Raw genomic sequence first — 57671 nt, forward strand, 5'->3', positions numbered from 1 at the left:
TTGCATCGCGCTGTTTAAGGCCACCGGATTGGTAGAACGTGCTGTCTTCTTCGGGGCTGTCATGGCTGATGTCCGGCATGTTTTCCAGGGCTTGCTGGTCCTCGGCAGGCATTAGCGCCAGCCAGTCGGTTTCGGGCAACTCAGCAAAGGCCAGGCTGCTGATCAGCAACAGAGGCAGTATTAACAAACGCAACATCAACAATCATCCCGGCGAAAAGCAGGCCTGCAGTTTTATCCAGCCCGCAGGCACATGCAAGCTTGAACCCTTAAGGGCCCTCTCAAAACTGCTGCGGCAGCCTGTGCTGCGCTACAAATAGAAAAGCCGCCGTGTGTCACCACACGGCGGCTTTTTGCAGAACAACAACGGAACCTGTATCAGTTCTTTTTAACCATGGCGTAGATAAACAGTAGAACCACCGCACCCACGACTGCACCGATAAACCCGGCGCCTTGACCTGCTTGGTAAATGCCCAACGCTTGACCGCCATAAGTCGCTGCCAGCGACCCACCGATACCCAGCAGGATGGTCATGATCCAGCCCATGCTGTCATCGCCAGGCTTAAGGAAGCGTGCGATTAGACCCACAATCAGACCGATAAAAATTGTGCCGATAATTCCCATGGCTTGTTCTCCATTTCAAGTTATTGCGCCTTGAGTTCAAGCAGTAGGCATCATCACAGGACGATACTGGCGCTCAAACCACAGTCTAGAACAACTATGGCGCTCAGCAATCTGACGGCCAATCTGAATGGAGGTTCCCCTGACGCTGCTTTGCGCAGCGCCAGGTCAGCTCATCAAGCGTCGATAAGGGCCTGTACGGCGGCAACTTGTTGGTCCAGCGTAGCGCGGTCTTTACTGCGCACAGTAGCGTGGCCAACCTTGCGCCCAACCTTGAATGCCTTGCCGTAATGGTGCAGGTGGCAGTCGGCAATGGCGCTAACTTTATCCACAGGCGGAATTTCACCAATAAAGTTGAGCATGGCGCTCTCGCCCACTTTCGCGGTGGAACCCAGAGGCAAACCAGCAATGGCGCGCAGGTGGTTTTCAAACTGGCTGCATTCAGCGCCTTCAATCGTCCAGTGCCCGGAGTTGTGCACACGCGGGGCGATTTCGTTAGCTTTCAAGCCACCGTCGACCTCAAAGAACTCAAATGCCAACACACCAACGTAGTTGAGTTCATCCAGCACGCGGCTGGCGTAATCTTCCGCCAACGCCTGCAGTGGGTGATTGCTGCTGGCGATCGACAAGCTGAGAATGCCGCTGTTATGGGTGTTGTGCACCAGCGGATAAAACTGCGTTTCGCCGTCGCGGCCACGCACAGCTACCAGCGAGACTTCGCCAGTGAACGGTACGAAACCTTCGAGCAAGCAAGGCACGCTGCCCAGCTCAGCAAAGGCATCGACAACATCTGCGGCGCTGCGCAGAACCTTTTGTCCCTTGCCGTCGTAGCCCAAGGTGCGGGTCTTCATTACGGCTGGCAGGCCAATGCTGGCGACGGCAGCATCAAGATCCGCTTGCGATTGAATATCAGCGAACTCCGGCGTCGGGATGCCAAGGTCCTTGAACATCGACTTCTCGAACCAACGATCGCGGGCAATACGCAGTGCTTGTGCGCCTGGATAAACCGGTACGAACTGCGACAGAAAGGCAACGGTTTCAGCCGGTACGCTTTCAAACTCGAAAGTCACCAGATCGACTTCATCAGCCAACTGGCGTAAATGGTCCTGATCACCGTAATCGGCACGAATATGCTCACCCAGCGCTTGTGCACAGGCATCTGGCGCCGGGTCGAGAAAAGCGAAGTTCATGCCCAGCGGAGTCCCCGCCAGTGCCAACATGCGGCCCAACTGGCCGCCACCGATTACACCGATTTTCATAACACAGCCCTTTTAGATCGACTCAAGCTTGGCGCGGGTCTGGATTGTCCAAAACAGTTTCAGTTTGCTCGGCACGGAATTTTTTCAGCGCCTCATGAAACTGCGGGTGTTGATGGCCAAGGATACTCGCCGCCAGCAATGCCGCGTTAATTGCGCCAGCTTTTCCGATCGCCAAGGTTGCAACCGGAACACCGGCGGGCATCTGGACGATAGAGAGTAACGAATCAACACCTGAAAGCATTGACGATTGCACCGGCACGCCGAGGACAGGAAGGTGCGTTTTAGCCGCGCACATGCCCGGTAAGTGTGCAGCGCCACCGGCGCCAGCAATAATCACCTGGATACCGCGAGACTCAGCCTGCTCGGCGTACTGGAAGAGCAAGTCTGGGGTGCGGTGAGCTGAAACAACTTTCACCTCATAACCGATACCCAGCTTATCCAGCATCTCGGTGGTGTGGCTAAGGGTGCTCCAGTCGGACTTGGAGCCCATGATCACGCCTACCAGTGTGCTCATCGTTGTGCCTCTTGCTTTGGCGCCAGCTGGCGCGTCAAAAACTAACAAGCCACGCGGTTTAACCAGCGTGGCTTGTATGCGATATATAGCCGGGTGCCGCCGGCCGAAGGCCGCGCAGTGTACCGCAAAAAAACGCGTGTAAACACCGGAGAATGGGGCTTTAACCCTGACCGTTGGTCATGCTTTGGTAACAACAAATATACGTCAAAGCTGCAATTACCAACGAGAACGCCGATATTCGGCAAATTGTCGACAAACTCGGCGTGTATTTTGCTTAAAGTGTATTCAAACAATAAGTACGGACACCGCAATGTTGCAGGCTCACTTAACCACACTGCACGTGGTCTCATTGACCCTCAAGTATTTTGCCAACCAGCCCGAGCTCATCGACGCGTTGCTGGCGGACAGCGGTATCGACCCCAAGGCACTGGACAGTACCGATACGCGCATTACCCGACACCAGGAATTGCAAGTCTGCGCCAATGGTTTAGCCCTGCGCAGCGACCTTGGCCTTGAACTGGGCCGGCGCATGCATGTTTCAGCTTATGGCTTGCTTGGTTACGCCGCGCTATCAAGTGCAACCTTAGGTGACGCCCTGCACTTTATGTTCGGTTATCCAGCGTTACTCGGCACCTATTTCGAACTCAATTTGCACGTCGACAACGATCTTGCCTGGATCAGCGCCAGCGACTACAAACAGCTGGAACAGCTTGAGGTATTTAGCGTCGAGATGTGCATGGCCTCACTGAAGTTGATGTGCGATGACCTTCTGGGTGAACCCATTAGCGTGACCCGCGCGACGTTCACTCATCAACAGCCCGAGTATGTCGCGTTTTACTCATCCAGTTTTGGCCAGGACATTGCGTTTAATGCCAGCCAGAATGCCTTCGCATTTCCCGCAAGCCTGCTGCAAAAACGCCTGCCGCTGGCCGACCCCGTCACCCACCAAGAAATGCTGGTGCGCTGCCGCCAGCAAAATACCGAGTTCACAACCCGGCAAACGTGGCTCGCACGCGTACGTCAGCACATCGAAGCGCAGCTTCCTAATCCGCCAGGCCTGGAGCAACTGGCTCAACAGATGCACTGCTCGCCGCGCACCCTGCGTCGTCACCTGCACGCCTTGGGCACGCACTATCAACAACTGCTTGATGAGTTGCGCTTCGCCCGTGCCAAAGAGTTACTCGGTAAAGAGCACTGGCCCATCTACCGGATTGCCGAAGAACTCGGCTTTAGTGAAACGGCCAGTTTCCGTCACGCCTTTCAACGCTGGAGCGGCGTAGCACCCAGCCATTTCAGAGTTTGAGTACACAACCCGCAAGAGGCCATTGCGATGAGAAAGGCTCGCAGCGGTCGTAAAATTTGGCCATATCGATCCCCTTTTGGCCGTTGTCAGCGTTCACCCAAGCGCCCTGCAAGCAAACAATGGAGCCATAACAAATAACCGCGGGGCTCCATATCATGCTCACCATTTACAGCGACGACCATCATCTTCATCACGGCAGTTGCGAGTTGATCGACGGCAAATTGATGCCCTGCTTTGAGATGCCTAAACGTGCAGATCATATTCTTCAGCGGGTGAAGGATCGCAATATTGGTGAGATTCGCGAGCCGCAGGACTTTGGCCGCGACCCCATACAACGCATTCACACTGCCGAATACCTGAACTTCTTCGAGGGCGCCTGGGCGCGCTGGCAAGAACAAGATGGGACCGGGGATTTGCTGCCTTACACCTGGCCAGCCCGTACCTTGAGCCAGCGCTTGCCAACCAGCCTGCACGGGCAACTCGGTTACTACAGCTTTGATGCCGGCGCCCCGATCACCGCAGGCACTTGGCAAGCGGCTTATAGCGCAGCGCAAGTTGCGCTCACCGCGCAACACGAAATTACCAACGGCGCACACAGCGCATTTGCGTTGTGCCGCCCACCGGGGCATCACGCTGCCAGCGATGTAATGGGCGGTTATTGCTACCTCAACAACGCCGCAATCGCTGCCCAGGCCTTTATCGATCAAGGCCACAAGCGCGTGGCAATTCTCGATGTCGATTACCACCACGGCAACGGCACTCAATCTATTTTCTACTCACGCAGCGATGTGCTGTTCACCTCGATTCATGGTGACCCGAAGTTTGAATTCCCCTTCTTCCTCGGCCATGCCGATGAACACGGCGAAGGCACTGGTGAAGGGTTCAATATCAATTATCCATTGCCTGCTGGCAGTGCCTGGGACAGTTGGGGCGCTGCGCTGGATGACGCCTGTAAACGAATAAACGCATTCGACGCCGAGGTAGTTATCGTCTCGCTAGGCGTCGATACCTATAAAGAAGACCCAATCTCGCAATTCAAGCTCGACAGCCCGGATTACCTGAGCATGGGCGAGCGCATTGCCGCAATGGGCTTACCAACGCTGTTCGTCATGGAAGGCGGCTATGCCGTCGAGGCCATTGGCGTTAACGCAGTCAATGTGTTGGAAGGTTTTGAAAATGTCTGCCGACCTAATAATTCGAAGAAGGACGCATAAACATGAAAAAACTCCGCACCTTGATTGGCGCCGCACTCTGCGGCACAGCCATGCTGGCCAGCGCAGCACATGCAGCTGAGCGTGAACTACGGGTTTATAACTGGGCCGACTATATTTTGCCGTCGGTGCCGAAAGACTTCGCCAAAAGCACCGGAATCAAGCTGACTTGGGACGTGTTCGACACCAATGAATCGCTGGAAGCCAAGCTGCTAACCGGCAATTCCGGCTACGATTTGGTGGTGCCGTCCAACACCTTTCTCGACACTCAAATCAAAGCTGGCGTGTTCCAAAAGCTCGACAAGAGCCAATTACCCAACTGGAAAAATCTCGACCCAGAGCTGTTGAAGCTGATGGCGACGAACGATCCGGGCAACGAACACGCTGTACCTTACATGTACGGCACAGTAATTATTGGCTTCAACCCAGCCAAGGTTAAAGAGGTGCTCGGCGCCGATGCGCCCGTCGATAGCTGGGACCTGATATTCAAAGAAGAAAACATTTCCAAGCTCAAGCAGTGTGGCGTGGCGATGCTCGACTCTCCCGGCGATATCATGCCAATCGCCCTTCACTACCTCGGCCTGAACCCCAACAGCACCAAGTCGGCTGACTACGACAAAGCCACCGAGCTGATGCTGAAGATTCGCCCGAATATCGCCTATTTCCACTCAGCCAAATACATGACCGACATTGCCAATGGTGATATTTGCGTAGCAATCGGTTATTCGGGCAGCTTCTACCAGTTCGCTAACCGCGCCAAAGAGGCTGGCAACGGTGTGGTGGTTGATTGGCGCTTGCCGAAAGAAGGCGCGCCACTGTGGTTTGACTCATTTGCCATTCCAACCAGCGCGCAAAACGTTGAAGAAGCACATGAGTTCCTCAACAACTTGCTCGAGCCAAAAGTGATTGCATCGACCAGTAACTTCCTCGGCTACCCAAACCCGAACAAGGCCGCGCTGCCGCTGATGAAAGCTGAAATCCGCGATAATGCGGGGCTGACACCTACCGCTGAGGCACAGAAAACCCTGTATGTGTTGCAACCGCTACCGCAGAAAGCCGAGCGGATGCGCACCCGGGCCTGGACAAAGATCAAGTCAGGAACCTAACGCTCAAACAAGGCCGTCGCACCCTGCTCCGTAGGGTGCGACAACCCGAAGCTTGTCCACCAGAAATCAGCAAGCAGCCAATATCTGCGCCTCATATGGCGGACAGAAAAGCGTTGTCCTCCCTACATAACGACAGGTAAAACATCTGCCCCGTAGGGTGTGACAACGCGAAGCTTGTCCACCAGAAATCAGCAAGCAGCCAATATCTGCGCCTCATATGGCGGACAGAAAAGCGTTGTCCTCCCTACATCATCGACAGGTAAAACATCTGCCCCGTAGGGTGTGACAACGCGAAGCTTGTCCACCAGAAATCAGCAAGCAGCCAATATCTACGCCACATATGGCGGACAGAAAAGCGTTGTCCTCCCTACATAACGACAGGTAAAACATCTGCTCCGTAGGGTGCGACAACGCGAAGCTTGTCCACCAGAAATCAACAAGCAGCCAATATCCGCGCCACATATGGCGGACAGAAAAGCGTTGTCCTCCCTACATCATCGACAGGTAAAACATCTGCCCCGTAGGGTGTGACAACGCGAAGGTTTCCACCAACACCACACCAATCGCATAGTTATCCACAGCCGCAATGGTGGACGGAAAAAGCCTCGTCCAGCCTACTTTGTCTGTCCTACTTCTCCGCTCTCTAACTTGCGCCAGAGCAGGCGCACGGCGGCTTTGCGCACCAGGGCGCAGCGGTATAAACGAATCTCCAGTGGTGATTGCCACGCGTCTCCACCGCACACCGCCAACTCGCCCCGCGCCAGTTCGGCGGTCACGCTTAAACGTGGTACCCACGCCACGCCCATGCCTTGCAGCGCCATGCTTTTGAGGCTGTCTGCCATTGCGGTTTCATACACCGTGGTCGAGCGCAACGCACGTTGGCGCAGCAACAGGTTGACCGAGCGCCCGAGAAACGCACCAGCGCTATACGCCAGCAACGGCACCGATTGACCACTGTCGAGATCAAACAAAGGTTGCCCGTACTCATCCACTGCGCAGACCGGCAACATCTCTGTGCTGCCCATGTACAGCGATGGGAATATCTCCGGGTCCATCTGCAAAGCAGCGTCAGGATCGTAGTAAGCGAGAATCAAATCGCAACTGCCTTCACGCAACGAATGCACCGCTTCACCCACGTTGGTCGCCACCAAACGGGTGTTGAGCGGCAAGCCTTCACGGCGCAGCCGGGCAATCCATTCGGGAAAAAAGCCCAAGGTTAACGAATGCGCCGCCGCAATTTGCAGCACTTCACCCTGCTTACCTTCAAGGTTGTGCAAATGCCGTACGACCTCGCCCAATTGTTCAACCATGCTCCGCGCTGTCACCAGAAACAGCTGCCCCGCCTCGGTCAACTCGATAGGGGTGCAAGAGCGGTTTATCAACGTCAACCCGAGCACCGATTCAAGGCTGCGAATCCGCCGACTGAACGCTGGCTGGGTGACAAAGCGTTTCTCCGCCGCGCGCGAAAAACTACGCGTGCCGGCTAAGGCGACAAAGTCTTCCAGCCATTTGGTTTCCAGATTCATCTCTCCCCCCAACGCCTTATTCACACCCTGAAAGTTATCCACAGGCCAGCTTCGCGTGCCTGCACAGGTGTGGCCATTGCTCAAGCCAGCATCCACACAACGCTGATCAGCGTTGTGGAGTCACACTAACATTATGCCGATTGTGCATAGCATAGCGTTTAACAGCATTGGCTTGAATATCCATGAAGTCCTTACCCTAGAAGGCATGGCGATACCTCTCGCCGAATCCAGAGATCACCTCAATCATGTCCGCTGCTGCATCATTCCGCGTTGAAAAAGACCTGCTCGGTACCCTCGAAGTCCCTGCAGATGCTTATTACGGCATTCAAACCCTGCGCGCCGTAAACAACTTCCGTCTTTCTGGCGTACCGCTGGCCCACTACCCGAAGCTGGTCACTGCTTTGGCGATGGTCAAGCAAGCAGCAGCCGACGCCAACAGCCAGTTGGGCCACCTCAGCGGCGAAAAGCACGCGGCCATTAGCGAAGCCTGCGCCCGGATTATTCGCGGCGATTTCCACGACGAATTCGTGGTCGACATGATTCAGGGCGGTGCCGGTACATCGACCAACATGAACGCCAACGAAGTCATTGCCAACATCGCGCTCGAAGCCATGGGCAAGCAAAAAGGCGAGTATGGCTTCCTGCATCCAAACAACGATGTGAACATGGCCCAGTCTACCAACGACGCCTACCCAACCGCGATTCGCCTGGGCTTGTTACTCGGCCACGACACATTGCTGGCCAGCCTTGATAGCTTGATTCATGCATTCGCTGCCAAAGGCGAAGAGTTCGCCCACGTCTTGAAGATGGGCCGTACTCAGTTGCAAGACGCCGTGCCGATGACCCTCGGCCAAGAATTCCGCGCCTTCGCCAACACCCTCGGTGAAGATCTCGCACGCTTGCGCAGCTTGGCGCCAGAGTTACTGACTGAAATCAATCTCGGCGGCACTGCAATTGGTACCGGCATTAACGCCGACCCGGGCTACCAAATGCTCGCCGTCGAGCGCTTGGCGGCAATCAGCGGACAACCTCTAGTACCCGCAGCTGACTTGATCGAAGCCACCTCGGACATGGGCGCGTTTGTCCTGTTCTCGGGCATGCTCAAGCGCACTGCAGTGAAGCTGTCGAAGATCTGTAACGACCTGCGTTTGCTGTCGAGCGGGCCGCGTACCGGCATCAATGAAATCAACCTGCCACCGCGTCAGCCGGGCAGCTCGATCATGCCGGGCAAGGTCAACCCGGTGATCCCGGAAGCCGTTAACCAAGTGGCGTTTGAAGTGATCGGTAATGACTTGGCGCTGACCCTGGCGGCTGAAGGCGGTCAATTGCAGCTCAACGTTATGGAACCGCTGATCGCTTATAAAATCTTCGATTCGATCCGTCTGTTGCAACGCGCCATGGACATGCTGCGTGAGCATTGCATCGTCGGGATCACCGCCAACGAAGAACATTGCCGTCAACTGATGGAGAACTCCATCGGCCTGATCACCGCACTGAACCCTTACATCGGTTACGAAAATGCCACCCGTATCGCCAAGCTCGCTCTGGAAAGCGGCCGCGGCGTGTTGGAGTTGGTGCGCGAAGAGAAGCTGCTGGATGACGAAACGCTTAACGACATTCTGCGTCCGGAAAACATGATTGCTCCGCGCCTGGTACCGCTCAAAGCTTAGTAATTTTCCGACGAAAAGCGCTTAAAAACGCTCCGTCAGGGGGAAACATAGGGAGAAAACGCAGCGAACGCTCGGTAAACTGCGCGCCCTTTATGTTCCCCCTGCCGACACCGCTCACTGTATTTCCCTGCACATCTCTACCCAATGCCTGCGGCTAAACGCCGAAGGGCCAATGAGTAAGTGCAAGTTAAACATTTGCGCGTGGCCAGCAGGTGAACAGCCAACGAAGTGCTGAATATGACTTCGTCGGCATTAGGGTCTGTATGAAAAGTCACCACGCAGGCACTTTTCGTACAGGCAGCCTAACAATGCAGGTTACGAGCAACCTCCAAGACCGCACAGACGGTCTGCTCAACAACAGTTACTGGAATGGTGAAATGCATGTCTCAGAGTTCTAAAACCGCAACATCGCCGGGCCCTTGGAAGCGTCTGCAACTGTGGCACAAGATACTCATTGGCCTGGTCCTTGGTGTTGCCACAGGCGCAATCTTCAAAGAAGACGCGCTGGTTCTGGCACCCATCGGAACCCTGTTCCTCAATGCAATCAAGATGTTGATCGTACCGCTGGTGTTTGTCTCGCTGGTGGCAGGTATCACGTCCATGCAGGATTCCGCCAAGCTGGGGCGGATCAGCATAAAAACTATCTCCATCTATATGGTCACGACCGCGTTCGCAGTCAGCATTGGCCTGTTATTTGGCGCGGTATTCACCCCAGGTGACGGCCTCAATATGGTTGCCAGCGGCCAAGAGACTGCCAAAGAGGCGCCATCGCTGGTATCCATCCTGGTTGGCCTGGTGCCAAGCAACCCAGTGACCGCTTTTGCTGAAGGCAACGTGTTGCAGATCATCGTGTTCGCCATCGCTATTGGTGTGAGCATGAACTTGATCGGTGAAAAAGCCGCACCGGCGGTCAAGCTGTTCGATAGCTTGGCCGAAATCTTCTACAAGCTGACCGACCTGATCATGAGCCTCGCGCCCTATGGCGTGTTTGCCTTGATCGCCGGTGTGGTGGGTAGCCACGGCGCTGAAGTGCTGCTGCCACTGGCCGAAGTGATCGGGGTTATCTACCTCGCCAGCATCGCCCATGTGTTGTTGGTCTACGGCGGCCTGATCAGCTTGCTCGCACGCTTAAGCCCGATGCGCTTCTTACGCGGCATTGCGCCGGCATTGGCCGTGGCATTCAGTACTTCAAGCAGCTCCGGTACTTTGCCGGTTTCGATTGAATGTGCACGCAAAAACCTCGGTGTATCGCAGGGCGTTGCGGGTTTCGTGCTGCCGGTTGGCGCTACCATCAACATGGATGGCACGGCGATTTACCAAGGCGTATTGGCACTGTTTATTGCCCAGGCGTTCGGTGTTGATCTTGGCGCTGGCCAGTACATGATGATCATCCTTACCGCCACGCTGGCCTCTATCGGCACGGCCGGTATTCCTGGCGCAGGCTTGATTATGCTCGGCCTGGTCCTGACCGCTGCTGGCTTGCCGCTCGAGGGTGTTGCATTGATTGCCGGTATCGACCGCATTCTCGATATGGCGCGCACCACCGTCAACGTCGCGGGCGATCTAATGACAACAACCTTGGTTGGCCGCAGCGAAAACGAACTGGATGTTGAGATTTACAACAGCCCCAACCACGACGGCACCCAGTAACAACTGGCGCAAAGGGGTTTATTCGATTTCGAATAAACCCTGTCGGATGCGGGCGCCAGCCAAGCGCTGGCGCACGTCATCATCAATACGCGGATCATCGGGCGCATAAAGCATCACCTGACGATAGGTGTTAACCCGATTGATATCAGTACCCAGAAATTCCCACACCACCCGCGTACAGGCTGGGGTGCGCTGATCACCACTGGAGACGCCGGTCTTCAAGCCATTCAAACGAGTGATGCGACTCTTGAAGCTGGGGATAAGTATGGTCTGGCTCATCTCATTGCCGGTCAGGCTTTCATAATCGATCAAAAAGACCCGATCCTGAAGATAGAACGCCGCGCCTAAATAACGACACCGCACCCAATCCTCCGCACCACCGCCGCGCGCACGCTCCTGACGTTCCTGGCGCTCAAATACAAAGCTGCCACGCTCTTCACGCAGGTGCACCAGCGACAACAAAATCTGCCCCGGCACCGACATACAGTTGGAATACTCAAAATAGTAACCGCAGTAACGCGAGAGATCGTTTGAATGCTCACTGAGTGATTCAAATAACTCAAGGAGTGGCGCGCCTGCTGACGCACTTGTGATGCTGTTGTCGCGGGCACCAATCAGCCGCGAAAACTGCTCCTGCGGAAGCGCTAGCTCGTAATTTTCGACGCCAAAAAAGTCGCAAATTCGCTTCAGGTTATGCGTGGTCGGCCTGCTCTGGCCCGCCAGATAACGATTGAACTGCGCTCGATTTATCGAGAGTTTGCGACATACCTCGGCAATTGAGCGGTAGTGACTACAAAGTAGCTTAAGGTTAGCGCCAAAAGAATCCGACATGCGGGTATTCCAGCCAAGTAAAGTGACGCGATATTAGCATCAAATAGCATCACATCACTGCAACCCGCGAAATTGTTTGTAACATTCACATCTACAATCATTGAAAAAGGTCCGCAGAGACCAACTTCTTATCAGAACAACAAGAGTGACTGCCCCCATGCTCGACTTACTCAATGACCTCATCTGGAGCAAGCTGCTGATCGTAATGCTGATCGGTCTTGGCTTGTTCTTCACCATCTCCTCGCGTTTCGTTCAATTCCGCTACTTCGGCAACATGTTCAGCATTTTTGCTGAGGCATTTAAGCGCCAGCCGGGCCAACTCAGCTCGTTTCAGGCATTGATGCTATCGGTTGCTGGTCGCGTCGGCGCAGGCAACATCGCCGGTGTATCGGTGGCGATTATCCTGGGTGGTCCTGGTGCAATCTTCTGGATGTGGATCGTAGCGCTGGTTGGTATGGCCACTAGCTATTTCGAGTGCTCGCTGGCCCAGCTGTTCAAGCGCCGCGATCCCGATGGCAGCTACCGTGGCGGCCCTGCTTTTTACATTCAGCATGGCTTGGGCCAGCGCTGGTTAGGCATCGTCGTATCGATCCTGCTGCTGATGACCTTCGGTTTTGGCTTCAACGCAGTGCAGTCCTACACCGTTGCCAGCTCGATGTATGACACATTCGGCGTGCCCACCTATGTCAGCGGTGTGGTACTGATGGCCGTGATCGGTATGATCATCTTCGGCGGCATCAAGCGTATCGCCAAGTTCGCCGACATTCTGGTTCCGGTGATGGCGTTCTCATACATCGCCATGGCTGTGTTCGTCATCGGCAGCAACGCTGATCGCATCCCAGAAGTATTCTCGCTGATCTTCCGCAGTGCTTTTGGCCTTGAGCCAGCGTTTGCGGGCGGTATTGGCGCAGCCATTATCATGGGTGTTAAGCGCGGCCTGTTCTCCAACGAAGCGGGTCTGGGCAGTGCACCGAACGTGGCCGCCGTTGCCGAGGTTCCACACCCGGTCGCGCAGGGCATCGTGCAATCACTCAGCGTATTCATCGATACCATCATTCTGTGCAGCTGCACTGCGCTGATCATCCTGCTCTCGGGTGTATATCAGCCCGGCAGCGAGATGGCCGGTGTACTGCTGACACAAACCGCTGTCGCCAGTGTTGTCGGTGAATGGGGCCGCGTATTTATCAGCGTCGCCTTGCTGTTGTTCGTGTTCACCACGTTGATCTACAACTACTACCTGGGTGAAAACGCCTTGGGTTTCTTCACCAAAAAGCGTACGCCGGTCGTGGTTTACCGGGTCATGGTTGTCGTGTTGGTGTTCTGGGGTTCGGTACAAGACCTCGGCACCGTATTCGCCTTCGCTGACGTAACCATGGGCTTGCTGGCTATCTGCAACCTGGTGGCCCTGGCGCTGCTGTTCAAGATTGGCCTGCGCTTGATGCGTGACTACGACAAGCAGATGAAAGCGGGTGTAAAGTCTCCGGTATTCGACCCCAAGGAATTCAGTGACTTGGATCTTGACCCAGCTGTTTGGGCGCAACTGAAGGCTCAGAACAACACTGAGAAGACTGCTGTGACCAATCCAGTCTAAAGGCTGGGGCGGTACAGGCAGGCACAGGGAGCGGCCTGTTACAACGCTATTTGTAACCACAAAAGGGGGCTTGATAGCCCCCTTTTGTTATCCCGCATTTATTAAGGAGCGACCATGGCCGCTTGCGAAAAACTCCTTGTGTTATACACCGGCGGTACGATTGGCATGCAACAAAGTGCCGACGGTTGGGCCCCGGCATCCGGATTTGAAGCCCGTGTTCGTGCGCAACAATCCGAGGAAGGTCAAGGCCAACTACCCGATTGGATTTTCAGCGAATTACTGCCACCCATCGACAGCGCCAACATGAGCCAAGCCAATTGGTTGGCAATGGTTGACGCAATTCGCGCAGGCATTGAGCAAGACGGCTGCGACGGCGTGCTGGTACTGCAAGGCACTGACACCCTGGCATACAGCGCCGCTGCATTGAGTTTTCTGTTGCTGGGCTTGCCCGTGCCGGTGGTATTGACCGGCGCCATGCTGCCTGCTGGCACCGAAGGTAGCGATGCATGGGGTAATTTGTTCGGTGCCATGCGTGCGCTGCATCAAGAGCAGGCCAGTGGTGTGCAGGTGTATTTCAACGGCGCGTTGATGCATGGCGCACGCGTCAGCAAACTGCAAAGTGACGCCTTTGATGCATTCACTGTGTTACCGCGCCAGCGTGTCAGTCAGCGTGCCGGGCAGATACCAGAGACCATTGATTATCGTCAGCCACGCCACCCGGTAAGCATTGCCGTATTACCCTTCTATCCCGGTATACAGGCTGAACACATCAGCGCACTGCTCAGCAGCGGTATACAAGCACTGCTGCTTGAGTGCTACGGCAGCGGCACAGGCCCCTCGGATAACGCCACGCTATTGGCCGCGCTTAAAACCGCGCATGAGCGTGGCGTTGTCCTCGCGGCAATCAGCCAGTGCCCGCAAGGTCATGTTGAGTTTGGCGTGTATGCAGCCGGTAGCCAGTTGCAAACGGCTGGGCTGGTTTCTGCCGGCGGCATGACTCGCGAAGCGGCGCTGGGCAAGTTATTCTCCTTGCTGGGTGCAGGCCTCACGCAGCAAGAGGTCGAGCATTGGTTCAGCCTTGATCTGTGCGGTGAGCGCGCTGAGTAAACAGCCACAAACAACAATAATAACTAACCGGAGGACAGCAAATGGCCGCCCGTATCGAAGTAGAAGTTCGCCCCGTCAGCGCCGAAGACCACGCAGCTTGGCTGCCACTTTGGCAAGGCTACCAGCGCTTTTACATGACCGAAATTCCGGTCGAGGCCAGCGAAGTTAACTGGCAGCGCTTTCTCGACCCTAATGAGCCGGTCAATGCCGCGCTGGCGTGGCACGACGGCCAGGCGATTGGCCTCGTCCACTGGGTCTACCATCGCTCAACGTGGACCGTTGAAGACTACTGCTATTTGCAGGACTTATTCATCGACAAAAATGTGCGCAGCAATGGCGGCGGGCGCCAACTGATTGAGTTTGTCTACGCGCAAGCGCAACAGGCCAATTGCTCACGCGCTTACTGGCTCACCCACGAGAGCAACAGCAAAGCCATGCTGCTCTATGAACGCATTGCCGAGCGCTCTGGTTTTATCCAGTACCGCAAGCAGTTCAAGTAAGCGCGCAGCCACGCCGAGCAACTCAGCCGCCTTGGATAATTGCCGCATGACTGTGCGGTTCATTCGAAAGGCGGTAGCTCGGGATAACGCGGCAAGCTATCGGCAAACTCCACCCACGGCAAATGCTCCGAGTGCCAATAATGCAGTGTCGGGGTGATCCGCTGCGGCTCATCGAGGCTGCCGATTGTGATATCAATCAAGCCCGGCAGAAAGCTGGCGCTGAACAAAATCTGCGTACCGCAGTGCTCACAGAAACCGCGCTGAGCATCTGCCGATGAAGCGTATAGCTTAGGCTGCGCCTGAGTGAAACGAACTTGGTCCTGTTGATACATTGCCCAGGCTACAGCGGGTGCCGCATGTGCTCGCCGGCACATTGTGCAATGGCAAATAGCTGCCATCACCGGCTCACCGCTCAGCGAGTAACGCACCGCGCCGCACTGACAACCTCCTTCAGCTTTTTGCTCAGCCATGTCCAACTCCTAGTCTATGGAGCAATAAACTTTAGCTGAGGTAAGTTGATGAGCTATTCCAATTAAGCAGCTGTTACAAAACTGTAAGATGACTCCGTTATAAAAAGCGGCTATTCCTAATAACAAGGACTGCTCGCTGCCATGCACCTTCGATCGACCCATCTTGCCCGTTGTATCGCCCTCAGCCTGTTCGCCGGCGTCACCACGCAGGCATTGGCAGCCAGCCAGACAATCAACGACGCGGTCACCGACAGCCAGCAACTTGCTGGCGAGAGCACGCTGACTATTACCAACAGCGGTAGCGTTATTACTAAAAAAGACCCGGCGGTACTGCTTGAGGGCGATACCAGCGGCGCGGGCGTGACCATTGATAACAGCGGCGTTCTGCAATCAAGCAAAGATCGCGGCATAGATAGCGACGATGCAGATGGCCCTGCACGCCACTATCAAATCATCAACCGTGCAGGTGCAACCATTGATGCCGCCAAGCAAGGCATCCGCATCGACGGCGACTTTGCAGGCAGCACGGTGAGTATCGACAACGCGGGCACCATCACCTCGCAAGGCGACCGGGCAATCATGCTCAAGGCGCTGCAAACTGATGTGAAAATTGACATCCTCAACCGCGAAACCGGTGTCATACACGGCGTAGTTGAAGACGCGATGCGCCTCGGTGCCAACGCCACAGTGATTAACCATGGCGAGATCAGCAGCGGCGACTTAACCGCTGATGGCGAGAAATTCGATGGCATCGACTTTGATGAATCATCGGGTGGTAAAGTTGAAAATTACGGCGTTATTTCCGGAGGACGACACGGCATTACCACAGATATTGGCGCCGAGCTGATCAACTATGCTGGCGGCGAAGTAATTGGCCGCAACGGTTCCGGTTTTGGCTCTGACGGTAACGGCAAAGTCACAAACTACGGCTTGATCAGCGGTCGCTATAACGACAGCTTGGCAACCGGTGACGGTGATGGCGTTGATATCGACGGCCAAGGCTACATCGACAACTACGGCACCATCGAAGGCACTGGCGCTGGCGGTGAGAAAGACGGCGCAGCGAATACCGGCGAAGGTATCGCCATGGGCGGCGGCACCATTATCAACCGCGAAGGTGCGACCATCAGCGGTGCCGCCAACGCGGTGCTGATTGATGACAGCGCAACCGGCGGTGCACCGTTCGCCACCCTCCTCGAAAACCACGGCAGCATCCTCGGCCTGAACGGCGACGGTGTGCGCATTATTGGTGAGCAAAACGACAGCGTAATCAATAATGGTTTAATCAGCGGCACCAGCGGTTTAGCACTGGATCTAGGCGGCGGTGATGACAGCCTGACGTTAGGCGCTGGCAGCCAGTTTGTTGGCTTGGTCGACGGCGGCGCCGGGCGCGATAGCGTGACATTGGACGACGCTGCAGGCGGCAGTTTCGGCAACAGCCAGAATTTTGAGTGGCTGGCCGTTAAACAAGGCACCTGGTCCGTCACCAGCAATGACTTCAGCGAAGGCGGTGAGGTTCAGAGCGGCGCACAACTGATCAACCAAGGCCAAATCGGCGGCACGTTGAATGTTAAGTCAGGTGCGACCTACAGCGGCGCTGGCCAACTGCAAAACCTCAATCTGGAAGCAGGTTCAACACTCGCTTTCGCCGTCGCGGCTGACGGCAGCCACACACCCGTGCAGGTCAATGGCACCGCGCAGGTTGATGGTGCCAAGCTGGATGTCCGCGCAGGCAGTGGCGACTATCCAACGCAAAGCAGCTACAGCGTGATTAACGCAACCGGGGGCGTCAGCGGTGAGTTCGCCAGCGTCAGCAGCAACTTTGCCTTCCTCACTCCAACGCTGTCCTACACCGGCAATAGTGTTGAGCTCGAACTGCAGCGCAACGATGTCGCCTTCAGTGATATGGCCAGCGGCGGCAATGCTGCAAGCGCCGCACAGCGCATCACCGCCAGCAGCAACCCAGCCCTCTACAACGCGTTACTAAGCAGTGATGCAAGCAGCGCCAGCGCAGGCCTTGAGCAACTTTCTGGCGCCAGCAACGCCAGCTTGGCCAACGCCACACTGGCAGGCAGCAGTCAGGTCGGTAGCGCCATGCTCGGTGCCATGCAGCAACTCGGTGGCGGCATGAGTGGCAACCTGCAAAGCGCAGTTGACCTGCAAGACGGCCCGCTGCTTGCCGCCAATGGCTTGCCCAACGAGGCGCGCAACCTTAATGATCCGAATGCTCAAGGCAGACTCTGGGTTCAGGCATTGGGCAGCCAAGGCACGCTCGACGGTAACGCGGGCAGCCATGATATCGACCAGAATACTGGGGGCGCGCTAGTCGGTGCCGACTGGGCGCTGAATACGCAATGGCGGCTAGGAGTATTGGCTGGCTATTCAAGCACTGATATTGACGCTGGCAGCGATGCTGATGGCAACGTCGACAGTTATCACATCGGCACTTATGCCTTACGTCAAAGCGGCGCCTATAACTTGCGCCTCGGTGCGGCGTACAGCAGCCATGACGGCGACAGCAAGCGTGAGATCAATTTCAACGGCTTCAACGACACGGTTCGCGGCGACTACGATGCCGACAGCCTGCAAGCTTTTGCTGAACTTGGTTACACCATCAACAGCGGCAAACTGCAGGCCGAGCCTTACGCCAACCTCGGCTACCAACGCTACGAGCGCGACAGCTACAACGAAAAAGGTGGCCCAGCCGCATTGCATGTTGAATCACAAGACCAAGACAACATGACCAGCACCTTTGGTGTGCGCATTGCACGCTTCGATACCCTGGATAACGGCATGAGCTTCACCCCACGCCTCGGCGTCGGCTGGCGCCATGTTTATGGTGACGTCGATAGCAACACGCGCCAGTCATTCCTCAGTGGCGGTACGGCATTCAGCGTTGAAGGCAGCGCGCTGGATCGCAACAGCATGCTCTTGGAGGCAGGCTTTGACGTCGGCATCAGCGCCAAGCAAAACCTCGGCCTGGCCTACAATGGCCAACTCGGTAATGACTCACGCAACCATGCCTTGATTGTGCAGTGGCAGCTTGGTTTCTAAAGCTAGCGCACGGCGAGAGTGCTGCCTTGGCTAGATAGTCTCCTTCGCTGCCCCCGGTGCTTCTTCAAGCGAAGAAATACCGGGGCCGGGAGAGGTTCCTTAGCGAAGCAACAACACAGGAATGGTGGCTGTGCGCAGCATGGTCGTGGTCGTACTGCCAACCAGAAACTGGCGAATGCGTGAGTGCCCGTAAGCGCCCATGACCAGCAGATCAATTCCCTGCTCTGCCTGATAATCGTGCAGAGCAGCCTCCACATCCCCTGAGCGGATCTGCGTTTTGACGTCAAAGCCAGCAGAGAGAAGCACGTCTGCTGCTTTACCCAGAACATCACGGTTATCTGTCGAGTCGACTCCAACCATAACAAGGTGAATCGGCAGGCCTTTGCAAAGCGGGCTGGCGGCGAGCATCTGAACGGTTTTCTGCGCTGTCGGGCTGCCATCGAAAGCGAGCATTACTGTTTCCGGCTTTTTGTAGCGATTGGCGGTGATTAGAATGGGCCGCTGAATTGTCCGCACAACAGCTTCTATCTGGCGACCAAGGGTGCTCGTATCGCGTGCGCTGTCTTCGCCTACTTTACCGATCACCAACAGGCGAATATCGTCCTGAAGATCACTCAGGCTTTCTACCAAATGGCCGTGACGCTGCTTGAGTTCAGGGGCAGCGGCACCGAAGTTGACCGTCCGCTCTCTGGCGCTCTCAAGCATGTGCTGGCCCTGTTCCAGAGCGACTCTGGCACGCTGGGCATCCAAGGTCGCAAGCTCTTCCAGCAGATGCTCCCGGCTACCAAGGCCAATATTGCCGCTCAGGTCAGCTGCAGCCGGGTATTTCTCTTCATCCAATACATGCAACAAGGTAAGTGGCGCATCTACTAATTGTTGCGACGCCCATGCTGCGTAATCGCAGACTGCCAGTGAAGACTGTGAGTTATCAATGCATGCCATTACGTGAGTCATTATCAATATCCTTTAATGATCCATGAGCTTGTCGATGGCATCAGGCTTGTCATGCACGCCAAAGCGATCAACGATTGTGGCGCTTGCTTCATTCAGCCCGAGCACTTCAACCTCGGCACCCTCACGACGGAATTTGATGACCACCTTGTCCAATGCAGCAACGGCAGTGATGTCCCAGAAATGCGCCTGAGTCAGGTCGATGGTAACTTTCTGCAGCGCTTCCTTGAAATCAAAAACGCTGGTGAATTTGTCGGCTGAACTGAAGAACACCTGACCCACAACGCGGTATGTACGATGTGACCCTGCCTCATCAAGACTGCTCTGGATATCGAGGTAATGTCCGATTTTGTTGGCAAAGAACAGCGATGCCAGGAGCACGCCGACCAATACCCCGAAGGCCAGGTTATGCGTCGCGACGACAACCACTACAGTGGCAACCATGACCAGGTTGGTCGACAGCGGGTGATCTTTCAGGTTGCGCAGGGAATCCCAGCTAAAGGTGCCGATGGATACCATGATCATCACCGCAACCAGTGCCGCCATCGGTATCTTGGAGAGCCACTCGCCCAGAAACACCACCATCAGCAACAAGAAGATACCAGCGCACAACGTGGAAAGACGGGTACGACCACCGGACTTCACGTTGATGATCGACTGGCCAATCATCGCGCAGCCAGCCATACCGCCCAACATTCCCGCTGTAATGTTGGCAATACCTTGCCCTTTGCATTCGCGGTTCTTGTTGCTGGTGGTGTCGGTCAAATCGTCAACGATGGTCGCGGTCATCATCGACTCGAGCAAGCCAACAACTGCCAGAGCGGCTGAGTACGGGAAGATGATGCTTAGGGTTTCAAGATTCAGCGGCACTTCAGGCCAGAGGAAAATCGGCAGCGTGTCAGGCAACTGGCCCATGTCACCTACGGTGCGGATATCCAGACCAAGGTAAATGGCAACTGCGGACAGCGTCAGGATGCACACCAGCGGCGAAGGCAACAGCTTGCCGATCTTCGGTACATACGGAAACAGGTAGATTATTCCAAGGCCCGCTGCGGTCATGGCGTAGACATGCCAGGTGACGTTGGTCAGTTCAGGCAGCTGCGCCATGAAAATCAGAATAGCCAGTGCATTAACAAAACCAGTCACCACCGAGCGTGAGACGAAGCGCATCAATGAGCCAAGCTTCAGGTAGCCGGCGAGGATTTGCAGAACCCCACATAGCAAGGTGGCGGCCAACAGGTATTGCAACCCGTGCTCTTTAACCAAGGTGACCATGAGCAGCGCCATGGCACCGGTAGCCGCCGAGATCATGCCCGGACGCCCGCCGACGAAGGCAATAACAGCACAAATACAGAAGGAGGCGTAAAGACCAACCTTGGGGTCGACGCCAGCAATGATGGAGAAGGCAATGGCTTCTGGAACCAATGCCAAGGCGACTACGAGCCCCGCAAGCACGTCTGCACGGACGTTAGAAAACCATGTTTGTTTGAGTGATTGCAGCATCAGAATGTCCAAGGCAATGCATCGCACGCATATTAGGTGAATGGCGAGTGCGTCGATACGAATTCAAGTTGTGATGATTATTTGCTGGATGCTTTGGGTGTAAGAACCGGGCATACAGCCGTACGCACCGCGAGCGAAACAGGCGGGTGCGCGATGTTGCGGGGGGCGTAGCGCTAAGGCGGCGTAGGCTGCCAGTGAGTCATTCGGAGTACCATTATGCGAGTGTTTGCTCAAGGGTGAAACTGAGCGGTAAGTATAGCGTCAAGACACCGCTGATTGCGACCTGCCGAGTGAGTCGCTCCGGTTAAAGCTGAAAAGGCAGACCAAAGATCTGCCCTCTTCTACTTACCTCAAAGCTATTTCAGCGCTTTAATCGCCGCGGCGATAAAGTCGTAGGTTTCCATCTCTTGCTTGTCCATTTCCGGCTCTGGCCATGCACTCCAGACCACTGCAACCAGGTTTTCTTTACGGTTCACATAAACAAACTGGCCAAAAATGCCCTGCGCCTCAAAGGCACCGTCATGCTGAGGTCGCGCGGCTTTGCCGGTAGGGAACAACCACCATTGGTAGCCGTAACCGAGGATGTACTCCCCACCGTAGAGTTTACCTGGCGCCAGGTATGAAGCAGGGTCAACCTCGGTGGCTTTATCCAGCCAGCCCTTTGGCAAGATACGTTCGCCATCAATCACCCCGTCATTAAGGATGAACTGTCCGAAGCGCCCATAATCTTTAAGCGTGGCGGAAAAACCGCTGCTGCCGATTTCTTGGCCCGCCTGAGCATCTAGTTGCCAGAACGCTGGTTTTTCCATGCCCATGCGTGCCCAGATACGGTCTGACAAGTAATCGCTGGTGGTCATGCCAGTAGCCGCGTGAACCAACTCGCTCTGTAGGTGCGATTCGCCGGTGCTGTATTTGAAAACAGTGCCCGGTTTAGATTTACGTTTCAGCTGGCTCAGCTGTTTAACCAACGAGCCCGGCGTATTTGATAGCTGCAGCTCAAACATCTTGCGCCGATCCGACGTCGGGTCGCGATAGGTTTCGTTCCAGTCAGCCCCGGAACTCATGCGCAAAACCTGTTCAACGGTAACGCCGTCATAGGCCCCGCCCTTGAGCGCTGGCAGATATTGGGTCATCGGTGCATTGAGGTTAATTCGGCCTTGCTGCACAGCAGCACCGACCAAGGTCGACGAGATCGACTTAACCACGCTGAATGATGTCCAGCGGGTGTTGGCATCGTTACCCAAACCGTATTTTTCCAGCACCACCTTGCCGTCTTTGATGATCAACACACCGCCAACCCGGTTGCGGCGCATAAAGTCATCGGCGGTTTGCTCGGCACCGTCGGCTTGATAAGTAACGTCGATATTAGCCTGCTGCGGTAACGGATAAACCTTCTCACCACGGGCTACAGCGCGGGTGAAATACAGCTGATCCATATTACGATAAGTACCTGGTTGATACAGCGGCGGTAAATCGTATAAGTCTTGAGCGCGGCCAATATATTGGTGTTTCTCTGGCTTCGATGAGTTATTGGCGGCGTCGGTTTCAGTACTTGCGGTCTGCGCGCACCCACTAATTAACAGGCCAACGGTCATGCTCAGTAAACCGCCTGCGGCTCGCATCGTGATCGACATTGCTGTTCCTTATTTTTTGGGGTCTATGGAAAAGTGGACAGATTGTATGTGTCTAAACCATAGCGATAAATAACTGGCCTGTCCTTATAAGGCGGCAGACTAGAGCAGCTGTAACCAGCTCATAAATACAATTGTGGCGTCTTGCATATATTCGACGTATGTTTTCCCTTCCGTCCAATTAGGGATCGACAGTGGCTAATAGAACCCCTGCTCCGCGCCAACAAACACATTTGGCTGTGTTGATCGATGCCGACAATGCACCACCTGCAATCGTCGAAGGTTTGTTCGAGGAAATTGCCAAATACGGTATTGCCAGTGTCAAACGAATCTACGGAGACTGGACTCGACCACAATTGGCCGGCTGGAAAAAAGTATTGCTCGATCACTCTATTCAACCAATCCAACAGTTCGCCTACACCAAAGGCAAGAACGCCACTGACAGCTCACTGATCATCGATGCGATGGACTTGCTCTACACGCGGCGCTTCGACGGATTTTGCCTGGTATCCAGCGACAGCGATTTCACCCGCCTGGCTGCACGCCTGCGTGAAGAAGGATTGATGGTATACGGGTTTGGCGAGGAGAAAACACCTTCGCCATTTGTCTCGGCATGCGACAAATTCATCTACACCGAAATTCTTCGCTCCGATGCATCTGAAGCAGTTGAAGGCGACGATAAAACCCAATCCAGCAGCCACGATGCCTCTTCCACCGAACCAAACAAGTCCGTCGCCAGCACCAAAGCACAAAAAGTCCCTGTCGATTTTATCGCGAAGGTCATCGACGACATTGATGATGAAAATGGTTGGGTTGGCTTGGGTGCGCTCGGCCAAAATATCAGCAAACTGCGCCCAGCGTTTGACTCACGCTTATATGGTTATAAGAAGCTGAGTGACTTGATTCGCGGCCAAGCCAAGCACTTCGAGTTGCAGTTACGTGGCACCAGTTCAACTGGAGGCGAAGCACTTTATGTGAGGAGTAAAAAAGCTGGCCGGTAAACCTGGCTGATTAACCTGCAACCAAGCATGAGCTAGCGCTGCGTCTGCGCGCCTGACAAATTCACTTCAGCACAGGCCTGAAGAAGCTGCGCTCGTAACTCACAATACATTTGGTTTCTTCTGCGTAGCGAAAAGCTGCCTGGCAGTCTGCGTCAGCCATAGAGTCAATGCGGTACTGCTCGTAAGCTGCAAGGCTGGGAAAGCTAAACAAAGCCAGCGCAACATTATTGGCGCCCTCCGAAGGTAGGAAGTAGCCGTGATGCTGCCCGCCAAACTTCTCTACCAGTGGAATCCAAAGCTGCGCATAGTGTTCGAACTCTGCTTGTTTATAGGCATCGATGATGTAACGCAGATAACAGGTAACCATGGGTTGTCCTTATGATGATTGAAAGCCTGAATCACTCGGCTAGCAAAAGCGTTAGTCACCTCTACGGGGACCCTAACAAAGGTGGCTCAGCCGTTTATCCGCGGCTCCTTAATAGACCGACCAGCCAATCTTGTCGCTAAGCATCTCCAGCGCTTCCAAACCGATCAGCGAGTTACCGGCAGGATTCAACTCCGGTGACCACACGCAAATGGAATAACGCTCAGGAACGATAGCAATGATCCCGCCGCCGACCCCGCTCTTGCCGGGCAAGCCAACGCGATAAGCGAATGTGCCAGCCTCGTTATACAGGCCGCTGGTTGCCATGATCGCGTTAATTTGGGTCACTTGTCGTGGGCTCATCACCCGCTCGCCAGTGAGCCTGTTTACGCCTTGGTTGGCCAGAAAACTAAAGGCGTGCGCCAGATCCACACAGCTCATGCGTAAGGCGCAGTGGTTAAAGTAACTGCGCAGCACTGAGTCGACATCATTATGGAAGTTGCCGAATGACTGCATCAAGTAGGCGGCTGCAGCGTTACGCGCGCGGTGCTCGTATTCAGAAGCCGCCACCACGCTGTCGATCACCACATCACGGTTGCCTGACAGGCGTCGCGCCATGTCACGCATGGCCAGCGAAGGCGCGGCATAGCACGACTGGTTGATATCGCAGATCACCAGTGCGCCGGTGTTAATAAACGGATTTCGCGGAATGCCGCGCTCCAACTCAAGCTGCACCAAGGAGTTAAACGGCTGACCAGAAGGCTCGTAACCGAGCCGGTCCCAGATCGCTTCACCCGAGTGACCAACCGCCTGAACCAGACTGAATACCTTGGAAATACTCTGGATCGAGAACGGCGTTCGCGCATCGCCAGCAGTAAATAACTCACCTTCGTTGCTGTACACAGCAATACCCTGCTGGTTCGGTTCAACACCGCCCAATGCCGGAATATAGTTGGCGACTTTACCCTGCCCAAGCAAAGGTCGGGTTTTCTCAATGATCTCGTCTAACAGCGCTTGCATCAGCCCACTCGTGATAATTCTGAACGGCGTCCAGCCTACAGTTGCTAGACGCATTCCGGCTAGGCGCAATCACACTCGACGGGAAAATCCGAACAAAAAAAGGGAGCCCGAAGGCTCCCGCAGAGAAACTTGTAATTGGATGGTGCGCTCCAGAGCGCAGTCGCTTGTCAGTGTTGTCTACGCATCGCTATTCGATTTCGACTAATACTTCGCCCGGATTTACCCGATCGCCTTTGGCGACATGCACAACCTTGACCGTGCCGTCGATTGGCGCTTGCACTTCGGTCTCCATCTTCATCGCTTCGGTGATCAGCAGTGACTGGCCCGCCTTGACCGTGTCACCCTCCTTAACCAAGACGTCAACGATGTTGCCCGGCATGCTGGTGCTCACATCACCCGGGCCGCTGGCTTGCTTGCGCTTGCCTCCGGCACCCGCGACAAAGTCGTTAAGCGGCTCGAACACCACCTCTTCCGGCATGCCATCGATCGATAGATAGAAGTGACGCTTGCCATCGCCTTTAACGCCAACGCCGGTGATGTCGACGCGGTAGCTTTCACCGTGCACATCGACCACAAACTCGGTCGGCACACCTTCACCGCCAGCCGCTGCGACGCCAGTGCCATCAGGGATTGGCAGCAGCACTTCAGGCACCAAAGTTCCGGCTTCGCGCTCTTCCAGGAACTTGCGCCCGATGTCCGGGAACATGGCGTAGGTCAGCACGTCTTCTTCAGACTTGGCAACAGTACCGATTTCTTTGCGCAGCTTGGCCAGCTCTGGCTTGATCAAGTCAGCCGGGCGGATATCGATGACTTCTTCGCTGCCAATGGCCTGTTTGCGCAACTTCTCGTTGACCTTGCCCGGCGCCTTACCGTAACGGCCTTGCAGGTAAAGTTTGACCTCGTTGGTGATGGTCTTGTAACGCTCGCCTGCGAGTACGTTGAACACCGCCTGAGTGCCGACGATTTGCGAGGTTGGCGTCACCAACGGCGGGAAACCGAGGTCTTCACGGACCCTTGGAATCTCCGCAAATACTTCGTTGATACGGTTAAGCGCGCCCTGCTCTTTAAGCTGGTTGGCGAGATTGGACATCATCCCGCCAGGCACTTGATTGACTTGTACACGGGTATCGACTGCGGTGAACTCGCTTTCAAACTGGTGATACTTCTTACGCACCGCGTGGAAGTACAAACCGATTTCCTGAATCAGCGCCAGATCAAGACCGGTGTCGTATTGGCTGCCGCGCAGCGCTGCAACCATCGACTCAGTGCCCGGGTGGCTGGTACCCCATGCGAAGCTGGAGATGGCAGTGTCGATATGATCAGCACCGGCTTCAATCGCCTTGAGCTGACACATTGACCCCATGCCTGCGGTGTCGTGGCTGTGGATAAATACCGGCAGATCGATTTCATCTTTCAGCGCTTTAACCAAATCAGCGGTGGCGTATGGGGTCAGCAGGCCTGCCATGTCCTTGATCGCGATAGAGTCGATGCCCATCGCTTGCATGGCTTTGGCCTGGTCGACAAACGCCTGAGTGGTATGCACCGGGCTGACGGTGTAGCTGATGGTGCCCTGAGCGTGCTTGCCAGCTGCTTTTACTGCCTCGATGGATACGCGCAGATTACGCACATCGTTCATCGCATCAAAAATACGGAACACGTCGATGCCGTTAACCGCCGCCTTGGCGACGAATGCCCTGACGACATCATCGCTGTAGTGCCGATAACCCAGCAGGTTTTGGCCACGCAGCAACATTTGCAGGCGCGTATTAGGCAGCGCAGCCTTGAGTTGGCGCAGACGCTCCCACGGATCTTCCTTGAGAAAGCGTACGCAAGCATCGAACGTAGCGCCGCCCCAGACTTCCAGCGACCAGTAACCGACCTGATCGAGCTTGGCGCAGATCGGCAGCATGTCGTCGAGACGCATGCGCGTGGCCAGCAACGACTGGTGAGCGTCGCGCAGGATGGTGTCGGTAACAGTGATTTTTTTAACCATTTCTCAATTCCTCACAGGCCAGCGTGGGCAGCAATTGCAGTGGCGATGGCGATGGCCAGGTGCGACGGGTTACGTTTGATCGAGTACTCGGTCAGTTCCGGATGACTCTCGACGAAGCTGGTGTTGAACTGGCCGCTACGGAATTCCGGGTTGCGCAGAATTTCCTGATAATAGGCGGCGGTGGTCTTGACTCCCTGCACGCGCATGTCATCCAGGGCGCGCAAGCCGCGATCCATGGCCTCTTCCCAGGTCAGCGCCCAGACAATCAGCTTGAGGCACATCGAGTCGTAATACGGCGGAATGGTGTAGCCGGTATAGATCGCCGTGTCGGTGCGCACGCCGGGGCCGCCGGGCGCGTAGTAACGGGTGATCTTGCCGAACGACGGCAGGAAGTTGTTCTTCGGGTCTTCGGCGTTAATCCGAAACTGCAGGGCAAACCCACGGTGAATAATGTCTTCCTGCTTAACCGACAACGGCAAGCCGGAAGCGATACGAATCTGCTCGCGAACGATGTCGATCCCAGTGATCTCTTCGGTGATGGTGTGTTCCACCTGCACCCGTGTATTCATCTCCATGAAATACACCTCGCCCTCGGCGAGCAGAAACTCCACGGTGCCAGCATTCTCGTAACCTACAGCTTGCGCTGCACGCACCGACAGATCACCAATATAAGCGCGCTGCTCGGGGGTTAACTGAGGGCTGGGAGCGATTTCGATGAGTTTCTGGTTGCGTCGCTGAATCGAGCAATCACGCTCAAACAGATGCACGACATTGCCGTGGCTGTCCGCGAGGATCTGCGCTTCGATGTGCTTAGGGTTAACAATGCATTTTTCGAGAAAGACTTCAGCGCTGCCGAAAGCCTTGGTCGCTTCAGAAATGACTCGCGGGTAAGCCTGCTCAAGCTCAGCTTTACTGTTACAGCGACGAATACCGCGACCGCCACCTCCCGAGGTGGCTTTGAGCATCACCGGATAGCCAATCCGCTCGGCTTCTGTCAGTGCCTCGGTAATATCGGCGACGTTGCCTTCAGTACCGGGCGTGACCGGTACACCGGCCTTGATCATGCTACGACGGGCTTCGGTTTTATCACCCATGCGCCGGATCACTTCAGCGCTAGGGCCAATAAACTTGATGCCACGCTCGGCACAGATGTCCGCAAGCTCGGCGTTTTCCGAAAGAAATCCATAACCGGGATGCAGTGCATCACAACCGGTTTCGACCGCCAGATTGACCAGCTTGCGCGGGTTCAGATAACCCGCCAGCGGGTCATCGCCAAGGCTGTGCGCCTCATCAGCCCGTTTTACGTGCAACGCCATGCGGTCAGCGTCAGAGTAGACAGCCACCGAGCGAATCCCCATCTCGGCGCAAGCACGCACGATACGGACGGCTATCTCGCCGCGGTTAGCAATCAGGATTTTCTTGATCACAAGTGTTGTCCTCGAGCATTGGGCAAACAAACCCCGCTCCATCGACTTTCTGTAAGCGGTTGTGTCTCAACCCTACGCCGCTTAATCAATTACCTAAAATCAATAATTATTTGATTACCCATAAGTAAAAACTTATATATAGGTTTTCAGGCGTAGCTTTTTGCTTTGGCTGAGTCGCAAAATCACTAAGGTGAGGCAACAAACCGTGCGTAAATCATTGATGCGAATGACACTTCGCCAACTGCAAGTGTTTCGCTCAGTCTGCGAGCAACAGTCCTACAGCCGCGCTGCCGAGGAAATGTCACTGACCCAACCTGCGGTTAGTTTGCAAATTCGGCAGCTCGAAGAGCTAACCGGCCAGCCTCTGTTCGATTACGTCGCCAAAAAATTGCACCGCACAGAAGCTGCCGAAGCACTGCTGCGTGCCAGCGAAGATATTTTTGGCCGGCTGGAAAGCCTGGATATGCAACTGAGCAATTTGCAGGGATCGCTACAAGGTCAGCTAAGCCTGGCGGTTGAATCCAGCGCCAAATACTTTATTCCTCACTTGTTCGCCGCATTTCGCCACCAATACCCGGAAATCAACCTGCAACTCACCGTGGTTAATCACGCGCAGGCCGTCAAACGACTAAGCGCAAACCGCGATGACTTGTTGATTTTGTCGCAGGTGCCAACCGATATGGCGCTGGAGTTTTTACCCTTTCTGAACAACCCGATCATAGCGGTAGCGCCAGCCGATCACCCGCTGTGCACAGAGCAGGTGCTGGACTTACAGGCACTGACACCGTATCCACTGCTGACCCGTGAACTGGGTTCGGGTACTCGCAAAGCCTGCGAAGAGTATTGCCATCAAAAACGGGCACACTTCGCCAATACGTTGGAGTTTGGCTCTTTTGAAGGGCAAATCGAGGGTGTTATCGCAGGCTTGGGCATCGCGCTTCTGCCAAGGCATGCCGTGCGCCGCGAACTTGATTGCGGCGTGCTGAAAGAGCTGCCCGTCAGCGAGCTCCCCCTGCTACGCAGTTGGTGTGTGGTGCATCCGCGCGGCAAATACCTGTCACCCGTGGCGCAGGAATTCTTCGCCTTTGTGCGCAACCAACGCAGCCAAATTACCTTATTGGCTGAACGATTCAGCAGGCCGCAAGCAAAGCCAGAAGCAGTTGCCCCCGGCGTTGGCTCGAACGGTTAATGTGCTGGGTGCGCCACTGCACGACCTAGCTCGCGCGAAGCAGCGATATAGTTGGCAGCGATTAATTCAGGGTAGTCAGACAACTCCTGTTGCAGCAGACGCTGCTCGGAGTAGCTCTCGATAGCTCGGCGGTATTCCATGCGTCGCTGGTCAACCAATTTACGCCGAGCTTTGGCTTGGCTGCTGGCGTACGGCTGCGATTCATCAACATAGCGCGACATGTTCAGACTCCCAGACTGGATATCAGGAGTCTCAGAGTCGACTTAAAACATGACAGCTTGACTGCAAAACAGTGAAGCTGCGGTGAATCGCGATTAGCGTGCGGTCAGGCTTAATGCTCTTCGCTGGGTTTGACGCTCTTTGGTGACAACCGCAGGCTGCGAAGGCTGCGCTTGACGCTTTTTAGGTGATTAACCAGCGACGGGCCACGCGCCATGGCAACGCCCATCGCAAGCACGTCAATGACCACCAAGTGGGCAATGCGCGAAGTCAGCGGGGTATAGATTTCGGTGTCTTCGTGAACATCCACCGCCAAGTTGACGCTAGCCAGGTCAGCCAAAGGGGTCTGACTCGGGCACAGGGTAATCAGTGTGGCGCCGGTTTCACGTACCAGATTGGCGGTAACCAGCAAGTCCTTGGAGCGTCCAGACTGGGAAATACAGATCGCCACGTCATTGGGCTTGAGAGTGACCGCTGACATCGCCTGCATATGCGGGTCTGAATAGGCCGCAGCAGTCAGCAGCAAACGGAAAAACTTGTGCTGGGCATCCGCCGCTACCGCACCTGATGCACCAAAGCCGTAAAACTCCACACGCTGTGCATTAGCGCAGGCGGCAATCGCCAACTGCAACGCTTGCGGATCAAGCTTTTCACGCACTTCCATCAAGGTGTGCAGCGTGGTGTCGAAGATTTTCAGGCTGAAATCCGAGACCGAGTCATCTTCATGGATCGCAAACTGGCCAAAACTGGCGCCGGCGGCAAGACTTTGCGCCAGCTTCAGCTTGAGATCCTGAAATCCGGTACAGCCAATCGCCCGACAAAATCGCACGATGGTGGGCTCGCTGATTCCGACACTGTGCGCAAGCTCGGCCATGGAGCTGTGCATGACAACTGCCGGATCAAGTAGCACGTGATCAGCCACCTTAAGCTCGGATTTACGGAGCAAGTGGCGCGATTGGGTGATGTGCTGCAACAAATTCACAAGATTAGACTCGGTATTTAACAGGCATGTGAGTCGCCAAGAACCTAACCCGAGTTAATCTACAAAAATGGACAGGGTTGTGGCCTAACGACACGGTGAAGTAATCATTGCTGTAGTGACTTTGTAGTTATACTACATGAGTGCGTGCATCGCACTGTTTAACCGAGCTGGAGTTGCGATTTTGAGTATTGCGTGTGACATGTTGGTTTTTGGCGGCACCGGCGACCTGGCTCTGCATAAACTGCTTCCAGCGCTCTATTACCTGCATCGCGACGGTCGCCTGCATGCTGATATGCGGATCATTGCCTTGGCCCGCAGCAAGCACAGCAGCGCGGACTACAAAAGCCTCGCAGAGCGCCATTGCCGAGCAAAAATCGGCAAATCTGACTTTGACCCACAGTGCTGGCAAGGCTTTAGCGACCGCCTCGACTACTTCACGATGGACGCCTCGCAACGTACTGACTTTGCTCGCCTGGCGCAGTATCTGGGCAGCACCGAAAAGCGCGTGCGGGTTTACTACCTCGCAACCGCACCTGACCTGTTCGAAGCCATCGCTGCACACTTGAAAACCGCTGGGTTAGCCGATCCGTACTCGCGCATCGTGCTGGAGAAACCTATCGGCCACTCCTTGCAGTCGGCACAGGCAATCAATGCATCGCTGGGCAGCGTATTTGATGAGTCGCAGGTGTTTCGCATCGACCACTACCTCGGCAAAGAAACCGTGCAGAATCTGATGGCGCTGCGATTTGCCAACATGCTATTCGAACCCATTTGGCGGGCTGCGCACATCGACCACGTGCAAATCAGCGTCTGCGAAACTCTCGGCGTCGAGAACCGTGGCAACTATTACGAGCAAGCTGGCGCTGTGCGCGACATGGTTCAAAACCACTTGTTGCAACTACTCTGCCTGGTTGCGATGGAGCCGCCGGTGCGCTTTGACGCCGAGTCGGTGCGCAACGAGAAGGTTAAAGTGCTCGAAGCCCTAAGGCCAATAACCGACCAGGATGTGCGCGACAAAACCGTGCGCGGGCAATACACCGCAGGCCAGATCGCGGGTCAACCCGTGCCCGCCTACTACTTCGAGAAAAATGTCGATAACGACAGCGATACCGAAACCTTCGTCGCGATTCAGGCACAGGTCGAAAATTGGCGCTGGGCTGGGGTGCCATTTTATCTGCGCACCGGCAAACGTCTGGCAGAGAAGACCTCGGAAATTCTGATTCAATTCAAACCCGTGCCACACGCGCTGTTTGCCGAGGGCGATGCCAATCAATTGCTGATTCGCCTACAACCGGAAGAGCGCATCAGCCTGCATCTGATGGCGAAAAATCCGGGCAAGGGCATGAAGCTGGAGCCAGTTGCGCTTGATTTGAATCTGGCTACCGCATTCAAGCAACAACGTCGCTGGGATGCCTACGAACGCTTGCTGCTAGATGTGATTGACGGTGATTCGACATTGTTTATGCGCCGCGATGAGGTTGAGGCCGCGTGGCGCTGGGTGGACCCAATCATCAAAGGCTGGCAGCAACATTATCAGCGCCCGCGACCTTATCCAGCAGGCAGCAGCGGGCCAGAACAGCTGCAACATCTACTTGAGCGACACGGACGAAAGTGGATGCAATCGCCGGGCTCAACCTGAGCGAGCAGCGATAACCTGGAGCAATTTCGGCGGTAAATACCGGCTCAACCGATCATTACTTAACAGCAATAACTGTGGCAGCAACTGCATCAATGCGGCCGGGCTCAGGCTTGCGCAGATGGCTGCTTGACGCTGCATCGACAACATGCCGATTACCTGCGCCACAGCCTCCATACGCTGACGCTGCCCAGCCTCCTCGGCCAAGCGCGATAGATAACTGGTCGAACAGCCACGCAGACCCCGCCCGACAAGAGGCAGGTTCTTCATATGCTCAAGAATAGACACCACATTGGCCTCGCTATTAAGTGCGAAAAACAGCACTTTCAATTGCGCGGCAGAAAGAAAGTTTGTGAAGTCAGCAGCTGTCGAAAATGCATGAATGCTACAAAGCTCTTGGGTCAGATCAATATGAAATTCTTCTGGCAAGGCCATGTAATCGTCACGAATAACCTGCGGGTTCAGGTGCCTTACGACCTGCGCAATCAGAGGCATAGGCATACTCTGTGTAAGGCTCGAAAACGGCTCAACTGATGATTGGCAGATCAAGCTTGCAGCTTGCTTGGGTTTGATTCGATTGAGTATGGCTCTTTTGAATGGCATCGGAATTCTGCCTTTACACAGCACCAAGAAACGCACAGCTATATTGATCGGTGGAGACTTAGGCATGGCAATCTTCCTTAAAAGCCGACTACATGAATGAGCACTTGCGCAATTACGACTGAACGATACTGGCTTCAAGCACGTACATTGCGTCTCACCCAACGCTAATACCCAAGCAATTAACGCCACGTCCTCGTGCCATCTTTAACCAACCAAGTGATGGCTAACCCGGTATCAGCCTTGATGCTCTACTTTCGCTAGGGCACGCCTTAAAACATGCCGCAACAAGCATGCTTATCAACCAATAGCGCGAAGCGTAAGAAGATTCTGAAACCGCTGTTTGCCCTACGTGCCCCAGCCCCCTAGAATGCTGCGATGCATGATGATCTCTCGCTTCTCCTCAACTCTCTAAATGACGCTCAACGCCAAGCCGTAGCGGCTGGGCTTGGCCGTCAATTGGTCCTGGCCGGCGCTGGCTCCGGTAAAACGCGCGTATTGGTGCACCGTATCGCCTGGTTGATCCAGGTTGTGAACGCTTCACCCCACAGCATTTTGTCGGTGACCTTTACCAACAAAGCCGCAGCCGAAATGCGTGTGCGTATCGAGCAGATGCTCGGCGCCAGCCCGGCCGGCATGTGGGTTGGCACCTTCCACGGCCTGGCCCATCGGTTATTACGCGCACACTGGCAAGAAGCCGGCCTGACCGAAAACTTCCAAATTCTCGACTCGGATGACCAGCAACGCCTGGTAAAACGAGTTATTCGCGAACTAGGCCTAGATGAGCAGCGCTGGCCGCCCCGTCAGGCGCAGTGGTTTATTAACGGCCAGAAAGACGAAGGCCTGCGCCCGCAACACACCCAGCCGGGCGGCGACCTGTTCCTCGCGACCATGCTGAAAATCTACGAGGCCTATGAAGCCGCTTGCGCCCGTGCGGGCGTCATCGACTTCTCCGAGCTACTGCTGCGTGCACTGGATTTGTGGCGCGACAAACCGGGCCTACTGGAACATTACCAGCGCCGCTTCCGGCATATTTTGGTCGACGAATTTCAAGACACCAACGCCGTGCAATATGCTTGGCTGCGTATCCTTGCCAAAGGTGGCGACAGCTTTATGGTGGTGGGCGATGACGACCAGTCGATTTACGGCTGGCGCGGCGCCAAGATCGAGAACATCCAGCAATTTTCCAGTGATTTTGCTGACGCTGAAGTGATCCGCCTGGAGCAGAACTATCGCTCTACGGCTGGCATCCTCAAGGCCGCCAACGCGCTGATCGCCAATAACCAAGGGCGCTTGGGTAAAGAGTTGTGGACCGAAGACACGGATGGCGAACCCATCAGCCTGTATGCGGCCTTCAATGAACACGACGAAGCACGTTATGTGGTCGAGTCGATTGAGGATGCGCTGCGCAAAGACGGCCTCAAGCGTAGCGAAATCGCCATTTTGTATCGCTCCAATGCCCAGTCGCGAGTGCTTGAGGAAGCCTTGCTGCGCGAGAAAATCCCTTATCGCATTTATGGCGGCCAGCGCTTCTTCGAGCGCGCTGAAATCAAGAACGCGATGGCCTACATGCGCATGCTTGATGGCCGCGGCAACGATGCTGCGCTGGAGCGAATCATCAACGTACCGGCACGTGGTATCGGCGAAAAAACAGTCGAAACCATTCGCGAATTTGCCCGCAGCAACGATGTGGCGATGTGGGAAGCCATACAACTGATGGTTGCGGGCAAGCTGCTTCCCGGGCGCGCGTCTGGCGCACTGGCGGGATTCATCGAGCTGATTGAAAACCTCGCGGCCAAAGTGCTGGAAATGCCGCTGCACCTGATGGCCCAGACCGTCATCGAACAAAGCGGTTTGATCGCCTATCACCAGGCTGAAAAAGGCGAGAAAGCCCAGGCCCGCATCGAAAACCTTGAAGAGCTGGTAAGCGCCGCGCGCACCTTCGAAAACGACGAAGATGACGAGCAAACGCCGCTGCAAGCGTTCCTCGGCCACGCCTCGCTCGAAGCCGGCGATACACAAGCGGCCGAGCATGAAGACAGCATTCAACTGATGACCCTGCACAGTGCCAAGGGCCTTGAATTCCCGCAGGTGTTTTTAGTCGGCGTCGAAGAAGGTCTGTTCCCGCACAAGATGAGCCTCGAAGAGCCCGGCCGCCTTGAAGAAGAGCGCCGTCTGGCCTACGTCGGTATCACCCGGGCCATGCAGAAACTGGTGATCAGCTACGCCGAAACACGGCGCCTGTATGGCAGTGAAACCTATAACAAGGTTTCGCGCTTCGTCCGCGAAATCCCGCCAGCACTGATCCAGGAAGTGCGCCTGTCCAACAGCGTCAGCCGTCCTTACGGCAGTAGCAATCAAGGCACCAGCAGCAGCTCGATGTTCGCTGGCAGCGAGATTCCACAAACTGCATTCAGCCTCGGCCAACGCGTACGCCATGCATTGTTTGGCGAGGGCACCATCCTCAATTTTGAGGGTTCTGGCGCGCAGGCGCGGGTACAAGTGAATTTTGAAGATGAAGGCAGTAAGTGGCTGATGCTTAGCTACGCAAAATTAGACGCGTTATAACAATAACCGCACACAGGGGAAGATATTGATGAACCGCCGCAATTTGCTCGGCGCTGCCGTCGCCTTATTCGCTGCCATGGGCCTGGCTGGCTGCAAAGAAGAAACCAAGGCAACAACCGCAGAAACCAGCGCACCTGCACAAAGCTTCCACTGGAAGATGGTCACCGCCTGGCCGAAGAACTACCCCGGGCTGGGCACCGCAGCAGAGCGCCTGGCAGAACGTGTCTCGACCATGAGCAACGGCCGCCTGACCATCAAGGTTTATGCAGCGGGCGAGCTAGTTCCGGCACTTGAAGTGTTTGATGCAGTTTCACGCGGCACCGCTGAACTAGGCCACGGCGCAGCGTATTACTGGAAAGGTAAGGTACCCGCCGCACAGTTCTTCACTGCGGTGCCGTTTGGCCTGTCCGCCAGCGAAATGAATGCGTGGCTGAGCAAGGGCGACGGTCAAAAGCTTTGGGACGAAGCCTATGCACCCTTCGGTGTTAAACCGATGGTTGTGGGCAATACCGGCATGCAAATGGGCGGCTGGTACAACAAGGAAATTAACTCGCTGGACGACCTCAAAGGCCTGAAAATTCGCATGCCGGGCCTCGGCGGCGAAGTACTCAGCCGCTTGGGTGCAACCACAGTCAATCTACCGGGCGGCGAAGTGTTCACCGCGCTGGAAACCGGCGCAATTGATGCAACCGACTGGGTCAGCCCATATAACGATTTGGCCTTTGGCCTGAACAAATCGGCCAAGTACTACTACTTCCCGGGCTGGCAAGAGCCGCAAGCAGTACTGGAATTGCTGGCGAATCAGAAAGCTCTCGACAGCTTGCCGCAAGACCTGCGCGCCATCCTCACCGAAGCCACGCTGGCGGCTAATCAGGACATGATGGACGACTACGTTTATCACAACGCCACAGCGCTGGCTGAACTGAAGAAACAAGGCACACAACTCAAGCGCTTCCCCGATGAAGTTCTCGCTGCAATGAAGCAGCAATCCAGTGCGGTACTGGATGAACTGGCTGGGCAAAGCGAGCTGAACACGCGTATCTGGGACTCGATGAAGGCCTTCCAGGAGCAGGTCACGCCAATGCACGAAGTCTCTGAAAAAGAGCTGTACGACTGGCGGTAACACCCGTCATCCAAGGCGATGCTCTCTTCACCCAGTGTGTGGAGAGCATCGCCTTTCAGGTGTCACCTTGACCCTGCAATGACAACGTCTCGCAGAAAAAAGCCGAAACATTCTCTCGCTAGTCATCCTGACAGAGCTCACGCAGTATCGTCTGCATAGCTTCATCACTTGTTTACCACCAAGAGACACACCCTCATGCAACGTTTCATCAGCCTCGCCATGGTGCTTTGCATGGCCATGACTTTCAGCCTGCACGCCGACGCCAAACGTTTTGGTGGTGGCAAATCATTCGGTTCGGCGCCAAGCCACCAAACCCGCCAGGCGGCGCCACAATCGCAGCCTAATGCCGGTGCAGCCGCTGCGGCTCGCCCTGCTGCTGCAGCAAGCGGTGCTTCGCGCTGGCTTGGCCCATTAGCCGGTTTGGCCGCGGGCGGTTTGTTGGCCTCGATGTTTATGGGCGATGGTTTCCAGGGCATGCAGATCTTTGATTTTCTGATCATCGGCCTGATCGCCTTTATGATCTTTCGCTTTCTCGCCGCACGTAGTCAGGCTGCACAGCCACATACGGCTAATGGTGCGCCGATGCAGCGCGAGATACCCCAGTCTAACTCGCCTGCAGCTTCAATCTTCGGCAACAAGGCCGCAGCCAGTAAGCCGGTGATCAATGCGCCTGCATGGTTCAATGAACAAAGCTTTATCGCCGCTGGCCGCGAGCATTTCATGAGCTTGCAACAGCATTGGGACGCCAACGAGATGGCGCAGATCAGCGAATTTGTGACCCCTCAATTACTTGAGTTCCTCAAGCGTGAACGTGCGGATCTGGGTGATGGCTTCCAGGCCACCTACATTGATGAGCTTGATGTACAGCTTGATGGTGTTGACGACCAGAGCGACAAAACCATCGCGACCCTGACCTTCAGCGGTATCGCCAAAACCTCACGCTTCGATCAAGGTGAAGCCTTTAGCGAAAGCTGGCGTCTTGAGCGTGCCACTGGCGAAAACCAGCCGTGGATTGTTGCAGGCATTCGTCAGAACGCATAAGCCAAACCCGTAAGCCAAACTAGGGGGTTGTAACCGATTTAAAATGGCGCAAAGCAGCCAGTTTGAATCAGTTACAACGCACCCACCCGCCTCGACCCAAGTGATCAACTGGATCAAGCTGCCACCGAGCCGATCCCGATTTTAGCGCAGCGACCTAGAAGACAACAAATCGGCACATATTCCGCTCGGCTAAATTGCATGCATAATTAGGCTGTTTGCCTGCGCTTGGCTGCTGTATAAAGCGCCCATTGCCGATGCGTTCCTAGCTCGGCAATCCTACCGCTAGCCATCAACCGTCCAGGAGCCCGCCCGTGGAAGAAGTTATTGATCAACTACGCGAACTGAACGAACCGGTTCCAGTGCCGCTTGAGCTGCCTGAAGAAGAATTGCTAGTCGAAATTCAGGAGCAAATCCTGATTCACTTGCCTTTTGAGTTGCGTGAGTTCCTGCTCAAAGTCAGCGATGTGGTGTATGGCCGTCTTGAGCCTGTGACTGCAACTGACCCGCAATCACATACCTATCTGCCCGAAGTTGCCTCGGTGGCCTGGTCACTCGGCGTGCCTCGTGAACTGGTACCGATCTGTGAAGATCGCGGCAATTACTACTGTGTTGAAGAAGATGGCACCGTAGTTCTCTGGGAACACGACACCGAAGAGCTCAGTGAAGAGAACTGGGAATCGGTCTGGCACTGGGTTCGCGATGTCTGGCTGGAAAGCTGATTGAGCTGAATCCGTGAGTGCAGGCGCGATCCCGCGTCTGCCGTGATTGACAGCAAGGCATTTTCACACCGATCATGTGCGAAATAATGAACAAGATGTTCTAAATAGCGCTCGCCGCCTGATCAACCACGTACAGACTGAACACCCGATCAGACTTAAGCGTCTCAACTCATAGGCCTGCTGAACCAGCGCTGAGCATGCAGCTAGCGTACTGTCAGCGCACACCTATGCTTAACGGAAGCCTCACCCACACACGCAACCACTGGAGTTAGCCTTATGAGCACACCTGTCGTCCTTATCACTGGCGCCGCCGGCGGACTCGGTCGGGCCATCGCCAAACGCTTTTCACAAAGCCGCTGGCGTGTGACAGCCACTGATGTCGACAAAAGTGGTTTGCACTCACTGAATACCTTGGTGCCATTGGATTACAGTGCGACTGCTGATCTGCGTAGCGCCAGGAATTGTCATGAACTGATCGCAGCAGTGCTGGCCAGCACGGGTCGTATCGATGCGGTTATCAACGCTGCAGGCGTCTGGCGCGAAGGGTCGGTTGAAAAGTTCAGTGAAGAAGACTTCGATCTGGTGATGGGGGTTAATCTCAAGGCGGCCTTCTATCTCGGCCAGGCCGCAACGCCACATTTGAAAGAAAGCCGTGGCTGCATCGTCAATATTGCCAGCGATGCAGGTCGCCAGGCCTACCGTGGTTCAGCCGCCTACTGTGCGAGCAAAGCTGGGCTGGTGATGCTAAGCAAGACCATGGCTCTTGAGCTCGCAGAGTTTGGTGTGCGGGTTAACGTGGTGTCGCCTGGCGATATCGCCACACCAATGCTCGACTACCAAGCAGAACGCTACGGCAACGGCAACCCAAAGGCTTACAAGCGCGAATTGCTTAGCCAGTACCCACAGGGCCGTGAAGCGCGCTTCCTGCGCCCGGAAGAAGTCGCTGAGATGGTCTGGTTTCTCTGCCAACCTGAAGCCGAAGCCATAACTGGCGCCGACATGGCCATTGACTTCGGTATCTCTGCCGGTAAGTAATATCAGCCCAATAACCGCGTGTGCCGACCTACACGCGGTTCCCCGCTTAACACCTGTCGCAGTATTGCTGAGCGAGGCAAATACTGACTGACTATTGATTCAAACCTGCAATGTGTTTGAATCCTCCCTCCTTCAAGATACGGACGCTCAGCTAATGGTTCCCGGAAACGCGCAATTGACGATGACCGTGCTGATGACCCCAGATATGGCCAACTTTTCTGGGAAAGTCCACGGAGGCACGCTGCTTAAGTACCTGGATGAAGTGGCCTACGCCTGTGCTAGCCGCTACGCTGGCAGCTATGTAGTGACGCTTTCTGTCGATCAAGTGACCTTTCGCCAACCCATTCACGTCGGTGAACTGGTGACCTTTCTCGCCTCAGTCAACTTCACCGGCACCACCTCAATGGAAGTCGGCATCAAGGTCGTGACCGAGAACATTCGCGAACGCTCAGTGCGCCATACCAACAGCTGCTTTTTCACCATGGTTGCCGTCGATGACCAAGGACGCTCGATGAAAGTGCCACCGCGCCAACCAGAAACCCGCGAAGAACAGCGCCGCTTTACCAAAGGCCAACAACGCCGGGCAATCCGTCAGGAAATGGAGCACCGCTACCAACAACTCAAAGAGCAAGGCTAGCCAAAGCCGCTCAATAGCAGACAATACCGGGCCCGACTGGCAAGATGCAGCATTGTCTGCCCTGCACGGCTCAACTGGAGCTTCACCATGCTGACCCTCGGCAATATCTTCGTGCTAATGCTGCTCGCCACTGCTGGCGGCTGGCTTTGGCATGCCCATGGGTTGCGTGAGCGCACGCTGGTATTAGTCAAACAATACTGCGAGAGAGTCGACATCGAACTGCTGGATGAAAACGTCGCGTTTCGCAAAATCACTCTGCTCAAAGATGGCAAAGGGCGCAAACGTATCGCCCGCGTTTATGGCTTCGAATTCACTGTGACTGGCGAACAACGCCATGCGGGTCAGGTCATCATGTTCGGGCCCAACCTTGGCAGCATTGAGCTGGCGCCGCACCCATTTCGCGAGCCTCAAAGCGAAGATCCGCACGTGGTGCGCCAACCTCCGCAGGTGATCGAACTGGATCAATGGCGCCGTGAGCACCGCCCACCTCCGCAATAACTCTCGGTTTGCGTAATTGCATCGCACTTGACCGCCCAGTTGCATTGCCGCTGACAAGCGTATGCATTCAGCTTGACCAGTACGCGGCAACGTCTCGACCGGCAGAAAGCGACCAAGAGCGGTCATCTAGTGACTACGGCCCCAAGGGCGACTCACACTTCGCCACGGCATTTAACGTTTGGTTAAGGGGCCGGTTTTAGCCGGTCCCGAGTGAGCGAAGCGAACGACTTGAACCAATTGTTATGCTACGGCTCGTTGGTGTTGGTGACTGAGCGCTCAATTAAAACCTGCTCCATGGCTCTTTTTATATCAACATCTGATGGGGATTTGAGCGTGAAGTAGAAGCTTATTGCCCCAACTACGAAGCTAATAATCGTTATTATGTAGGCTCTGTTTGTTTGCTTCTTTGCTTTCTCTTGCTCTGACTTGAGTTCTGTGTATCTGTTTAGTGTTGATGTTATTGGTAGAAGAATATGTTTGTCTGAGTCATCTTGGGATGATTCAATAATTTTAAGCAGCCTAGAGAGGGATGGCTTTACTTCGTCAGGCAGTTCGTCAAAGGGTTCTTCTTTCTCGATTTCAACTACCAATTTCTTTAATGCTGAAAAGGTGGTGGGCTCATCAATCTCGGCATAGAGTCTATAAATTACATCGCGACTGCTTTTGGGGGATAGGTCGAAACCGCGCCCAATTAATGTAATGTCTTTTGCGGAAAGTGGCACTGATGATGAAAGCTTTTGCTTTATGTTTCCTTTCATGCTCTCCATATTCTTTCTTTTCTGGATTGTCATCCAGAAAACGAAAACTATAGCGCCAGCCATTACTGAAATGTAAAAGACCGCCATGAATAAGTTGAGTACTTCCTTTGTCACATTGCACTCCTAAGATGCATAACGCCGCGCTCTGCGGCAAATTTGGAGCGCAGCGGAAAATTTGTCCGACAGCAGCACCTTGTTAGCACTTTAGCTTACGCCGTCCAAGCATGACGAACTGCTGATGAAGTTTATAGCACTCGGTGCTTTTCTCATTAAGTTCTTTAATTCGTAAATCGACATGTTCAGGCCAATTCCAGGCTTCCAGGTAGGCATCGGGAACAGCGGACAGCATAGGGCCTGCGTGAATATACCCAGAACTTTGGGCTAGCTTATATATAAACTCATGCATTTTTTGGTATAGGTCTTTGCGAGCAGCCTCAAGCTCCTGATCCAAAAACTCTGTTTCTGCGGTATTCCATGTGTCTACGAAGCGATCAATTTCGTCGGTATTGTTGTCATAATAGGAGTTACCGAAGTCATGCTCTTTTAGAAGAGCCACCGATCTTGAGTTAGAAGGAAACTCTGCTAGAAATCTTTCAAACAACGCACGATCTACAGCCTCTAGCTCCTTTGCTTCGGTTGCTGCGATGTCACCGGTTTTATAAATAAAGTACCTGTTTGCGACGTTATGGATTAATGCTAATGCGATGAGAGAAAAGCCCAGCGTATAGTCAGCTGTACTTGATTCTAGCTCTGCAAACGTGAATTTCGCCCCAGAATTCAAGTTAAAGGTTGCAACTAGCCAGTTATAAAATATCTGTTTAAAAGCAGTTGGGGTCAAAATAATTGTTCCTCCAACTGTAACAACAAACCACGTGAGCTTGTTGGTAAAGTCTGGGAACAAATATTTTTTACCAAGAGCGATTGCTAGTTCTTTTAGCTCTTTCTTTGATATCACTCAGTACTCCTTGAGAGTGCTAACGTTTGGCTAAGGGGCCGGCTTTAGCCGGTCCCGAGTGAGCAAAGCGAACGACTTGAACCACTAGTTAGGGGGTTGCCACGCTGTGTGGTTATGCCGGTTGCTGCAGTGCTTCTACGGCGAGCTCAATTTTTGGGAGAAAATTTCTATAGATGATGCTCATGGCCGTTTCTGCATGCTCACCGGCAATGTAAATGTATCCTGGCCGCTCGAAAGATTCATGATGCCCTGATGATAATAAATTGAGTCGTATAGGAAGCTCGCTGATTAAGGCGTAAGCCTCTGTGACTGCGGAGATTTCGGTTAGTGATAAAAGGCCAATTTTTGGAATTAGGCTTTGATAAGTTGACTGGGAATAGCGCTCTGGAAAGAATGCCCCTTGATCTTCGTTACTGTCGCCGCTTGGTGTGGTTATACCAACAAAAGCTCTTCTTGCCAGTTCTAACTCTGCGTGAAGTGCTGTCCTGAGTGTCTTTTCTTCGTGAGCAATGTTGCGCTCGTGCTGCTTTCTAGATAAGCGTGCATTCATATAAAGAGTGAATATTACGCCTGAAAATCCGAGAAAGCCCATGATGAGCGTTTGAAAGTCTTGCGCTAATTGGTATAGGCAGTTTGGCATGGTAATTCCTGTAACGCCCTAACAGTTTAGTGGACCGACGGCTTTATGATTGCATATTAGTGACTTCTTCATAACAATACCTCGCCCGGTCGATTCAATACGTAAATTCTCTCTATAAAACAATTGGTTATCTTCTTACTGTTGCATGCGACCTGTATTCGCTTGACCTCCTCTTCTTGTGCAACCAATAACACTGTTCGGGTATACAGTATTGGTGCAATATGGATACCACACCAGCCAAGCCACGCCTGCGAGAACAGTTTCGTAACGTTATTAGGGTGAATCACTACAGCATTCGCACCGAGAAGACCTACTGGTACTGGATACGCTATTTCCTGCGCTACCACCGGATGCGTCACCCTCTGGAGATGGGGCCAGCGGAAGTTAGCGAGTTTCTTACCTGGCTGGCCCTCAGTTTTCACCCGTTTCATCTTGGAGCTGGGAGCAAGGAGCTGTTGAATAGTACCTTGCTTGCAAACGGCTTCAAGTCATCCGTAAACGTCCGCTATTGGCCGTTCTCTGCCGGAGGCGACTTTGCCGCCTATTGGTCAAGTCAGAAGCAAGCAGTGGTCACCACCAATGCAATTGACTGATCAGACGCGTGCAATTGCCCACTCAGCGTGCCCAGCAAGATTTAAGCCGCCAAACACGCGTTACTTTTTGCCGCTCAATAAACAAAGGTGCAGGCTCTGACTGAGCGCGTCCACGTCCTGCGCCTGCTTGAAGATCAACTCAATACGCGAGTCTTTGCGCCATTCGGTCTGTTGCCAGTGCAGAGGCTGATTGGTTAGCGCATTGGCAGATAGCCAACCGGCGTCGCTGCACACGATCAATTTAGCGCGCTGCCAAGGCAGCGCCAACAACCAGCGCTGTAGGCGCGACAATTCAAACTGCTGGCTCGGATGCCAGCGCCAACCAAGACTCCAGCCTTCTGGCTGGTCGTGAATCTGGCAAATCGGTTGATCGTACTTACGCCATATTTCAACCGGCGGCGCTACGCCTACCGGCAATTCGGCAGCACTGGCAGCAGTCGAAGGCTGTGCGGTTAAGCCCGGTAATTGCTGCAACTGAAGCTGTGCGTGTTCAGTCCAGATTAGCGGCCGATCAGGCAACCGAAGCTGTACCCGGACCTTATCCGCTTGAGTCAAAGACTCGGACTTATTCAGCAGTATAAGCCCAGCGCTGCTCAAGGCCGCCTGCTGGCTCTCAGGCAGCGCAGCATCTTGCGCCAAGGCTTGGGCATCAAGCACCAGTATCGGCGCCTGTACGGCCAATACGTCCTGCCAAGGCGCGAGGCGTAACTGCTCAAGTAATTGCTGCGGATGACCAAGGCCAGAAGGCTCAATAAACACTCGGTGTGGCTTGGCCTTGCGTAACAAGCGAGCCAGCCCAACCTGAAACGGCACACCGTTAACGCAACACAAACAGCCTCCGGCAACCTCGCCGATTTCAACGCCATCCTGGTCCGTGCTTAGCAGTGCTGCATCCAGGCCTATCTGGCCAAACTCGTTGATTAACACAGCCCAGCGTTCTTGAGCTGGTCTTTGCTCAAGCAGCTGGCGGATCAGGCTGGTCTTGCCTGCGCCCAACGGGCCAGCAATCAGATGAGTCGGAATGTTTTTAAGCATAATTTCGTTGAGTTCAAACTCTGCCTGAGTGCCTATGGATCAGGTTAGCGGCATCATCACGCAGACGCATAAAAAGCAGCGTGATAAAGTCGCCAGCATATAGTTCTGGAGGTATCCAATGCGTTGCCTAGCAGCCGTTTTGTTGTGCGTAATATCGAGTGTGGCCTGGGGTGAAGCCTGTGTAGTGCATAGCCAGGCGCAAAGACTGGACGTCAAAGTTTGCCAGCAAAACCGGACGATCCCAACCAACTTGTTTCGCAAGGGCTTCTGCAAGCCAGAGCTAAAGGGCCAGAAAGTCGCTGTCGACTTTGTCGAGCAATGCCCCGCTGGCGCTTACGGCGTATGCCGCAACGCAACCGTTGGTGGAATGCCGTACCAGCAAGATATTCACTACTACGGCGTGGCCACAGATAGCGCATTTCTTAAACCGTTTTGCGAGAAACAAAGCAAAGGCGTATGGATGGCACGCTAAGGCGTTGCGCTGTAATCAGTTTGTCATCTAGTTACGGCTTAATAGCTTCAGGTACCCAAACTCCTCGTGTCAGATCACGCACTGACACTTTTCAGGTGCTTAAGGCTGCTCATAAAGCAGCCTATTTTTTTGCCTGTTGATAAGCGTTCCCGCACTTAAGCGACGTCTTCAAACCATGGGCCGAATGGGTCCGGTAATTGGCGCCACGCCTCGCTGCCAAGCGCCATTTCTGCATCGGTCAGCAAACAGGCATCAAGTTCAGCATTGAGCTTTTTCAGGTCAATGTTTTGCCCGATAAATACCAGTTCCTGACGACAATCACCGCAGGTTTCATCCCAGCTTTTGAGGATTGCCTGGGTAGACTCGTTGTCGCTCGGCCACTGCTCCTTCGGTACGAAACGCCACCAGCGTCCAGCAAAACCGTGGCGCAGTAGACCACCCGCTTGCGACCAACTGCCTGCTTCCTGAAACTTGCTGGCTAGCCAAAAATAACCCTTTGAACGCAACAACCGGCCGTTAGTCCACTCGCCACTGACAAACTCGAAAAAACGCTGCGGATTAAACGGGCGCCGCGCTCGATAAACCGTCGACGCGATACCGTACTCCTCAGTTTCCGGGTTGTGCTGGCCGCGCAGCTCTTTCAGCCAACCAGGCGCCTGCGCCGCACGCTCAAAGTCGAAGCGTTCGGTATTCAAAATCTTGTGCAGCGATATTTCACCCATGCTCATCGGTAAAATCTCAGCCTGAGTATTCAGCCCGCGCAAAATTGCCGTCAGCTCTTCGCGTTCAGCTTGGCTGATCAGGTCAGTCTTGCTGATCAGAATTACATCCGCGAATTCAACCTGCTCTACCAGCAAGTCGGTAATGGCTCGCTCATCATCCTCACCCAGCGACTCGCCGCGGCTGGCAAGACTTTCAGCTTGATGAAAATCGCGCAGGAAATTCACCCCATCAACCACTGTGACCAAGGTATCCAGACGTGCCAGATCCGCGAGGCTTTGACCTTGCTCATCACGGAAGGTGAAGGTTTCCGCAATCGGTAAAGGCTCTGAAATACCGGTTGACTCAATCAGCAGATAATCAAAACGACCATCACGAGCCAGTCGCGCAACCTCCTCCAGCAGATCTTCACGCAGCGTGCAGCAGATGCAACCGTTGCTCATCTCGACCAGTTTTTCATCGGCTCGGTTGAGACTGACATCGCGCTGAACTTCACCACCATCGATATTGATCTCGCTCATGTCATTGACGATCACTGCGACGCGAAGGTTTTCGCGGTTTTTCAGCACGTAATTAAGCAAAGTGCTTTTGCCTGCACCTAAAAATCCAGATAACACCGTCACGGGTAAACGGTTTTGCATGTTACGACTCCTCATTATTCAGGCTCTTCTTGAATGCCATAAAGACGTTATAACATAACATATACTATAAATTCGCACTGAATAACCGATGAGTAGTTTGCGGTGGTATTACCTAATCAACCCAGCGCTGGCAGATCAGCCTAAACCCATGCAAGGCCCTGTTTGATAGGGGGGTTCCACGTGGAACCATCGCACGCGCGGCCTAATGCAATCCAGTCACAGCGGCACCTGCTGACTGGCCAGGCATTTTTTAGTATTTAGCTGTTGCCACAGCTGACGTCGTGGCAAGTTAATTACAGATTGAACAGGTGCATGCTCTAGAATGTCTAGATGCCAAGCACCAGCACACCTAAACTTAAGGTTACTTGGTGCTTAAGCCACCCGAAGCAAGAAGGACAATGCCGAGGTTTGCATGCAAATTGAATTATTGGAAATACGTGACCACCTAAGCCGCTTCCCTCCGTTTGAAGGGTTGCCCGATGAAAGCCTTGACGAACTGGCGCAGAATACCGAAGTCGGTTATTACAAAGCGGGCACCGATATATTCGAATTTGGCTCAGAAATCAAAGACTTACACTATGTAAGAAGTGGTGCAGTCGAGGTTTATCGACGCAATGGAGAGCTGTATAACCGCCTGACCGAAGGTGATATTTTTGGCCAGTTTGGCTTACTGCGTAATCACAAGGTGCGCTTTCCCGCTCGGGCCATTGAAGACAGTCTGGTTTACTTTATTTCCGGCCAAGTCTTCGAGAAACTGTGTGAAAACAACGATAGCTTTGCCGACTTTGTCGAAGCTGAAGGTCAATCGCGCTTAAAAGCGGCGGTGAACTCACAGGGCAAAACCCATGACGTGATGAAACTCAAAGTCCGCAAGCTGGTCGATCGCCCCGCCGTCACCGTTGATATCAGCGCCACAGTACGCGAAGCCGCACAAGTGATGGACGCGCATAACGTCTCCTCGGTTTTGATCGTTGATCCGGATGTTGAGTGGCCAAACTCACGCATGACCTCAACGGCTAATCAGTCGTTACACGTCATGGTTGGAATAATCACCGACCGCGACTTCCGCACCCGGGTTGTCGCTCAAGGACTGTCAGCCGATACCCCGATTGCCGAGGTTATGACCAAGAACCCAATTACCTTGCAGTCTGATGACTCGGTGTTTGAAGCGATCTTGTGCATGCTGCGCAACAATATTCATCACCTGCCCCTCGTGCATCGACGTCGCCCGGTTGGCGTGGTCACACTGGCTGACATCATCAAATACGAGTCGCAGAGTAGCTTGTATCTGGTCAACAACGTCTTTAACAAACAGTCGGTTGATGAGCTCGAAAAGCTCCTGCCTGATATACGCGCTACGTTTATCCGCATGGCCAACGAAGATGCCAGCGCACACATGATCGGCAGTGCAATGTCAGGTATTGGGCGCAGCATTAGCCAGCGCTTGCTTGAGTTGGCTGAACAGCAACTAGGCCCTGCTCCCGTGCCATACAGCTTCATGGCGCTAGGGTCGATGGCACGTGATGAACAGTTGATTGTCACCGATCAGGATAACGCCTTGGTCCTCGATGACAGCTTCGATGCCAAGTTGCACGATGAGTACTTCCTCAAACTGGCGACCTTTGTCAGCGATGGGCTGGCGGCGTGCGGTTACACCTATTGCAAAGGTGGCATCATGGCCACCAACAGCAAGTGGCGCCAACCTCTGCGAGTCTGGAAAGACTACTTCAACGATTGGATCGACAATCCCAACCCTGAGAAGCTGCTAAACAGCAGCATCTTCTTTGACCTGGACAGCATTTACGGTGAGGCCGAGCTGGTTGAAACCTTGAAAGACTTGCTGGCTGAACGTGCCAGCGACAGTCCACGATTCCTGGCTGCCTTGGCACGCAACGCTTTAAACCGTACCCCGCCATTAGGTTTTTTCCGCCAGTTTGTGATGGAAACCGACGGCCAGCAGAAGAACATCATTAACCTCAAGGGCCGCGGTACTGCGCCATTGACCGATCTGATTCGCGTGCATGCTCTGGCCTGTGGTTCAAAAGCCCAGAACTCGTTTGACCGTTTGGATGCCATCGCCGCCACTAAACTAATGACCCCAGAAGCCAACAGTCACCTGCGCTATGCGCTGGAGTTTTTGTCCTTGGTGCGCATCCGCCACCAAGCCTTGGGCCTGACCGAAGATAAAAAGGCTGACAACTATATTGAGCCTGATAAGTTCTCTTCAACCGAGCGGCACAATTTGAAAGAGGCTTTTCAGGTGCTCAGCCAAGCGCAAAACTTCATGCGTTTTCGTTACCCCTACAATGCACCGCAAAAACCTAAAACCTCTGGGTCTGGTGGTAAGTCGCGATGAGTGTGTTTGTACCGCGTGAACCCAAGCTAAAAACGCCTGCACCGCAATGGCAAGAGCAATATCAGATACTGGCTGATAATGCTTGCGATCCGCGGCTAGCGCGTTTTTATCAAGCCGGTGCAGTGCATTCTGATACCCCGCTTGATGAGGTGCCATTACTCGCGCTGGATGTTGAAACCACAGGCCTTGATGCGCAGAACCACTGCATTGTCAGCCTGGGTTTGATGCCATTCGACCTCAACCGGATTCAGTGCAAAAAAGCACAATACTGGGTGGTGAAGCCCCAGTCGGAACTCAGCAGCCAGTCGATTACCTTTCACCACATCACTCATTCCGACATCCGTTATGCGCCACGCGTTGAGCAGGTTCTGGGCGAGTTGCTGGAGGCCATGGCTGGCTGCGTGATGGTCGTCCACTACCGCAATATTGAACGATCATTCCTCGATCACGCGCTGCAACAAGCGGTTGGCGAAGGCTTGCACTTTCCAGTAATTGACACCATGGAGCTGGAAGCAAGAATGCACGGCAGCCAACGTAAGCCAAGCTGGTGGGATCGTTTGCGCGGCCGTCAGCCAACCTCTATTCGCCTCGCAGACAGCCGCCTACGCTACAACCTGCCCCACTATCAGGCGCACCACGCACTTACCGATGCATTGGCCACCGCAGAGCTATTGCAAGCTCAGATAGCCACACATTACTCGCCGAAAACACCCGTTGGTGATTTGTGGTGTTAAGCCTCACTGTGCCTGCATTGTTAAGCCCACAGATTAAAATCCAGCCATTAAAAAAGGCGCCACCGTTACCAGGGCGCCTTTGCTTGAAGCCTGAATCGCTTTAGCGCGGTTCGGACATCAAGCCTTTCACAATCGCAATACAACCCACCAACAACACAACGGTAAACGGCAGTCCCGTCGACACCGCCATGGCTTGTAGCGCCCCCAGGCCTCCGCCGAGCAGCAAGGCAATTGCCACTACGCCCTCAGTGATTACCCAGAAGACTCGCTGCGGAACCGGTGCATTGACCTTACCGCCAGCAGTGATGGTGTCGATCACCAACGAACCGGAGTCCGATGAGGTGACAAAGAACACAATGACCAGAACGATACCGATGAACGAGGTGATTTCAGCCAACGGTAAATGAGCCAGCATTGCAAACAGCTTCAACTCAAGCGCGGCATCTTTAACCCCGGAAAAGCCTTCAGTTACAACCTGACCGATTGCAGTACCGCCAAATGCAGTCATCCACAGCACCGAAACCAGTGACGGTACCAGCAGTACTGAAATAAGGAACTCACGCACGGTACGACCACGGCTTACACGGGCGATAAACATGCCCACGAATGGCGACCAGCTAATCCACCACGCCCAGTAGAACGCAGTCCAACCCTGAGTGAAATTAGCATCCTCACGACCGAACGGGTTCGACAACTCCGGCAGGTAAGTCGCATACGCCGCCAAGTTGGTGAAGAAGCCGGTGAAGATAGCTAGCGTAGGTCCGACCACGATGATGAAGGTAAGCAACAGCAGCGCCAGGCCCATGTTGATCTCGGAAAGAACCTTCACGCCCTTATCCAGACCCGCCAACACTGACAGCAAGGCGATACCGGTAATACCGACGATCAGCAGTACTTTGCTGGTGTCAGTAAGCGGCATACCAAACAAGTCGTTAAGCCCCGCCAGTGCTTGCTCGGCACCAATGCCCAGCGATGTTGCCAGACCAAACAAAGTGGCAAATACCGCGAGGATATCAATCAGGTGACCTGGCCACCCCCATACGCGCTCACCCAGCAGTGGGTAGAAAATCGAGCGGATGCTCAGTGGCAAGCCCTTGTTGAACGAGAACAACGCCAGTGCCAGTGCCACAATCGCGTAGATCGCCCATGGGTGCAGGCCCCAGTGGAAGATCGTTGCCGCCATACCCAACTTTGCAGCCGCCTCAGCATCACCTACTGCACCACCCAAAGGGGCCCAGTCCGTGCGCACACCGTCAGCCCCAGCCGTAACTCCAGCAAACGCAGTATCGAAGTGGCTCATAGGCTCGGCCACACCATAAAACATCAAGCCGATACCCATGCCTGCAGCAAACAGCATGGAGAACCAACCGATATAGGTGTAATCCGGTTTGGCATCCATACCACCCAGGCGAACTTTACCCAGAGGCGAAACAATCAACACCAGACAGAGCACTACGAAGATGTTGGCGGCACTGAGGAAGAACCAAGCAAGGTTGTGTGTCAGCCAGTCGCGCAGAGCGGTGAACAGGGGAGCAACTTGCTCTTGCAGGGCCAAAGTGAGAACCACGAACAGCACGACTGCGAGGGCAGAAATACTGAAAACTTTGCCGTGGATATCCAGAGAGAAAAAATACTTGCCGGTAATATTATCTTGACCAATCACGTAATCAGTATCGATTAGATTGGACTCACCAGATGGAGCAGGAATGCTATCTAAGCGCTCTTCCTGCGGGGTCGTGTCATGCGAAGGGGTTTTCCCCATATTGTAATACTCCTTTTGTGCATCTCGCGGACTATTGATAAGGCTCCAATGCCCTCGTACCCGGTGTAAGTCTGCGTCTGTAACTTCATGCAAAAACAAACGGCGAACTTGCTTGAGTAATCACTCTCAAACACATCCGGCGCCCCGGAATAACCTGTAATGTTAACAGGTTGAAGGCTCTCCTGCTGGCGCGCAGGCTAACCACACCTTAATGTTCGCGAATAAATAATGGCTTAGCGTCCATAGTTACTGTAGTCGCGCTTTATCAATGCGGGGATATTTCGACAGGAATAAACATGAACATGGACATTGTTGTCTCGCCACTAGCGAGCTATTTACTCGCAGCGATTCATTTCTGCGGGCTGATTGCAGCACTGCACGCGGTATTTACAGTAAGAACATCTCAGGGTGCGCTTGCATGGGCAATTTCACTGTTTTTTATGCCTTATTTAACCCTGCTGCCGTATTTGGTTTTTGGTCGCAGCAATTTTGATGCTTATGTAACGGCCAGACGTGAAGCCGATACGGAAATGCACACGGCGATGTCCAAGCTGGACTGGCGGCCATGGGTCGAAGAAGCCGTATCAGCCAGCGAGCTACCGGGTTATAAACAATTAAGGGCGCTGCCCCGGCTGGGTGACATGCCGTGCCTGGCCAACAACCACGTTGCGCTACTGATTAACGGTGAGGCGACCTTCGCAGCGATTTTCAGTGCTTTAGCTTCGGCGCAAAAAGTTATTCTGATCCAATTCTTTATCGTCAAGGACGATGACCTCGGCCGCCGCCTGCGCGATGTACTGCTTGAGCGGGCTGCTGCTGGAGTCAGTGTTTATTTTCTGTACGACGGTATTGGCTGCCACGCCCTGTCACAGCGCTACATTGACAGCTTGCGTAAGGGCGGCGTACAGATGCATGCGTTTCCAACGGGAGGCGGCATTCTTAACCGCTTCCAGCTGAACTTTCGCAACCACCGCAAGATTGTGGTGATTGATGGCGAACGTGGATTTGTTGGCGGACACAATGTCGGCGACGAATACCTTGGGAAGAAGCCGCCGCTTTCCCCCTGGCGCGATACCCACATAGAGATTAATGGCCCGGTCGTCGCGTGCCTGCAGGAGTCGTTTGCCGAAGACTGGTTCTGGTCAACCCGGCAGTTGCCGAAATTGCTGCTCGCCGACGTATTCAGCACTGACGGCGTGATGTGCAAACTGATTACCAGCGGCCCTGCTGACCCAGATGAAACATGTTCGCTGATGTTTGTTGAGGCGGTGCAATCGGCGAAAGAGCGTATCTGGATCACCTCGCCTTACTTCATACCTGACGAGTCGCTGGTTACGGCACTGCGCTTAGCCGTCATTCGCGGCGTTGATGTACGCATACTGATTCCATCCCGGCGCGACCACCGCATCGTGTTCGCCGCCAGCAACCTGTATGCCTTCGAGGCTGTTCGAGCGGGCGTTCGAGTGTTCCGCTACCAGCCTGGGTTTATCCATCAAAAGGTCATGCTGATTGATGATTGCGCCAGCGCGGTGGGCAGCGCCAACCTGGACAACCGCTCATTCCGGCTGAATTTTGAACTAACCCTGTTAACAATCGATAACGACTTCGCCGCGGAAGTCGAAAAAATGTTGCTGGAAGACTTCAGCCAAAGCATTGAGATACGCATCGAAGACCGCAAACACATACACCGCCTGCAAAAGCTCGGCATGCGTATTGCGCGTTTGCTATCACCTATTTTGTAAACGCAAAGGCCCGCCACAGGGCGAGCCTTTCTGTTGCAACTGCCTACAACTCAGTTTGATTGCTGCGGTTTCAACGTTCCGCAATCAGCACCCACCCAACTGGCATTGGTTTGCATGGTGCCGCTTTGCTGTTTGCCTTGATTGTTAAAGGTGCTGGTAACGGTGTTGGTGAATTGCTTGTCGTTGATAAACTTCGTCTCACCCTGCCCTTTAGCCTGCGGGCAATCAAAACTGAATTTCCAGAGCTTGTCAGAACGCTCGGTGACCTGTTGCTTACAGCCGGACTGCTCTTGCAGCGGCAATTCATCAGACTTCACCTGTGCTTCGCTCAGGCAAATCTGCACGCCCTTATCACCCAACCGCACGCCTTGCTTGGCGAGCATTTGCTCCATCATCTGACGCTGCTCCGGCGGCAGCGTTTTAAGCTTTTCGATCATCACATCCATCGCCGGCATCTGTTGACCATCAACCGCCATGTTACTGGTGCTGATTTCCCACAGGCCAGGCAAAATCGGCGCCGCACTGGCCATGAGCGGGGTGAACCCAAGGCTGAGTACCAGGGGTGTAATAAATCGCATACGCATAGTCTGCTCCAGAGAACCAATCAGTATTGATTCAGCCAGTCTAGTCTTGATTCAACTGGATGACTCGGTTGTAACTTCATGTCGATAAATCTCAAGCCCACGCGCCTGATAGTTGTTCAATGCGCTGGGGTGATCAAGCGTACAAGTATGCACCCACACCCGCTTAACGCCCGGCCAGGACCACGCTGACTGCAAAGCCTGACTCAGTAAAGGGCCGCCAAAACCTTGGCCGAAAAAGTCTTCAACCAGGCCAAAGTAAAGGATTTCGACGTCACCTTCTGCACTCATTTGCAGTTCGTAATAACCGGCGATTGCACCTTGGAAATACGCCACCCAGGTACGGTGATGATCGCTGTTGATCAGCGCCTGCCACTGCTCATCCGACCAGACCAACTTCTCTGTCCACAGCCAAGGCCCACCCACCAACTGGTAGAGGAAACGGTTGAGCTGAAATTGCTTGTGCTGACACTCGACGACAGTTAACTCAGTCGGCAGTGGCTTGGCGCGCAGTTGCTCAGGGCTGAGCATCTGAAGGTAATAGGTGGTGTAGGTCAAGTCACTCACGATCAAATACTCTTAGGGAACCTCTGAAAACTACTGCGCTAGGTATTACTGGGTCAGCCCTTGCTGCGTTAAAAAACTGCTCATAATCCTCATTTACAATACGTAAAGTCGAGCGCGACCCCGGTCTCTTACTCGCACTTTTTTGCCTTGTACTACCGTCGCTCGCCACCTTTATCAGAGCATCCCTTGGAACTGGATTCTTGAGGCCGGTGGCCATGGTGCAGATGAACAAAACCCCCACCGGTAAAACCAAATGGGGGTTCTCTCCATCATACAACCAGCGCTTGTGGCACCGGGAGCAGGTTAACTAATTAACCCTTACCTGCACCTTGCGATGCGGGGGAGTTGAACTCACAACTCCAAAGTTCCAACGCGGGCTGGGACGCTTTTGGCGGGCCAAGCCATTCACTCGCAGAGTGACAACGCTGGTTGAAACACAGTTGATAATCCCCTGCCTCGGGGGTTCGCCCCAAGCGCAGAGGTTGCAGGGGCGGTAACTGGCGATGGTAGTGCCAGCTGCCCTCACGCAGTACGGCGTCATCCGGTATTTCCATACCGGCGCCAGTACCCTTGACTCGCGCCTCACCGAGAACCAAGCCCTCGGCAGTGACGCGATAGTCTTCTTCCCAGCGAATGTGCTCGATGGTGTGCTTCCAGGCCAGGGTGAAATCGCTGATGGGCAACTGTGCCCACACCGTTCCAGCCAAGCCCATGCACAAACCAATCAAACTGCAGCCACCGGCTTGTTGCGTGCACGCCACAAGTGTTGACCGAGGAACACCACGGCCAGTGCAAAACCAATTTCATCGCTGATTGGGGTGGCCAGAATCAAACTTGCACCCGCGGCAAAACCCAGCATGCGCTCCCACCACGACAGTTTGAAGTTGAGGAAGCCGGTAAACACCACGCCCCACAAACCAATCGCCACAGCCGCTTTGAACAGCGCATAAATAATCGCTAACCAATTGTCGCTCTGCATCATCAATGCGGGGTCATAGACCGCCATGAACGGCACGATGAAACCGGCGATGGCAATACGAATCGCCCATAGGCTGATCTTCAAGCCTTTCTCTTTGGCAATCGGCGCTGCCGCAAAGCACGCCAGAGCAACTGGCGGCGTCAGGTCAGCCATGATCCCGAAGTAGAAAACAAACATGTGCGAAACCACCAACGGCACGCCCAGTTCAAGCAATGCAGGCGCGGCAATCGAGCTGGTGATGATGTAGTTTGGAATCGTTGGAATGCCCATGCCCAACACCAGGCACGTGAGCATGGTCAGCACCAGGGACAGGAACAAATTGTCTTGTCCGATCGCCAGAATGTAACCCGCAAATGTCGAAGCAATACCGGTCAACGAAACCACACCGATAATCACGCCCACCAGCGCACAGGCAATACCTACAGGTACAGCATGACGCGCACCCTCAACCAGGGCGTGCAAGCACACCACCAAGGTGTCACGGCCGCCCTTGACGAACCAGCACACCGCGACCAGCAGCGCGACAACGCCAAACACCACGGCAATGCCCATCTGGAAGAAGCCAGCGCAAAGCACCCCCAACGCCACCCAGAAGGCAATGCGCATACCCACCGACGATACCCGCAGGATGATCGCAGAGCCAAGAATCACAATTGCAGTCAGGGCCAGACCGACCATGCCCGAGTACAACGGTGTGCGCCCGGAGAAAAGCAGGTAAACCAGAATGAACAGTGGGATCAGCAGGTACCAACGCTCTTTAACCGCAGCCCAAGGATTCGGGCATTGATCTTTCGGCAAACCGTGCAGGTTGGCGCGACGTGCTTCAAGGTGAACCATCCAGAACACCGAGCCGAAATACAGAAGCGCCGGAATCAACGCCGCTTTGGCGACTTCAAAAAACGGCACGTTGATGGTCTCAGCCATGATGAATGCCACCGCACCCATCACTGGCGGCATAATCTGGCTACCCATGCTCGACGTCGCCTCGACGCCACCGGCAAAGGCCGGGCGGTAACCGAAACGCTTCATCAATGGAATAGTAAACTGGCCTGTGGTCACCACGTTGGCCACACCGGAGCCGGTGATGGTGCCCATCAGCGCGGACGACACAACGGATACTTTAGCCGGGCCACCAACCTTGTGGCCAAACAGGCCCATGGCGAAGTCGGTGAACAGCTTGATCATCCCGGCTTGCTCAAGGAATGCGCCGAACAGGATGAACAGGAAGATATAGGTAGCCGAAACGTAGGTCGGCGTGCCGTACAAACCTTCGGTGCCATACGCCAGTTGGTTAACCAGTTGATCCAGGTCGTAACCACGGTGCATCAAATCGCCCGGCAAGTACTGGCCCAGCAACCCGTAGGCCAAAAACAGCGCACAGATTATCGGCAAGGCGATGCCCATCACGCGACGTGCGGCTTCAAATACCAAAGCAATCAACACCAGACCGACAACCATGTCCATCTGCGTAAGGTCGCCGGAGCGATAGATCAGATCGGCTTCAAATATCCACTGATAAGCCGCCGTGCCCATGCCCGCCAAGCCCAGAATCCAGGCGGCCGGTTGCCATGGCCGGCCTTTGCCAGTCGAGGAGAAACATAGAAAAACGGTCAGCAGCAGGAAGCCGACGTGAACCGCACGCAGCACCTGACTCGACACGGGGTGAAATGCCGCCGTGGTGATTTGAAAAATGGAAAACAGCAGCGCAACAATAAATAGCGCTTTTGGCCACTCACTCGGATTTGCTGAAAGGCCTTGGTTGTTCTCACTCATGGCGATGACGCCCTCATTACGTAACGGTTGCGCAGAACCGCTAACAAAACCTACCGTTCCGGCGGAACACTGGTTTTATTAGCACCTCTGGTGCGCGAAGATCACATCAAAAACTGATCGGGGCGAACGCCTGCCCGCCCCGACTCGTTACGATTACAGCGCGCCGACTTCTTTGTAGTAGCGCTCTGCACCTGGATGCAGCGGGATTGGCAGGCTCTTAGCTGCGGTTTCCAGTTTGATGTCCTTGGCCGCAGAGTGGGCATTACCCAAACGCTCAAGGTTTTCAAACATCAGCTTGGTCATTTGATAGGCGGTTTCTTCAGAAACGCCTTCATGACTCACCAGGATATTGGTGATGGCAACGGTAGGAACGTCAGCGTCTTGGTCATCGTATGTACCGGCTGGGATGCTGGCAGGCTGATAGGCATCGTTACCAATCTTGGCAACCACATCAGCTGGAACCGACACGAAGTTGATTGGCAAGGTGGCCGCGAGGTCACGAATAGCCGCCATGCCCAAGCCCGAAGACTGCAGCGTAGCGTCAAGCTGGCGGTTTTTGATCAGCTCGACCGACTCGGCATACGGCAAGAACTCAACTTTGCCCATGTCTTCATACGTCAGGCCAGCTGCTTTGAGGATTGCCCGAGCATTCAGCTCAGTCCCTGATTTAGGTGCGCCAACCGAGATGCTTTTGCCTTTCAGGTCAGCCAGGGTTTTGATGCCCGACTCTTTGTTGGCAACGATCTGAATGTAGTTCGGATAAGTACCGGCAATCGCTCGCAGCTTTTTCAGCGGCGCTTTAAAGCCAGCTTCTTC

General features: G+C 54.4%; 52 protein-coding genes (2 of these 52 only partly in view). 24 read left to right on the forward strand and 28 right to left on the reverse strand.

The annotated features are described in order from the left end of the window. The 4 genes from B9K09_RS22065 to purE all read right to left on the reverse strand — a co-directional run. On the reverse strand, positions 1-196 hold the start of the coding sequence (locus B9K09_RS22065; RefSeq protein ID WP_087518824.1) for a DUF3299 domain-containing protein. 341 nt of this gene lie to the left of the window's left edge; only the first 196 of its 537 coding nucleotides appear in the window; the start codon lies at positions 194-196; the stop codon falls past the left edge of the window. A gap of 179 nt (positions 197-375) precedes the next feature. Further along, complete coding sequence (locus B9K09_RS22070) at positions 376-621, reverse strand: GlsB/YeaQ/YmgE family stress response membrane protein (protein ID WP_087518825.1); 246 nt, start codon at positions 619-621, stop codon at positions 376-378. A 173-nt stretch (positions 622-794) separates the two neighbouring features. Further along, positions 795-1877: a 5-(carboxyamino)imidazole ribonucleotide synthase gene (locus B9K09_RS22075; RefSeq protein ID WP_087518826.1), complete on the reverse strand. Its 1083-nt coding sequence runs from the start codon at positions 1875-1877 to the stop codon at positions 795-797. Between the two features lie 22 nt (positions 1878-1899). After that, positions 1900-2391: a 5-(carboxyamino)imidazole ribonucleotide mutase gene (purE, locus tag B9K09_RS22080; protein WP_087518827.1), complete on the reverse strand. Its 492-nt coding sequence runs from the start codon at positions 2389-2391 to the stop codon at positions 1900-1902. Between the two features lie 310 nt (positions 2392-2701). On the opposite strand from purE, the gene B9K09_RS22085 reads away from it, so the two are divergent. From B9K09_RS22085 to B9K09_RS22095, 3 genes are all read left to right on the forward strand, one after another. Next, positions 2702-3694 (forward strand): AraC family transcriptional regulator, encoded by a 993-nt coding sequence (locus B9K09_RS22085; protein ID WP_087518828.1) that lies wholly within the window; start codon positions 2702-2704, stop codon positions 3692-3694. Between the two features lie 155 nt (positions 3695-3849). Continuing rightward, a complete protein-coding gene (locus B9K09_RS22090; RefSeq protein WP_087518829.1) occupies positions 3850-4908 on the forward strand; it encodes a histone deacetylase family protein in 1059 nt (352 codons plus the stop codon). Positions 4909-4910: 2 nt separating this feature from the next. Continuing rightward, the gene (locus B9K09_RS22095; RefSeq protein WP_087518830.1) at positions 4911-6011 is read left to right on the forward strand and encodes a polyamine ABC transporter substrate-binding protein; all 1101 of its coding nucleotides are present in this window, start codon (positions 4911-4913) and stop codon (positions 6009-6011) included. A 614-nt stretch (positions 6012-6625) separates the two neighbouring features. Here the strand turns inward: B9K09_RS22095 and B9K09_RS22100 are convergent. After that, positions 6626-7537 carry a LysR substrate-binding domain-containing protein gene (locus tag B9K09_RS22100; protein ID WP_087518831.1) on the reverse strand — a complete coding sequence of 304 codons (912 nt, stop codon included), beginning with the start codon at positions 7535-7537 and terminating at the stop codon, positions 6626-6628. Positions 7538-7782: 245 nt separating this feature from the next. Here B9K09_RS22100 and aspA point away from each other — a divergent pair, with 245 nt between their 5' ends. Next, the gene (gene aspA, locus B9K09_RS22105) at positions 7783-9207 is read left to right on the forward strand and encodes an aspartate ammonia-lyase (RefSeq protein WP_087518832.1); all 1425 of its coding nucleotides are present in this window, start codon (positions 7783-7785) and stop codon (positions 9205-9207) included. A gap of 381 nt (positions 9208-9588) precedes the next feature. Continuing rightward, the gene (locus B9K09_RS22110; RefSeq protein ID WP_087518833.1) at positions 9589-10857 is read left to right on the forward strand and encodes a dicarboxylate/amino acid:cation symporter; all 1269 of its coding nucleotides are present in this window, start codon (positions 9589-9591) and stop codon (positions 10855-10857) included. Positions 10858-10875: 18 nt separating this feature from the next. Here the strand turns inward: B9K09_RS22110 and B9K09_RS22115 are convergent, their stop codons facing one another. Then, a complete protein-coding gene (locus B9K09_RS22115; protein WP_087518834.1) occupies positions 10876-11688 on the reverse strand; it encodes a helix-turn-helix transcriptional regulator in 813 nt (270 codons plus the stop codon). A gap of 157 nt (positions 11689-11845) precedes the next feature. Between B9K09_RS22115 and B9K09_RS22120 the strand changes: the two genes are divergently transcribed. The 3 genes from B9K09_RS22120 (at position 11846) to B9K09_RS22130 (ending at position 14886) form a co-directional block, all read left to right on the forward strand. Beyond that, entirely contained in the window at positions 11846-13279 is a 1434-nt protein-coding gene (locus B9K09_RS22120) for a sodium:alanine symporter family protein (protein WP_087518835.1), read from the forward strand. A gap of 114 nt (positions 13280-13393) precedes the next feature. Further along, on the forward strand, positions 13394-14386 hold the full coding sequence (locus B9K09_RS22125) for an asparaginase (RefSeq protein ID WP_087518836.1): 993 nt from the start codon (positions 13394-13396) through the stop codon (positions 14384-14386). A gap of 41 nt (positions 14387-14427) precedes the next feature. Then, complete coding sequence (locus B9K09_RS22130) at positions 14428-14886, forward strand: GNAT family N-acetyltransferase (RefSeq protein WP_177408690.1); 459 nt, start codon at positions 14428-14430, stop codon at positions 14884-14886. 59 nt (positions 14887-14945) lie between these two features. On the opposite strand, the gene B9K09_RS22135 is transcribed toward B9K09_RS22130, so the two are convergent. Beyond that, positions 14946-15356: a GFA family protein gene (locus tag B9K09_RS22135; RefSeq protein ID WP_087518837.1), complete on the reverse strand. Its 411-nt coding sequence runs from the start codon at positions 15354-15356 to the stop codon at positions 14946-14948. 141 nt (positions 15357-15497) lie between these two features. Here B9K09_RS22135 and B9K09_RS22140 point away from each other — a divergent pair, with 141 nt between their 5' ends. Further along, complete coding sequence (locus tag B9K09_RS22140; protein ID WP_087518838.1) at positions 15498-18410, forward strand: autotransporter outer membrane beta-barrel domain-containing protein; 2913 nt, start codon at positions 15498-15500, stop codon at positions 18408-18410. A 99-nt stretch (positions 18411-18509) separates the two neighbouring features. Here the strand turns inward: B9K09_RS22140 and B9K09_RS22145 are convergent, their stop codons facing one another. From B9K09_RS22145 to B9K09_RS22155, 3 genes are all read right to left on the reverse strand, one after another. Beyond that, positions 18510-19364, reverse strand: coding sequence for a universal stress protein (locus B9K09_RS22145; RefSeq protein ID WP_087518839.1), 855 nt, complete (start codon positions 19362-19364; stop codon positions 18510-18512). A gap of 12 nt (positions 19365-19376) precedes the next feature. Continuing rightward, on the reverse strand, positions 19377-20864 hold the full coding sequence (locus tag B9K09_RS22150; protein ID WP_087518840.1) for a SulP family inorganic anion transporter: 1488 nt from the start codon (positions 20862-20864) through the stop codon (positions 19377-19379). Positions 20865-21220: 356 nt separating this feature from the next. Next, on the reverse strand, positions 21221-22492 hold the full coding sequence (locus B9K09_RS22155; protein WP_087519242.1) for a serine hydrolase: 1272 nt from the start codon (positions 22490-22492) through the stop codon (positions 21221-21223). A gap of 197 nt (positions 22493-22689) precedes the next feature. Between B9K09_RS22155 and B9K09_RS22160 the strand changes: the two genes are divergently transcribed. After that, positions 22690-23496, forward strand: a complete 807-nt coding sequence (locus B9K09_RS22160; RefSeq protein WP_087518841.1) for an NYN domain-containing protein — start codon at positions 22690-22692, stop codon at positions 23494-23496. 61 nt (positions 23497-23557) lie between these two features. Here B9K09_RS22160 and B9K09_RS22165 read toward each other — a convergent pair whose 3' ends face one another. From B9K09_RS22165 to B9K09_RS22180, 4 genes are all read right to left on the reverse strand, one after another. Beyond that, entirely contained in the window at positions 23558-23863 is a 306-nt protein-coding gene (locus tag B9K09_RS22165) for an NIPSNAP family protein (RefSeq protein ID WP_087518842.1), read from the reverse strand. Between the two features lie 108 nt (positions 23864-23971). Next, positions 23972-24880 carry a glutaminase B gene (gene glsB, locus B9K09_RS22170; protein ID WP_087518843.1) on the reverse strand — a complete coding sequence of 303 codons (909 nt, stop codon included), beginning with the start codon at positions 24878-24880 and terminating at the stop codon, positions 23972-23974. Positions 24881-25067: 187 nt separating this feature from the next. Then, a complete protein-coding gene (gene oadA / locus B9K09_RS22175; RefSeq protein ID WP_087518844.1) occupies positions 25068-26873 on the reverse strand; it encodes a sodium-extruding oxaloacetate decarboxylase subunit alpha in 1806 nt (601 codons plus the stop codon). A gap of 11 nt (positions 26874-26884) precedes the next feature. After that, entirely contained in the window at positions 26885-28300 is a 1416-nt protein-coding gene (locus tag B9K09_RS22180; RefSeq protein WP_087518845.1) for an acetyl-CoA carboxylase biotin carboxylase subunit, read from the reverse strand. Positions 28301-28505: 205 nt separating this feature from the next. Here B9K09_RS22180 and B9K09_RS22185 point away from each other — a divergent pair, with 205 nt between their 5' ends. Beyond that, on the forward strand, positions 28506-29489 hold the full coding sequence (locus B9K09_RS22185) for a LysR family transcriptional regulator (RefSeq protein ID WP_087519243.1): 984 nt from the start codon (positions 28506-28508) through the stop codon (positions 29487-29489). On the opposite strand, the gene B9K09_RS22190 is transcribed toward B9K09_RS22185, so the two are convergent. After that, positions 29486-29710, reverse strand: coding sequence for a PA3496 family putative envelope integrity protein (locus B9K09_RS22190; RefSeq protein WP_087518846.1), 225 nt, complete (start codon positions 29708-29710; stop codon positions 29486-29488). The genes B9K09_RS22185 and B9K09_RS22190 overlap by 4 nt on opposite strands. Positions 29711-29820: 110 nt before the next feature. Next, the gene (gene hexR, locus B9K09_RS22195) at positions 29821-30690 is read right to left on the reverse strand and encodes a transcriptional regulator HexR (protein WP_087518847.1); all 870 of its coding nucleotides are present in this window, start codon (positions 30688-30690) and stop codon (positions 29821-29823) included. Positions 30691-30889: 199 nt separating this feature from the next. Here hexR and zwf point away from each other — a divergent pair, with 199 nt between their 5' ends. After that, a complete protein-coding gene (gene zwf / locus B9K09_RS22200) occupies positions 30890-32329 on the forward strand; it encodes a glucose-6-phosphate dehydrogenase (RefSeq protein WP_218192011.1) in 1440 nt (479 codons plus the stop codon). On the opposite strand, the gene B9K09_RS22205 is transcribed toward zwf, so the two are convergent. Further along, the gene (locus B9K09_RS22205; RefSeq protein WP_087518849.1) at positions 32321-32995 is read right to left on the reverse strand and encodes a hypothetical protein; all 675 of its coding nucleotides are present in this window, start codon (positions 32993-32995) and stop codon (positions 32321-32323) included. The genes zwf and B9K09_RS22205 overlap by 9 nt on opposite strands. 309 nt (positions 32996-33304) lie before the next feature. Between B9K09_RS22205 and uvrD the strand changes: the two genes are divergently transcribed. The 7 genes from uvrD (at position 33305) to B9K09_RS22240 (ending at position 40547) form a co-directional block, all read left to right on the forward strand. Further along, positions 33305-35494 (forward strand): DNA helicase II, encoded by a 2190-nt coding sequence (gene uvrD, locus B9K09_RS22210; protein ID WP_087518850.1) that lies wholly within the window; start codon positions 33305-33307, stop codon positions 35492-35494. 28 nt (positions 35495-35522) lie between these two features. Continuing rightward, on the forward strand, positions 35523-36617 hold the full coding sequence (locus B9K09_RS22215; RefSeq protein ID WP_087518851.1) for a TRAP transporter substrate-binding protein: 1095 nt from the start codon (positions 35523-35525) through the stop codon (positions 36615-36617). Between the two features lie 195 nt (positions 36618-36812). Next, a complete protein-coding gene (locus B9K09_RS22220) occupies positions 36813-37658 on the forward strand; it encodes a Tim44 domain-containing protein (protein WP_087518852.1) in 846 nt (281 codons plus the stop codon). Positions 37659-37969: 311 nt separating this feature from the next. Beyond that, positions 37970-38377 carry an SMI1/KNR4 family protein gene (locus B9K09_RS22225; protein ID WP_087518853.1) on the forward strand — a complete coding sequence of 136 codons (408 nt, stop codon included), beginning with the start codon at positions 37970-37972 and terminating at the stop codon, positions 38375-38377. A gap of 276 nt (positions 38378-38653) precedes the next feature. Continuing rightward, on the forward strand, positions 38654-39412 hold the full coding sequence (locus B9K09_RS22230; protein ID WP_087518854.1) for an SDR family NAD(P)-dependent oxidoreductase: 759 nt from the start codon (positions 38654-38656) through the stop codon (positions 39410-39412). Between the two features lie 154 nt (positions 39413-39566). Beyond that, positions 39567-40049 carry an acyl-CoA thioesterase gene (locus B9K09_RS22235; RefSeq protein WP_087518855.1) on the forward strand — a complete coding sequence of 161 codons (483 nt, stop codon included), beginning with the start codon at positions 39567-39569 and terminating at the stop codon, positions 40047-40049. Between the two features lie 87 nt (positions 40050-40136). Then, positions 40137-40547 (forward strand): DUF3301 domain-containing protein, encoded by a 411-nt coding sequence (locus B9K09_RS22240; protein WP_087518856.1) that lies wholly within the window; start codon positions 40137-40139, stop codon positions 40545-40547. 245 nt (positions 40548-40792) lie between these two features. Here the strand turns inward: B9K09_RS22240 and B9K09_RS22245 are convergent, their stop codons facing one another. The 3 genes from B9K09_RS22245 to B9K09_RS22255 form a co-directional block, all read right to left on the reverse strand. Further along, complete coding sequence (locus tag B9K09_RS22245; RefSeq protein WP_087518857.1) at positions 40793-41419, reverse strand: hypothetical protein; 627 nt, start codon at positions 41417-41419, stop codon at positions 40793-40795. A gap of 82 nt (positions 41420-41501) precedes the next feature. Next, positions 41502-42260: a hypothetical protein gene (locus B9K09_RS22250; RefSeq protein ID WP_087518858.1), complete on the reverse strand. Its 759-nt coding sequence runs from the start codon at positions 42258-42260 to the stop codon at positions 41502-41504. A 112-nt stretch (positions 42261-42372) separates the two neighbouring features. Continuing rightward, positions 42373-42900 carry a hypothetical protein gene (locus B9K09_RS22255; protein WP_087518859.1) on the reverse strand — a complete coding sequence of 176 codons (528 nt, stop codon included), beginning with the start codon at positions 42898-42900 and terminating at the stop codon, positions 42373-42375. Between the two features lie 221 nt (positions 42901-43121). Here B9K09_RS22255 and B9K09_RS22260 point away from each other — a divergent pair, with 221 nt between their 5' ends. Continuing rightward, positions 43122-43493, forward strand: a complete 372-nt coding sequence (locus B9K09_RS22260) for a site-specific integrase (protein WP_087518860.1) — start codon at positions 43122-43124, stop codon at positions 43491-43493. Positions 43494-43553: 60 nt separating this feature from the next. Here B9K09_RS22260 and B9K09_RS22265 read toward each other — a convergent pair whose 3' ends face one another. Further along, a complete protein-coding gene (locus B9K09_RS22265; protein ID WP_087518861.1) occupies positions 43554-44528 on the reverse strand; it encodes a GTP-binding protein in 975 nt (324 codons plus the stop codon). A 118-nt stretch (positions 44529-44646) separates the two neighbouring features. On the opposite strand from B9K09_RS22265, the gene B9K09_RS22270 reads away from it, so the two are divergent. Then, positions 44647-45000: an NADH:ubiquinone oxidoreductase gene (locus B9K09_RS22270; protein WP_087518862.1), complete on the forward strand. Its 354-nt coding sequence runs from the start codon at positions 44647-44649 to the stop codon at positions 44998-45000. A gap of 155 nt (positions 45001-45155) precedes the next feature. Here the strand turns inward: B9K09_RS22270 and zigA are convergent, their stop codons facing one another. Then, a complete protein-coding gene (gene zigA / locus B9K09_RS22275; RefSeq protein WP_087518863.1) occupies positions 45156-46361 on the reverse strand; it encodes a zinc metallochaperone GTPase ZigA in 1206 nt (401 codons plus the stop codon). A gap of 412 nt (positions 46362-46773) precedes the next feature. Between zigA and B9K09_RS22280 the strand changes: the two genes are divergently transcribed. Next, a complete protein-coding gene (locus B9K09_RS22280; protein WP_087518864.1) occupies positions 46774-48717 on the forward strand; it encodes a DUF294 nucleotidyltransferase-like domain-containing protein in 1944 nt (647 codons plus the stop codon). Beyond that, positions 48714-49451: a 3'-5' exonuclease gene (locus tag B9K09_RS22285; RefSeq protein WP_087518865.1), complete on the forward strand. Its 738-nt coding sequence runs from the start codon at positions 48714-48716 to the stop codon at positions 49449-49451. The genes B9K09_RS22280 and B9K09_RS22285 overlap by 4 nt, the downstream gene beginning before the upstream one ends. Before the next feature lie 100 nt (positions 49452-49551). Here B9K09_RS22285 and B9K09_RS22290 read toward each other — a convergent pair whose 3' ends face one another. Next, positions 49552-51213, reverse strand: a complete 1662-nt coding sequence (locus B9K09_RS22290; protein WP_087518866.1) for a BCCT family transporter — start codon at positions 51211-51213, stop codon at positions 49552-49554. A gap of 302 nt (positions 51214-51515) precedes the next feature. Between B9K09_RS22290 and cls the strand changes: the two genes are divergently transcribed. Continuing rightward, positions 51516-52955: a cardiolipin synthase gene (cls, locus tag B9K09_RS22295; RefSeq protein ID WP_087519244.1), complete on the forward strand. Its 1440-nt coding sequence runs from the start codon at positions 51516-51518 to the stop codon at positions 52953-52955. A gap of 50 nt (positions 52956-53005) precedes the next feature. Here the strand turns inward: cls and B9K09_RS22300 are convergent, their stop codons facing one another. The 5 genes from B9K09_RS22300 to B9K09_RS22320 all read right to left on the reverse strand — a co-directional run. Beyond that, the gene (locus B9K09_RS22300) at positions 53006-53539 is read right to left on the reverse strand and encodes a DUF3617 domain-containing protein (protein ID WP_087518867.1); all 534 of its coding nucleotides are present in this window, start codon (positions 53537-53539) and stop codon (positions 53006-53008) included. 51 nt (positions 53540-53590) lie between these two features. Further along, complete coding sequence (locus B9K09_RS22305; protein ID WP_087518868.1) at positions 53591-54103, reverse strand: GNAT family N-acetyltransferase; 513 nt, start codon at positions 54101-54103, stop codon at positions 53591-53593. 311 nt (positions 54104-54414) lie between these two features. Next, positions 54415-54831: a DUF1850 domain-containing protein gene (locus B9K09_RS22310; RefSeq protein WP_087518869.1), complete on the reverse strand. Its 417-nt coding sequence runs from the start codon at positions 54829-54831 to the stop codon at positions 54415-54417. After that, complete coding sequence (locus tag B9K09_RS22315) at positions 54828-56855, reverse strand: TRAP transporter permease (RefSeq protein WP_087518870.1); 2028 nt, start codon at positions 56853-56855, stop codon at positions 54828-54830. The genes B9K09_RS22310 and B9K09_RS22315 overlap by 4 nt, the downstream gene beginning before the upstream one ends. A gap of 153 nt (positions 56856-57008) precedes the next feature. Next, positions 57009-57671, reverse strand: the 3' portion of a protein-coding gene (locus B9K09_RS22320; RefSeq protein ID WP_087518871.1) for a TAXI family TRAP transporter solute-binding subunit. 291 nt of this gene lie beyond the right edge of the window; 663 of the gene's 954 nt are visible here — the last part of the coding sequence; its start codon lies off the right edge, out of view — the gene reads right to left on this strand; its stop codon occupies positions 57009-57011.

The organism is Pseudomonas sp. M30-35, from assembly GCF_002163625.1.
In the GTDB taxonomy this organism is placed as follows: domain Bacteria; phylum Pseudomonadota; class Gammaproteobacteria; order Pseudomonadales; family Pseudomonadaceae; genus Aquipseudomonas.

What these genes read in the sequence shown, in the direction of transcription:
- B9K09_RS22070 (WP_087518825.1), bottom strand. Translation starts at nt 621, where the DNA reads ATGGGAATTATCGGCACAATTTTTATCGGTCTGATTGTGGGTCTAATC.
- B9K09_RS22075 (WP_087518826.1), bottom strand. Translation starts at nt 1,877, where the DNA reads ATGAAAATCGGTGTAATCGGTGGCGGCCAGTTGGGCCGCATGTTGGCA.
- purE (WP_087518827.1), bottom strand. Translation starts at nt 2,391, where the DNA reads ATGAGCACACTGGTAGGCGTGATCATGGGCTCCAAGTCCGACTGGAGC.
- B9K09_RS22085 (WP_087518828.1), top strand. Translation starts at nt 2,702, where the DNA reads ATGTTGCAGGCTCACTTAACCACACTGCACGTGGTCTCATTGACCCTC.
- B9K09_RS22090 (WP_087518829.1), top strand. Translation starts at nt 3,850, where the DNA reads ATGCTCACCATTTACAGCGACGACCATCATCTTCATCACGGCAGTTGC.
- B9K09_RS22095 (WP_087518830.1), top strand. Translation starts at nt 4,911, where the DNA reads ATGAAAAAACTCCGCACCTTGATTGGCGCCGCACTCTGCGGCACAGCC.
- B9K09_RS22100 (WP_087518831.1), bottom strand. Translation starts at nt 7,537, where the DNA reads ATGAATCTGGAAACCAAATGGCTGGAAGACTTTGTCGCCTTAGCCGGC.
- aspA (WP_087518832.1), top strand. Translation starts at nt 7,783, where the DNA reads ATGTCCGCTGCTGCATCATTCCGCGTTGAAAAAGACCTGCTCGGTACC.
- B9K09_RS22110 (WP_087518833.1), top strand. Translation starts at nt 9,589, where the DNA reads ATGTCTCAGAGTTCTAAAACCGCAACATCGCCGGGCCCTTGGAAGCGT.
- B9K09_RS22115 (WP_087518834.1), bottom strand. Translation starts at nt 11,688, where the DNA reads ATGTCGGATTCTTTTGGCGCTAACCTTAAGCTACTTTGTAGTCACTAC.
- B9K09_RS22120 (WP_087518835.1), top strand. Translation starts at nt 11,846, where the DNA reads ATGCTCGACTTACTCAATGACCTCATCTGGAGCAAGCTGCTGATCGTA.
- B9K09_RS22125 (WP_087518836.1), top strand. Translation starts at nt 13,394, where the DNA reads ATGGCCGCTTGCGAAAAACTCCTTGTGTTATACACCGGCGGTACGATT.
- B9K09_RS22130 (WP_177408690.1), top strand. Translation starts at nt 14,428, where the DNA reads ATGGCCGCCCGTATCGAAGTAGAAGTTCGCCCCGTCAGCGCCGAAGAC.
- B9K09_RS22135 (WP_087518837.1), bottom strand. Translation starts at nt 15,356, where the DNA reads ATGGCTGAGCAAAAAGCTGAAGGAGGTTGTCAGTGCGGCGCGGTGCGT.
- B9K09_RS22140 (WP_087518838.1), top strand. Translation starts at nt 15,498, where the DNA reads ATGCACCTTCGATCGACCCATCTTGCCCGTTGTATCGCCCTCAGCCTG.
- B9K09_RS22145 (WP_087518839.1), bottom strand. Translation starts at nt 19,364, where the DNA reads ATGACTCACGTAATGGCATGCATTGATAACTCACAGTCTTCACTGGCA.
- B9K09_RS22150 (WP_087518840.1), bottom strand. Translation starts at nt 20,864, where the DNA reads ATGCTGCAATCACTCAAACAAACATGGTTTTCTAACGTCCGTGCAGAC.
- B9K09_RS22165 (WP_087518842.1), bottom strand. Translation starts at nt 23,863, where the DNA reads ATGGTTACCTGTTATCTGCGTTACATCATCGATGCCTATAAACAAGCA.
- glsB (WP_087518843.1), bottom strand. Translation starts at nt 24,880, where the DNA reads ATGCAAGCGCTGTTAGACGAGATCATTGAGAAAACCCGACCTTTGCTT.
- oadA (WP_087518844.1), bottom strand. Translation starts at nt 26,873, where the DNA reads ATGGTTAAAAAAATCACTGTTACCGACACCATCCTGCGCGACGCTCAC.
- B9K09_RS22190 (WP_087518846.1), bottom strand. Translation starts at nt 29,710, where the DNA reads ATGTCGCGCTATGTTGATGAATCGCAGCCGTACGCCAGCAGCCAAGCC.
- zwf (WP_218192011.1), top strand. Translation starts at nt 30,890, where the DNA reads ATGTTGGTTTTTGGCGGCACCGGCGACCTGGCTCTGCATAAACTGCTT.
- B9K09_RS22205 (WP_087518849.1), bottom strand. Translation starts at nt 32,995, where the DNA reads ATGCCTAAGTCTCCACCGATCAATATAGCTGTGCGTTTCTTGGTGCTG.
- uvrD (WP_087518850.1), top strand. Translation starts at nt 33,305, where the DNA reads ATGCATGATGATCTCTCGCTTCTCCTCAACTCTCTAAATGACGCTCAA.
- B9K09_RS22215 (WP_087518851.1), top strand. Translation starts at nt 35,523, where the DNA reads ATGAACCGCCGCAATTTGCTCGGCGCTGCCGTCGCCTTATTCGCTGCC.
- B9K09_RS22220 (WP_087518852.1), top strand. Translation starts at nt 36,813, where the DNA reads ATGCAACGTTTCATCAGCCTCGCCATGGTGCTTTGCATGGCCATGACT.
- B9K09_RS22230 (WP_087518854.1), top strand. Translation starts at nt 38,654, where the DNA reads ATGAGCACACCTGTCGTCCTTATCACTGGCGCCGCCGGCGGACTCGGT.
- B9K09_RS22235 (WP_087518855.1), top strand. Translation starts at nt 39,567, where the DNA reads ATGGTTCCCGGAAACGCGCAATTGACGATGACCGTGCTGATGACCCCA.
- B9K09_RS22240 (WP_087518856.1), top strand. Translation starts at nt 40,137, where the DNA reads ATGCTGACCCTCGGCAATATCTTCGTGCTAATGCTGCTCGCCACTGCT.
- B9K09_RS22255 (WP_087518859.1), bottom strand. Translation starts at nt 42,900, where the DNA reads ATGCCAAACTGCCTATACCAATTAGCGCAAGACTTTCAAACGCTCATC.
- B9K09_RS22260 (WP_087518860.1), top strand. Translation starts at nt 43,122, where the DNA reads ATGGATACCACACCAGCCAAGCCACGCCTGCGAGAACAGTTTCGTAAC.
- B9K09_RS22265 (WP_087518861.1), bottom strand. Translation starts at nt 44,528, where the DNA reads ATGCTTAAAAACATTCCGACTCATCTGATTGCTGGCCCGTTGGGCGCA.
- B9K09_RS22270 (WP_087518862.1), top strand. Translation starts at nt 44,647, where the DNA reads ATGCGTTGCCTAGCAGCCGTTTTGTTGTGCGTAATATCGAGTGTGGCC.
- zigA (WP_087518863.1), bottom strand. Translation starts at nt 46,361, where the DNA reads ATGCAAAACCGTTTACCCGTGACGGTGTTATCTGGATTTTTAGGTGCA.
- B9K09_RS22280 (WP_087518864.1), top strand. Translation starts at nt 46,774, where the DNA reads ATGCAAATTGAATTATTGGAAATACGTGACCACCTAAGCCGCTTCCCT.
- B9K09_RS22285 (WP_087518865.1), top strand. Translation starts at nt 48,714, where the DNA reads ATGAGTGTGTTTGTACCGCGTGAACCCAAGCTAAAAACGCCTGCACCG.
- B9K09_RS22290 (WP_087518866.1), bottom strand. Translation starts at nt 51,213, where the DNA reads ATGGGGAAAACCCCTTCGCATGACACGACCCCGCAGGAAGAGCGCTTA.
- cls (WP_087519244.1), top strand. Translation starts at nt 51,516, where the DNA reads ATGGACATTGTTGTCTCGCCACTAGCGAGCTATTTACTCGCAGCGATT.
- B9K09_RS22300 (WP_087518867.1), bottom strand. Translation starts at nt 53,539, where the DNA reads ATGCGTATGCGATTTATTACACCCCTGGTACTCAGCCTTGGGTTCACC.
- B9K09_RS22315 (WP_087518870.1), bottom strand. Translation starts at nt 56,855, where the DNA reads ATGAGTGAGAACAACCAAGGCCTTTCAGCAAATCCGAGTGAGTGGCCA.